This is a genomic window from Streptomyces sp. NPDC090741 (assembly GCF_044769045.1).
Lineage (GTDB): Bacteria > Actinomycetota > Actinomycetes > Streptomycetales > Streptomycetaceae > Streptomyces.
This window is the reverse complement of record NZ_JBIVXF010000004.1, coordinates 223,215-279,754: the sequence shown is the minus strand read 5'-3', so window position 1 is coordinate 279,754 and position 56,540 is coordinate 223,215. Positions and strand designations below refer to the sequence as shown.

52 protein-coding genes, 1 tRNA gene and 1 pseudogene (1 of these 54 only partly in view) are annotated in these 56,540 nt (G+C 71.5%); 31 read left to right on the top strand and 23 right to left on the bottom strand.

What is annotated here, in order from left to right; all coding sequences use genetic code 11:
* Positions 1-533 precede the first annotated feature (533 nt).
* Genes ACIQU4_RS13395 through ACIQU4_RS13375 form a run of 5 tightly spaced genes read right to left on the bottom strand, consistent with a single transcriptional unit; the run spans position 534 to position 4,696 of the window.
* The gene (locus ACIQU4_RS13395) at positions 534-1,091 is read right to left on the bottom strand and encodes a 2'-5' RNA ligase family protein (RefSeq protein WP_403728950.1); all 558 of its coding nucleotides are present in this window, start codon (positions 1,089-1,091) and stop codon (positions 534-536) included.
* 35 nt (positions 1,092-1,126) lie between these two features.
* A complete protein-coding gene (locus ACIQU4_RS13390) occupies positions 1,127-2,329 on the bottom strand; it encodes an ABC transporter permease (RefSeq protein ID WP_403728947.1) in 1,203 nt (400 codons plus the stop codon).
* Positions 2,330-2,349: 20 nt separating this feature from the next.
* Entirely contained in the window at positions 2,350-3,087 is a 738-nt protein-coding gene (locus tag ACIQU4_RS13385; protein ID WP_403728944.1) for an ABC transporter ATP-binding protein, read from the bottom strand.
* On the bottom strand, positions 3,084-4,202 hold the full coding sequence (locus ACIQU4_RS13380) for a peptidoglycan-binding protein (RefSeq protein WP_403728941.1): 1,119 nt from the start codon (positions 4,200-4,202) through the stop codon (positions 3,084-3,086). The genes ACIQU4_RS13385 and ACIQU4_RS13380 overlap by 4 nt, the downstream gene beginning before the upstream one ends.
* The gene (locus ACIQU4_RS13375) at positions 4,199-4,696 is read right to left on the bottom strand and encodes a hypothetical protein (protein WP_403728938.1); all 498 of its coding nucleotides are present in this window, start codon (positions 4,694-4,696) and stop codon (positions 4,199-4,201) included. Before ACIQU4_RS13375 ends, ACIQU4_RS13380 begins: the two co-directional genes overlap by 4 nt.
* A gap of 102 nt (positions 4,697-4,798) precedes the next feature.
* Between ACIQU4_RS13375 and ACIQU4_RS13370 the strand changes: the two genes are divergently transcribed.
* From ACIQU4_RS13370 to ACIQU4_RS13360, 3 genes are read left to right on the top strand one after another with little or no spacing between them, the layout of a single operon-like run.
* On the top strand, positions 4,799-5,518 hold the full coding sequence (locus tag ACIQU4_RS13370; RefSeq protein ID WP_403728935.1) for a response regulator transcription factor: 720 nt from the start codon (positions 4,799-4,801) through the stop codon (positions 5,516-5,518).
* Positions 5,515-6,765, top strand: a complete 1,251-nt coding sequence (locus ACIQU4_RS13365; protein ID WP_403728932.1) for a sensor histidine kinase — start codon at positions 5,515-5,517, stop codon at positions 6,763-6,765. The genes ACIQU4_RS13370 and ACIQU4_RS13365 overlap by 4 nt, the downstream gene beginning before the upstream one ends.
* Before the next feature lie 25 nt (positions 6,766-6,790).
* Positions 6,791-7,744 carry a L,D-transpeptidase family protein gene (locus tag ACIQU4_RS13360; protein WP_403728930.1) on the top strand — a complete coding sequence of 318 codons (954 nt, stop codon included), beginning with the start codon at positions 6,791-6,793 and terminating at the stop codon, positions 7,742-7,744.
* 25 nt (positions 7,745-7,769) lie between these two features.
* Here the strand turns inward: ACIQU4_RS13360 and ACIQU4_RS13355 are convergent, their stop codons facing one another.
* From ACIQU4_RS13355 to ACIQU4_RS13345, 3 genes are all read right to left on the bottom strand, one after another.
* Entirely contained in the window at positions 7,770-8,420 is a 651-nt protein-coding gene (locus ACIQU4_RS13355) for a hypothetical protein (RefSeq protein WP_403728927.1), read from the bottom strand.
* A 75-nt stretch (positions 8,421-8,495) separates the two neighbouring features.
* A complete protein-coding gene (locus ACIQU4_RS13350) occupies positions 8,496-8,864 on the bottom strand; it encodes a hypothetical protein (RefSeq protein WP_403729610.1) in 369 nt (122 codons plus the stop codon).
* 5 nt (positions 8,865-8,869) lie between these two features.
* Positions 8,870-9,127, bottom strand: coding sequence for a hypothetical protein (locus tag ACIQU4_RS13345; RefSeq protein WP_403728924.1), 258 nt, complete (start codon positions 9,125-9,127; stop codon positions 8,870-8,872).
* Positions 9,128-9,320: 193 nt separating this feature from the next.
* On the opposite strand from ACIQU4_RS13345, the gene ACIQU4_RS13340 reads away from it, so the two are divergent.
* From ACIQU4_RS13340 to ACIQU4_RS13295, 10 genes and pseudogenes are all read left to right on the top strand, one after another.
* Positions 9,321-10,268 (top strand): LLM class F420-dependent oxidoreductase, encoded by a 948-nt coding sequence (locus ACIQU4_RS13340; RefSeq protein WP_403728921.1) that lies wholly within the window; start codon positions 9,321-9,323, stop codon positions 10,266-10,268.
* Between the two features lie 43 nt (positions 10,269-10,311).
* Positions 10,312-11,109 (top strand): SDR family NAD(P)-dependent oxidoreductase, encoded by a 798-nt coding sequence (locus ACIQU4_RS13335; RefSeq protein WP_403728919.1) that lies wholly within the window; start codon positions 10,312-10,314, stop codon positions 11,107-11,109.
* Between the two features lie 105 nt (positions 11,110-11,214).
* Entirely contained in the window at positions 11,215-12,336 is a 1,122-nt protein-coding gene (locus tag ACIQU4_RS13330; protein ID WP_403728916.1) for an LLM class flavin-dependent oxidoreductase, read from the top strand.
* A 175-nt stretch (positions 12,337-12,511) separates the two neighbouring features.
* The gene (locus tag ACIQU4_RS13325; RefSeq protein ID WP_403728913.1) at positions 12,512-14,251 is read left to right on the top strand and encodes an amidohydrolase family protein; all 1,740 of its coding nucleotides are present in this window, start codon (positions 12,512-12,514) and stop codon (positions 14,249-14,251) included.
* A complete protein-coding gene (locus ACIQU4_RS13320) occupies positions 14,248-15,720 on the top strand; it encodes an aldehyde dehydrogenase family protein (RefSeq protein ID WP_403728910.1) in 1,473 nt (490 codons plus the stop codon). The genes ACIQU4_RS13325 and ACIQU4_RS13320 overlap by 4 nt, the downstream gene beginning before the upstream one ends.
* A gap of 254 nt (positions 15,721-15,974) precedes the next feature.
* Entirely contained in the window at positions 15,975-17,558 is a 1,584-nt protein-coding gene (locus ACIQU4_RS13315; RefSeq protein ID WP_403728907.1) for an APC family permease, read from the top strand.
* Between the two features lie 137 nt (positions 17,559-17,695).
* Complete coding sequence (locus ACIQU4_RS13310) at positions 17,696-17,989, top strand: hypothetical protein (protein ID WP_403728905.1); 294 nt, start codon at positions 17,696-17,698, stop codon at positions 17,987-17,989.
* 64 nt (positions 17,990-18,053) lie between these two features.
* Positions 18,054-18,848, top strand: a complete 795-nt coding sequence (locus ACIQU4_RS13305; RefSeq protein ID WP_403729608.1) for a DUF4239 domain-containing protein — start codon at positions 18,054-18,056, stop codon at positions 18,846-18,848.
* Between the two features lie 37 nt (positions 18,849-18,885).
* A pseudogene (locus tag ACIQU4_RS13300) lies at positions 18,886-19,005 on the top strand (GNAT family N-acetyltransferase); the annotation flags it as partial.
* Between the two features lie 12 nt (positions 19,006-19,017).
* Complete coding sequence (locus ACIQU4_RS13295; RefSeq protein ID WP_403728902.1) at positions 19,018-19,488, top strand: hypothetical protein; 471 nt, start codon at positions 19,018-19,020, stop codon at positions 19,486-19,488.
* A gap of 1,331 nt (positions 19,489-20,819) precedes the next feature.
* Here the strand turns inward: ACIQU4_RS13295 and ACIQU4_RS13290 are convergent.
* Together ACIQU4_RS13290 and ACIQU4_RS13285 are read right to left on the bottom strand one after the other, a co-directional pair.
* A complete protein-coding gene (locus tag ACIQU4_RS13290; RefSeq protein WP_403728899.1) occupies positions 20,820-21,065 on the bottom strand; it encodes a DUF397 domain-containing protein in 246 nt (81 codons plus the stop codon).
* Complete coding sequence (locus ACIQU4_RS13285; protein ID WP_403728896.1) at positions 21,062-22,009, bottom strand: Scr1 family TA system antitoxin-like transcriptional regulator; 948 nt, start codon at positions 22,007-22,009, stop codon at positions 21,062-21,064. Before ACIQU4_RS13285 ends, ACIQU4_RS13290 begins: the two co-directional genes overlap by 4 nt.
* Before the next feature lie 16 nt (positions 22,010-22,025).
* On the opposite strand from ACIQU4_RS13285, the gene ACIQU4_RS13280 reads away from it, so the two are divergent.
* Genes ACIQU4_RS13280 through ACIQU4_RS13270 form a run of 3 tightly spaced genes read left to right on the top strand, consistent with a single transcriptional unit; the run spans position 22,026 to position 23,242 of the window.
* On the top strand, positions 22,026-22,457 hold the full coding sequence (locus ACIQU4_RS13280; protein WP_403728893.1) for an ATP-binding protein: 432 nt from the start codon (positions 22,026-22,028) through the stop codon (positions 22,455-22,457).
* Between the two features lie 36 nt (positions 22,458-22,493).
* The gene (locus ACIQU4_RS13275; RefSeq protein WP_403728890.1) at positions 22,494-22,973 is read left to right on the top strand and encodes a hypothetical protein; all 480 of its coding nucleotides are present in this window, start codon (positions 22,494-22,496) and stop codon (positions 22,971-22,973) included.
* Positions 22,964-23,242 (top strand): hypothetical protein, encoded by a 279-nt coding sequence (locus tag ACIQU4_RS13270; protein ID WP_403728887.1) that lies wholly within the window; start codon positions 22,964-22,966, stop codon positions 23,240-23,242. Before ACIQU4_RS13275 ends, ACIQU4_RS13270 begins: the two co-directional genes overlap by 10 nt.
* Positions 23,243-23,359: 117 nt before the next feature.
* Here the strand turns inward: ACIQU4_RS13270 and ACIQU4_RS13265 are convergent, their stop codons facing one another.
* The 3 genes from ACIQU4_RS13265 to ACIQU4_RS13255 all read right to left on the bottom strand — a co-directional run bounded on the left by ACIQU4_RS13265 (position 23,360) and on the right by ACIQU4_RS13255 (position 25,846).
* The gene (locus tag ACIQU4_RS13265) at positions 23,360-23,650 is read right to left on the bottom strand and encodes a hypothetical protein (protein ID WP_403728885.1); all 291 of its coding nucleotides are present in this window, start codon (positions 23,648-23,650) and stop codon (positions 23,360-23,362) included.
* 59 nt (positions 23,651-23,709) lie between these two features.
* The gene (locus ACIQU4_RS13260; protein WP_403728882.1) at positions 23,710-24,570 is read right to left on the bottom strand and encodes an LLM class F420-dependent oxidoreductase; all 861 of its coding nucleotides are present in this window, start codon (positions 24,568-24,570) and stop codon (positions 23,710-23,712) included.
* A gap of 73 nt (positions 24,571-24,643) precedes the next feature.
* Entirely contained in the window at positions 24,644-25,846 is a 1,203-nt protein-coding gene (locus tag ACIQU4_RS13255) for an ADP-ribosylglycohydrolase family protein (RefSeq protein ID WP_403729606.1), read from the bottom strand.
* Between the two features lie 527 nt (positions 25,847-26,373).
* Here ACIQU4_RS13255 and ACIQU4_RS13250 point away from each other — a divergent pair.
* Complete coding sequence (locus ACIQU4_RS13250; protein ID WP_403728880.1) at positions 26,374-27,504, top strand: tyrosine-protein phosphatase; 1,131 nt, start codon at positions 26,374-26,376, stop codon at positions 27,502-27,504.
* Between the two features lie 68 nt (positions 27,505-27,572).
* Here ACIQU4_RS13250 and ACIQU4_RS13245 read toward each other — a convergent pair whose 3' ends face one another.
* Positions 27,573-30,134: a bifunctional FO biosynthesis protein CofGH gene (locus ACIQU4_RS13245; RefSeq protein ID WP_403728878.1), complete on the bottom strand. Its 2,562-nt coding sequence runs from the start codon at positions 30,132-30,134 to the stop codon at positions 27,573-27,575.
* A gap of 49 nt (positions 30,135-30,183) precedes the next feature.
* Positions 30,184-30,966 carry an SDR family oxidoreductase gene (locus tag ACIQU4_RS13240; protein ID WP_403728875.1) on the bottom strand — a complete coding sequence of 261 codons (783 nt, stop codon included), beginning with the start codon at positions 30,964-30,966 and terminating at the stop codon, positions 30,184-30,186.
* A gap of 550 nt (positions 30,967-31,516) precedes the next feature.
* Between ACIQU4_RS13240 and ACIQU4_RS13235 the strand changes: the two genes are divergently transcribed.
* Together ACIQU4_RS13235 and ACIQU4_RS13230 are read left to right on the top strand one after the other, a co-directional pair.
* Entirely contained in the window at positions 31,517-32,320 is an 804-nt protein-coding gene (locus tag ACIQU4_RS13235; RefSeq protein ID WP_403728872.1) for a helix-turn-helix domain-containing protein, read from the top strand.
* 208 nt (positions 32,321-32,528) lie between these two features.
* Positions 32,529-33,389 carry a hypothetical protein gene (locus ACIQU4_RS13230; protein WP_403728870.1) on the top strand — a complete coding sequence of 287 codons (861 nt, stop codon included), beginning with the start codon at positions 32,529-32,531 and terminating at the stop codon, positions 33,387-33,389.
* 151 nt (positions 33,390-33,540) lie between these two features.
* Here ACIQU4_RS13230 and ACIQU4_RS13225 read toward each other — a convergent pair whose 3' ends face one another.
* From ACIQU4_RS13225 to ACIQU4_RS13215, 3 genes are all read right to left on the bottom strand, one after another.
* Positions 33,541-33,753 (bottom strand): DUF397 domain-containing protein, encoded by a 213-nt coding sequence (locus tag ACIQU4_RS13225; protein WP_403728867.1) that lies wholly within the window; start codon positions 33,751-33,753, stop codon positions 33,541-33,543.
* Positions 33,754-33,964: 211 nt separating this feature from the next.
* Entirely contained in the window at positions 33,965-34,849 is an 885-nt protein-coding gene (locus ACIQU4_RS13220; protein ID WP_385582635.1) for a helix-turn-helix domain-containing protein, read from the bottom strand.
* A 239-nt stretch (positions 34,850-35,088) separates the two neighbouring features.
* Complete coding sequence (locus tag ACIQU4_RS13215; RefSeq protein WP_030156705.1) at positions 35,089-35,835, bottom strand: GPP34 family phosphoprotein; 747 nt, start codon at positions 35,833-35,835, stop codon at positions 35,089-35,091.
* A 163-nt stretch (positions 35,836-35,998) separates the two neighbouring features.
* On the opposite strand from ACIQU4_RS13215, the gene ACIQU4_RS13210 reads away from it, so the two are divergent.
* From ACIQU4_RS13210 to ACIQU4_RS13195, 4 genes are all read left to right on the top strand, one after another.
* On the top strand, positions 35,999-39,145 hold the full coding sequence (locus tag ACIQU4_RS13210) for a hypothetical protein (protein ID WP_403728863.1): 3,147 nt from the start codon (positions 35,999-36,001) through the stop codon (positions 39,143-39,145).
* 180 nt (positions 39,146-39,325) lie between these two features.
* On the top strand, positions 39,326-41,263 hold the full coding sequence (locus ACIQU4_RS13205; protein WP_403728861.1) for an MFS transporter: 1,938 nt from the start codon (positions 39,326-39,328) through the stop codon (positions 41,261-41,263).
* 601 nt (positions 41,264-41,864) lie between these two features.
* Positions 41,865-42,095: a hypothetical protein gene (locus tag ACIQU4_RS13200; protein ID WP_403728858.1), complete on the top strand. Its 231-nt coding sequence runs from the start codon at positions 41,865-41,867 to the stop codon at positions 42,093-42,095.
* A gap of 38 nt (positions 42,096-42,133) precedes the next feature.
* On the top strand, positions 42,134-42,772 hold the full coding sequence (locus tag ACIQU4_RS13195; protein WP_403728857.1) for a sortase domain-bontaining protein: 639 nt from the start codon (positions 42,134-42,136) through the stop codon (positions 42,770-42,772).
* A gap of 60 nt (positions 42,773-42,832) precedes the next feature.
* Here ACIQU4_RS13195 and ACIQU4_RS13190 read toward each other — a convergent pair.
* Positions 42,833-42,905: transfer RNA gene (locus ACIQU4_RS13190), tRNA-Arg, on the bottom strand.
* Between the two features lie 719 nt (positions 42,906-43,624).
* Positions 43,625-44,611, bottom strand: coding sequence for a LuxR C-terminal-related transcriptional regulator (locus ACIQU4_RS13185; RefSeq protein WP_403728856.1), 987 nt, complete (start codon positions 44,609-44,611; stop codon positions 43,625-43,627).
* A gap of 314 nt (positions 44,612-44,925) precedes the next feature.
* Here ACIQU4_RS13185 and ACIQU4_RS13180 point away from each other — a divergent pair, with 314 nt between their 5' ends.
* From ACIQU4_RS13180 to ACIQU4_RS13165, 4 genes are all read left to right on the top strand, one after another.
* The gene (locus tag ACIQU4_RS13180; RefSeq protein ID WP_403728855.1) at positions 44,926-45,198 is read left to right on the top strand and encodes a hypothetical protein; all 273 of its coding nucleotides are present in this window, start codon (positions 44,926-44,928) and stop codon (positions 45,196-45,198) included.
* A 74-nt stretch (positions 45,199-45,272) separates the two neighbouring features.
* Complete coding sequence (locus tag ACIQU4_RS13175) at positions 45,273-45,479, top strand: hypothetical protein (protein ID WP_403728853.1); 207 nt, start codon at positions 45,273-45,275, stop codon at positions 45,477-45,479.
* 205 nt (positions 45,480-45,684) lie between these two features.
* Entirely contained in the window at positions 45,685-47,226 is a 1,542-nt protein-coding gene (locus tag ACIQU4_RS13170; RefSeq protein ID WP_403728851.1) for an FG-GAP-like repeat-containing protein, read from the top strand.
* Positions 47,227-47,417: 191 nt separating this feature from the next.
* Positions 47,418-49,487 (top strand): tetratricopeptide repeat protein, encoded by a 2,070-nt coding sequence (locus ACIQU4_RS13165; RefSeq protein ID WP_403728850.1) that lies wholly within the window; start codon positions 47,418-47,420, stop codon positions 49,485-49,487.
* Here the strand turns inward: ACIQU4_RS13165 and ACIQU4_RS13160 are convergent.
* A complete protein-coding gene (locus ACIQU4_RS13160; RefSeq protein ID WP_403728849.1) occupies positions 49,416-50,381 on the bottom strand; it encodes a hypothetical protein in 966 nt (321 codons plus the stop codon). The genes ACIQU4_RS13165 and ACIQU4_RS13160 overlap by 72 nt on opposite strands.
* 792 nt (positions 50,382-51,173) lie before the next feature.
* Between ACIQU4_RS13160 and ACIQU4_RS13155 the strand changes: the two genes are divergently transcribed.
* Together ACIQU4_RS13155 and ACIQU4_RS13150 are read left to right on the top strand one after the other, a co-directional pair.
* Positions 51,174-51,605 (top strand): hypothetical protein, encoded by a 432-nt coding sequence (locus tag ACIQU4_RS13155; RefSeq protein ID WP_403728847.1) that lies wholly within the window; start codon positions 51,174-51,176, stop codon positions 51,603-51,605.
* Positions 51,606-51,644: 39 nt separating this feature from the next.
* Positions 51,645-52,520, top strand: coding sequence for an FAD binding domain-containing protein (locus ACIQU4_RS13150; RefSeq protein WP_403728845.1), 876 nt, complete (start codon positions 51,645-51,647; stop codon positions 52,518-52,520).
* A gap of 25 nt (positions 52,521-52,545) precedes the next feature.
* On the opposite strand, the gene ACIQU4_RS13145 is transcribed toward ACIQU4_RS13150, so the two are convergent.
* Positions 52,546-53,028, bottom strand: a complete 483-nt coding sequence (locus ACIQU4_RS13145; RefSeq protein ID WP_403728843.1) for a RidA family protein — start codon at positions 53,026-53,028, stop codon at positions 52,546-52,548.
* A 45-nt stretch (positions 53,029-53,073) separates the two neighbouring features.
* Positions 53,074-54,351, bottom strand: coding sequence for a M6 family metalloprotease domain-containing protein (locus ACIQU4_RS13140; protein WP_403728841.1), 1,278 nt, complete (start codon positions 54,349-54,351; stop codon positions 53,074-53,076).
* Between the two features lie 244 nt (positions 54,352-54,595).
* Here ACIQU4_RS13140 and ACIQU4_RS13135 point away from each other — a divergent pair, with 244 nt between their 5' ends.
* Together ACIQU4_RS13135 and ACIQU4_RS13130 are read left to right on the top strand one after the other, a co-directional pair.
* On the top strand, positions 54,596-55,354 hold the full coding sequence (locus tag ACIQU4_RS13135) for a TetR/AcrR family transcriptional regulator (protein WP_403728839.1): 759 nt from the start codon (positions 54,596-54,598) through the stop codon (positions 55,352-55,354).
* A gap of 93 nt (positions 55,355-55,447) precedes the next feature.
* Positions 55,448-56,540: the 5' portion of an MFS transporter gene (locus tag ACIQU4_RS13130; RefSeq protein WP_403728837.1), read on the top strand. 446 nt of this gene lie beyond the right edge of the window; 1,093 of the gene's 1,539 nt are visible here — the first part of the coding sequence; the start codon lies at positions 55,448-55,450; the stop codon falls past the right edge of the window.

The window sequence follows — 56,540 nt, the reverse complement described above, 5'->3', positions numbered from 1 at the left end:
GTCATCTCATCGCCCCCTGGTGCAGGTTGGCTCTCCCCGCGCCCCCGTCACCGGCTGGGCCCGGTGGTCCTGGTGGGTGGGGTGCGGATGAACCGGGGGACATGGCCGGGCATCTGTGACTCGGCCGCTCCTGGTCGGATAACCTCCCGGCCATTCCTTCGGGGGCTTCCCGGCAGTCTTATGGCATTCCGGGGCGGGGCGGTCGGTCAAGGGTGGCCGAAGGCCATCGCGAAGCGACGCGAACGAAGTGAGCGCCCTTGACGGACCGACCCGACACGGAAGGACAGTGGACTGACGGGACGCCCCCGGACACACCACCGACCCCGAATGACAGGGGCCCGACCCCGGCATCCCGGTCGACCTCTCCGACCCGAGCCGGCAGACCCCGCCCCCGACACCCCGCCCGGCTCGCCCGACCCCAATGAGGGCCCCGACCCCGAAGTCCCGCCCCGCACCTCCCGACCCCTCGCACACAGACACCGACCGCCGGGCTTCCGGTGCGCCGCTTCGCCACCGAGTGGCCTTCCCGTCCCTCATCCCCGCAGTGCGAACGACGTCCGGTCCCGCCATGCCACGCCGTCGTGGACCATGAGGTCGACTGACGAGATGCGGGTCGTGAGGGGGAGCGAGCGCGCCAGGTCGGCTTCGATCTCGTCAAGGACGTCCGCCTCCTGTCGCTGCGCGACCGTCAGGTGCGGTACGACGTCCGGGAACCGGCCTCCGTACGGCTGGGCCTGCGGCCAGCGGTCCGCGATTGCCCGGGTGAGCAGCCGCAGCGTCGTATCCGGCTCGGGGGCCAGGTACAGCACCTCCGGGAAGCGGCGGCTCTCGGCGAACCGCACGTCGAAGGCCCGGTGGCTGCCCACGATCTCGGCGAGCGCCGCCTGGACAGTGGTGTCGATGAGGTGCTCATGCAGGAACGGGAAGAGCACCGTCACGTGCGCCGGGACCCCGGCGATGGCCGAGGGGTCCAGCCGTTCGCGCCATGCGCGAACGGCTGGTTCGGCCGCGGGGATCTTCACGATGAGGCCCGTCTGGCCCGCCTCGTAATGGCCGGTGCCGGACGTGGGGTTGGTGGTGTCGGGTGCCATGACACGGGATGGTGCCATCCGGTGCTCGCCCCGGCCTACGCCGCCTGCAAGGCCAGTGTTGGGGAGAGGCGGGCTGCGCGGACTGCTGGGTAGAGGCCGGCCAGGGTGCCTATGGCCAGGGTTGAGGCGAAGCCGCCCGTTACCGCCCAGAGGGGGACCACCCAGGGGAGGTCGCCCGCTCGGGCGTAGGCCGCCGTGGCCGCCGCGCCGAGGGCGATGCCCGCCAGGCCGCCGAGGCCCGACAGGAGCAGGGACTCCGTCACGAACTGGATGCGGACCTGGCCCTTGGTCGCGCCCAGCGAACGGCGCAGGCCGATCTCGTGGCGGCGTTCCAGCACCGAGATGATCATGGTGTTCGCGACCCCGACCCCGCCCACCAGCAGGGCGATTCCGCCCAGGCCCAAGAGCAGCGTGCTGAAGGCCCCTTCCGTCGCGGCCTTCGCCTGGAGTGCCGCCGACGGGTCCGTCACCGACACCGTGCTCGGTGACTGCGGGTTGGCCGTCGGGGCGATCAGGCCGCGGACCGCCCCGACGCGGTCGTCCGCCGAGCGCTCGTAGATCGCCGTCGGATGGCCGTCGAAGCCGAGCAGCTGCTCCGCCGCCTCCCAGCCGATCAGTGCCGAGCGCTCGATCTCCGGGGCCAGCGGGATCGGGTCCAGGATGCCGATGACCGTGAAGTACCGGCCGCCGATGAACACCTGCTGCCCCGGCTCCGTGATGCCCAGCCGTTCCGCCGAGACGTTCCCGAGCACCACCGACGGGTAGCGTCCGGTGGCCCCGTTCAGCCAGGTCCCCTTCTGCATCCGGGCGCGCAGGACCTCCAGCAGGTCGTCCTTCGTCGCCTTCAGGCCGATGCCGCCCGTCTCCTCCTTCGGGATGTTCTCCGATCGCCGTACGGACTGCGCGACGTCTCCCGTCGTACCGACCGACTCGACCCCTTCGATACGGGAGATCATGCCCGGGGCCTCCTTCGGCAGCTTCGTGTCCTGCCCCGAGAACATCGACTGGCCCGGCGTCGCCACCAGCATGTTCGTGCCCAGCTTGTCGAGCTCGAGCAGCAGCTTGGCCTGGCTGGACGAGGACACCCCGACCACCGCGATCATCGTCGCGATGCCGATCGCGATCCCGAGCGCGGACAGGAACACCCGCGTCGGGCGCGAGCGCAGCCCTGCCGAGCCCACGTGCAGCACGTCCCGCGGGCCGAGGCGGGCCGGGGTCAGCCTTTGCGAGGCCCTCATCGACGCCCTCACCGACGCCCTCACTGCTCCCTCGCCCCCGCCCCCGCCGTGTTCCACACGTCCGCCACGATCTCCCCGTCCCGGATCCGCACCTGCCGCGGCAGGCTCGCCGCGATCTCGTGGTCGTGGGTGATCACGGCGATGGTGGCCCCGTCCGCGTTCAGTTCGTGCAGCAGCTCCATCACCGACTGCCCCGACGCCGAGTCCAGCGCGCCCGTCGGCTCGTCGGCCAGCAGCAGGTCCGGTTCCCCCGCCACCGCCCGCGCGATCGCCACGCGCTGCTTCTGCCCGCCGGACAGTTCGTGCGGCCGGTGTTCCATCCGGTCGCCGAGGCCCACCCGCTCCAGGGCCCGCGCCGCCCGCCGGCCGCGCTCGGCCCGCGAGAGGCCGGAGTACAGCAGCCCCTCGGCCACGTTCGCCCGCGCGCTGATGCCCGGTACGAGGTGGAAGGACTGGAAGACGAACCCGACATGGCGTGAGCGCAGCGCCGACAGGGCGCGGTCGGACAGCGTCGCGATGTCGTGTCCGGCGATGGCGACCGCGCCGGCGCTCGGGCGGTCGAGGGTGCCGACGATGTGCAGCAGGGTGGACTTCCCGGAGCCGGACGGGCCGACGATGGCGAGGAGTTCACCGTTCAGGACGGTGAGGTCCACCCCGCGCAGGGCCTTGACCCCACCCGGGTACTCCTTGGTGACGCCCGCCAGTTCCACGACGGCGCGCGCGTGCCTGTTCTCGGCCGTGGCCACTGCCGTCGTCATTGCTTCGGGATCCCCACCTGCATGCCCTCCTTCAGGGCGTCCCCCTTGACCTCGACGCGGCCCTGGCCGAACATGCCGAGCTCGACCGGGACGTCGCGGACCGCGCCGCCCTCGACGACCTGCACGCCGAAGCCCCCGCCGGACAGCGCGAGGAGTGCGTTGACCGGTACGGAGAGGACGCCCTTGCGGGTCTCGCCGGTGAGCCGGACCGACACCGGGGACCGGTCCGGGCCCTTGATCTCGGAGGCGTTGTCCAGGGACACGTTCACCTCGACCTTCGGCTTCCCGCCACCGCCACCGCCGCCCCCTCCACCGCCCCCGGGGCCGCCGCCATTGGGGTCGTCCGGGTTCGCCGTGCTGCCCACCGAGTCGATCTTCCCGGTGGCCGCGGCGCCGCCCGGCAGGTTCACGGTCACCTTGTCGCCCGTCTTCGCCGCGCCCGCCTTGGCCACGTCCAGCTGGAAGCGGACCATCCGCTCGGTCCCGGTCAGCGTCATCACCGGCTTGCCCGGGGCCGGCTCGTCGCCGACCGCCGTGTCGTTCTTCTGCACCCGCTGCGGCCCGGCCGCGAAGGCGATGTCCTCCTTGCCGACCTCGCCCGTCTCCGCCGCCTTGTGCGCCTTCTGCCAGCGCTTGACGGCCGTCGCCGTACCCGCCGTGAAGGTGCCGTCCTCCGGGTCGAGCCCGGTTCCGTACCCGAGGGCCTGGAGGTTCCGCTTGAGCTGCTTGACGTCCTCGCCCTTGTCCCCGGTCTTCATCTGCCGGTACACGGGCGTGCTCCCGTACATGAGCCGCACCGGCTTGCCGTTGACCTCGTACAGCTTCCCGTCCCGCTCGATCGCCGTACCCGCGCCCGCGGCCCAGGTCAGCACCCCGGGGCCGCCCGCGGCGAGCTTGCGTTCCTGCGCGTAGCCGAGCGTGCCCTCGACCGTGAGGCCGGAGCTGAGGTCCCCGCGCGTGACCGGAGCGGTCTGCTGCGGCAGCCCGTCCGCGCGCCGGTCCTTCGACCCGTCGGAGTCCGCCCGCGGCTGGGCGGCCGTCACCGCGTACCCGCCTCCCGAGACGGCGAGTACGACGGCCAGCGAGCCCAGCAGCCACCTGCCGCGCCGCCTCACGCGGCTTCGCACTTCTTCTGGGCGTCCTGGAAGGCCTGCTCCTGGCCCTCGGGAATCTTGGTTGCGCTCATCGCGCTCCCGTTGAACTCGGGGTCGGGGATGTTCACCCCGTTGTCCCGCATGCACTTGGCCCACTTCAGGGCCTTGTCCTTGTCCTCCTGCGAGACCTGGCCCGTCCCGGGGGCCTGCATCCCGCACGCCTCGAAGGCCTTCTTCAGCGCCTCCGGGTCCTCGCTGCCCGAGCCCAGGGTCATCCCGCGCGGGTCCTGGCCGGGCTCCGGGTCGGGCGCGTCCATGCCGTGCTCGCGCAGGCACTTGCGCGTCTTGAGCGCCTTGTCGGCGTCGGCGCCGCCGGCCTGCCCGCCACCGCCACCGCTGCCGCTCGATGCGTTCGAGGACGTGTCGTTCTTCTTCCCGTCCTTGCCGACATCGCCCGTGCACGCGGTGACGAAGAGGGTCAGGCCGGTGAGCGCCGCGGCCGTGGTCATGGTCATGGATCGATTCATGCGCCAGACCCTCCACCCGAGGCGGGTTTCGCTTCTCTCTCCGATCTTGCTTATGACGAGGAAATACGAGATTCCGGTAAAGAGGGCGGCATGCGAGTTCTGGTGGTGGAGGACGAGGAATTCCTCCGGGAGATGATCGCCGACGGGCTGCGCCGCGACGCGCTGGCCGTCGACGAGGCGGGTGACGGCCTGGAGGCCCTGCGGCGCCTGCGCCTCGGCGAGTACGACGTCCTCGTCCTCGACCGCGACCTGCCCGGCCTGCACGGGGACGAGGTCTGCCGCCAGGTGGTGCGCGAGCGGCTGCTGACCCGCGTCCTGATGCTGACCGCCTCGGGGACCGTACGGGACCGGGTCGAGGGGCTCGGCCTCGGCGCCGACGACTACCTCACCAAGCCCTTCGCGTACGACGAGCTCCTCGCCCGCGTCCTGGCGCTGGGCCGGCGCACCCGGCCCGCCCTGCCGCCGGTGCTGGAGCGGTGCGGGATCGCCGTGGACACCGCCCGCCGGAGCGCGAGCCGCGACGGGCACCGGCTCGCGCTGTCGCGCAAGGAGTTCGCGGTGCTGGAGGCGCTGCTGCGGGCGGAGGGGGCCGTGCTCGGCAACGACGACCTGATCGAGCAGGTGTGGGAGGAGGACACCTCGTACAGCACCAATGCCGTACGGGTGACCCTCAGCAAGCTGCGGGCCAAGCTGGGTGAGCCGCAGCTGATCGAGACGGTGCCGGGGGCCGGCTACCGGATCGCGGGTCCGGGCGCGGGCACCGGTCCGGCCACCGGTGGGTCCGCCGATCCGATCACCGATCCGCGATGAGAGCAGTGCTCCATTCCGAGCGCGCCCGTCTCACCGCGCTCTACGGCTCCCTGCTCGTCCTCGCCGGCGGCGGTCTGATCGCCCTGATCAACGTCCTGCTGCGGGGCGGCCTCTACACCCGCATCAGCGGAGCCGTCACCACCGCCGTCCCCGGCACCGCCTTCGAGCGCGCCGCCGTCGAAGGCCAACCGCTCAAGGCGGTCCCCGCCCAGCGGCTCCCGCCCGGCGCCGCCACGCCCACCCAGGAGCAGCTCCGGACATGGGCCGCCACCCGCAACCTCTCCACCGCCGTCGAGGCCGCCACCCTCCACGAGCTGCTGGTCGTCTCGCTCATCGCCCTCGCCGTGTTCGCCGTACCGTCGATCTGGCTGGCCTGGTGGATGGCGGGCCGCGTGCTGCGGCCCGTCGGCGTCATCACCGAGACGGCCCGCCGCCTTTCGGGGGAGAACCTGCACGAGCGGATCGGCCTCAAGGCCCCGCCCGGCGAACTCAAGCGGCTGGCCGACACCTTCGACGGCATGCTCGACCGGATGGAGAGCCTGGTCGGCGCGCAGCGCCGGTTCGCCGCCAATGCCGCCCACGAGCTGCGCACCCCGCTGGCCGTGCAGCGGGCGGCCGCCGAGATCGGACTGGCCGGGGACCCGCCGCCGGAGAAGGTGGCCCGGATCCGGTCGAAACTGATCGGCGTCGCCGAGTCCAGCGAGCACCTCGTCGAGTCGCTCCTGCTGCTCGCGGTATCGGAGGAGGGCCTGGAGACCACCGACGCGGTGGACCTCGCGGCCCTCGCGGAGGCGGAGCTGTCGGAGGCGGGCCTGGCCGGCGATCGGGGCGCCGGGCTGACCGTCGTACGGAGCGTTGAGCCGCTGAGCGTGGTCGGCGATCGGGCCCTGTTGGGCCATCTGGTGCGGAACTTGCTGGCCAATGCCGTACGGCACAACCGGCCGGGCGGGCGGATCGGCGTGAAGACCTCCGCCGACGGGGCGCTGACGGTGTCCAACACCGGGCCGGTGATCGAGCCCGCCGACGTGCCGCGGCTACTGGAGCCGTTCCGGCGACGCGCCGAGCGGCAGCACACCGCGGGGGAGGGCGCCGGGCTGGGGCTCTCGATCGTCGCCTCGATCGCGCGGGCGCACGGCGCGAAGCTGGTCGTGCGGGCCAACCGGGGACAGGGCGGCGGATTGACGGTCCGGGTGCGCTTTCCGGGCACACCTGCGCCGCACCGGACGGCGTCGCCTCAGGAATCCTGATGATCGCGTGTGTACCGTCGGAGTCATGAGCAAGCACCCCCGCGCCGGCTCCCGCATTCCCCACTCGTTCCGTACGCTCCGCGGCCTCCGTACGCCCCGGCGTGTCGCCCTCGCCGCCGCCGTGGGCCTGCTGGCCTTCGGGGCCGGCTGGGTCTACACGGTCCAGGAGGACGACCCCGGCGCCACCGCCCAGGCCCGGACCGGGGACCGCCCGGGGGACGCGGCCCGTCCACCGTCCTCGGGCGCCACGTCCGATACCGCCACCTCCGACTCGGCCCCGGCCGACGGACCCACGCACGCCACCCGCGGGGCCCGCGGCGCCCCCGGTGCGCCGGGGGCACCCGCCGCCGCAGGCGCCCCCGGAGCCCCCGCCGCCTCCGACCCCGCCGACGGCCTGCCCGACATCAGCGAAGAGACCCGGGCCCGGATCCCGGCCGCCGCCCGTCAGCTCCTCCTCGTCGAAGGCAAGGCGAGGGACTCCTCGGAGTCCACCGCGACCCTTTACAGCCGGCCGGCGGCCGGCGCCGACTGGGTCCGGGCCACCGAGAGCTGGCCCGCGCACAACGGCGCCAGCGGCTGGAACTCCGCCGAACGCGAGGACGGGGACCTCACCACCCCCGTGGGCGTGTTCACCCTCTCCGACGCCGGCGGTCTGCTGCCGAAGCCGCCGGGCACCAAGTTCCCGTACGACCACAACCGGCTCTTCGTCCCCACCGGCCGGGGCGTGAACGGGGAGTCCCTCGCGGGGGCCTTCGAGTACGTCGTCGCGGTCGACTACAACCGCCGGACGGGGGTCTCCCCGCTGGACCTGGTCAAGCCGGAGGGCGAGGACAAGGGCGGCGGCATCTGGCTCCACGTCGACCACAACGGCCCCTCGCAGGGCTGCATCGGCATCTCCAAGGAAGCCATGAGGAAGCTGCTGACCACCCTGGACCCGGCGGCGAAGCCGGTCGTCGTGATGGGTCCGTCGGGCTTCTGACGGTCAGGCGACGGTCGGACGACGGTCAGACGGGCCGGTCGGCGGCCGGCCGGAGCACAGGGGCGGCGGCCATCCGCCGCCCCCGCAGCAGCAGCCCGATGTACGCCAGGTCGAAGACACTGCACAGCACACCGAGCCCGAGGATGAACGGCGAGTCCTCGATGACCCCGAACAGCAGGGTCGGGGCGAGCGTCCCGAGCCACTTCGCGACGGCGATGACCAGGGACTGCCCGCGCGGCCCGCGCCGGTCGGCGTAGAGGGCGATGAACAGCCCGGACATCAGCAGGTTCTGCAGGAACGCCGCGTACCGGGTCGCGTCGTGCGTCCCGAACTGCGCGAGGAACAGCCACTGCACGGCGAAGCCGCTGCCGAACACGAGCAGGCTCCACGCAGCGAAGAGCGGCCGCGTCACGAACTCGGGCAGCTCGGCGCGCCCGAAGCGCAGATAGGTCCAGATGATGACGACGTCGGCGAGGGCCCACACCACGTTGACCACGCCCTGGGGGGACACCCCGGCGCGGAATTCGCCCACGGCATAGGTCGCCTCCCACGCGAAGTTCAGCGCGAGCGCGGCCACCGGCATGGCGTACGTCCGGTCCCGCAGCCCGACCCGGATCGCCTCGACGTACACGACGGTCCACGCCACTCCGCTGACCAGCGTCAGAAACAGATCCACGCGCCGCACCCTAGCCAACCCGCCGCGCCCGCACATCCCCTCCGGACTACTCGCTCGCCCAGCCCGTTTCCGGGGTCATGGGTTGAGGTCCAGGATGCGCACCGGCGCGCCTTCCCAACGTTTCGGCGATGTCGTGGCGACGACCGCTCCTTCCGGGCGGTCGGGGGTGGGCTGGGCCGCGTATTGGCTGTGGGCTGCTGCCCAGGTCTCCTGGCGTGCGACGGCCAGGGCGGCCGGCAGGTCAAGGTCGAGGATCGTGAGGCCGGGCAGGGCGGCGAGGTGCTCCGCCGTGCCCGGCCGGGCACGGTCGGCCTCGACCAGCGCGCAGGAAGGGGCGTACAGGAACCAGCCCGCTTCGGCATGCGCGCGGTGGATGAGACGGGATGCCAGCACGTCGCCCTGACCTGCCGCTACCATCGCCGTCTCGTCCAGCACGATGTGCACTTCCGTCACCGCCTCCTCGCCTCGGCCAGGCGCCGGTCCAGCTCGCTGTCCAGATCCCGCTGCTCGGCGGCCGTGGGGGCGTAGCCGTTCCAGGCCTGCAACGCGACACGGGCCTGCTCGGCGCGCTCCGCCCGTTCGGCCGGGGTCAGCAGGGTTTCCGCAAGGCGGGCGAGGTAGGCCCGCAGGGACAATCCCTCCGCAGCCGCTATGGCGGCGAGTCTGTCTTTGGCTTCTTCGGGGATGCGGATGTTCGCGTCAGGCATGGTCGTGCTCCTTCCCATACTTCAAGATGCGGGTACGTACCCGTACCCGCAAGTGTGCGTGCACCCACGGCTCCGCCGAACCCCTTGCCTGACGGTCCGTCAGCTACGACGATGGCCCCCGGCGCCGGCGGGAGACGGATCGGCGGCCGCGGCCCGGTCGGCGGGCGAGGGCGGAAGACGAGGCGGAGGCGGCATGGCGAGCGTGTTTGCGGAAGGCAGGCTGGTCTACGGGATGCAGCTCCCGATCCAGTCGCAGAGCACCATCTACGCCGAGCCCTGGGAGGCCCCGGCGACCGCCGCCGACCTCGCCGAGGTGGCGCGGGCCGCCGACCGGGCCGGCTTCGGGTACCTGGCCACCTGCGACCACGTGGCCATCCCGCGCCGCCTCGCCGGCCCCATGAGCACCGTCTGGTACGACCCCGTGGCCACCCTCGCCTTCCTCGCCGGGATCACCGAGCACGTACGGCTGCTCAGCCACGTCGCGATCCTCGGCCTGCGCCACCCCCTCCTCAGCGCCAAGCAGTACGCCACCGTCGACCACCTCAGCGGCGGCCGGCTCATCCTCGGCGTCGGCGCGGGCCACGTACAGGAGGAGTTCGAGGTCCTCGGCGTCGACTTCGCCGGCCGCGGGGCGGTCCTCGACGAGACCCTGGACGCGCTGCGCGCCGCCCTCGGGCCCGAGGAGTACCCGGAGTTCGAGGGCGAGCTGTTCTCCTTCAAGGACCTCGGCCAGCTGCCCCGCCCGGCCCAGGCCCGCATCCCCGTCTGGGTCGGCGGCTCCTCGCCCGCCGCCGTCCGCCGGGCGGCCGTGCGCGGCGACGGCTGGCTCCCGCAGGGCGACCCGCGCGACAGGCTCCCCGCGCAGATCGCCCGGATCAAGGAGCTCCGCGCTGCGGCCGGGGTCACCGACCCCATCGAGTTCGGTGCGATCACCGAGGCGCTGTACGTCGGCGAGCCCGGCTGGGACACCGGCCGCCGCACCCTCACCGGCAAGGCGGAGGTGCTCGCCGAGTCCCTCCGCGCGTACAAGGCCCTCGGCGTGGACCAGATCCAGGTCCGCTTCCGCAGTCGCGACCGCGCCGAACTGACCGACCAGATCACCGCTTTCGGGGCCGAAGTGGGCCCGCTTCTCAACGACTGAACGCCGCAACGGACTGAACGCCTCGACGACTGGGAGTACGGGCATGGGCAAGCTGGACGGGCGCGTCGTCGTCATCACGGGCGCGGCGCGCGGCCAGGGCGAGCAGGAGGCCCGGCTCTTCGCCGCCGAGGGCGCCAAGGTGCTCCTCTGCGACGTGCTGGACGAGCAGGGCGCCGCCGTCGCCAAGGAGATAGCCGGGGAGGCGGGCGGGGACCGCGCCCGGTACGTACGGCTGGACGTGAGCCGGGAGGAGGACTGGGCCGCCGCCGTCGCCACCGCGAAGGAGGCCTTCGGGCCGGTGGACGGCCTGGTCAACAACGCCGGGATCCTGCGCTTCAACGAGCTGGTATCGACCCCGCTGGAGGAGTTCCAGCAGCTGATCCAGGTCAACCAGGTCGGCACCTTCCTCGGCATCAAGGCCTTCGCCCCCGAGATCGAGGCGGCCGGCGGCGGCACCATCGTCAACACCTCCTCGTACACCGGACTGACGGGCATGGCGTACGTGGGCGCGTACGCGGCGACCAAGGCGGCGATCGTCGGCCTGACCCGGGTGGCCGCGCTGGAGCTGGCCGCCAAGGGCATCCGGGTCAACGCGATGTGCCCGGGCGCGGTGGACACCCCGATGGCCAATCCCGGTCTGCTGGACCCGGCGAACATGAGCGACGAGGCCCGGGACGCGATGGCGGAGCTCTACGGGCGGGTCGTGCCGATGGGGCGGGTGGGCCGGGCCGACGAGATCGCCAAGCTGGCCCTGTTCCTGAGCAGCGAGGACTCCTCGTACATCACCGGCCAGCCGTTCGTCATCGACGGCGGCTGGATGGCGGGCGTCAGCATCCTCTAGACATATCTGATGGAGCGTCAGGTATTGACGCTCCCGCTTCCGCGGTGGAACAGTCGACCCATCGAATCTGACGACACGTCAGAAATTAAAGGACGGTGAACCCCCTTGGAATTCGGGCTCTTCGTGCAGGGATACGTGCCTGAGGCGCGGTCCAAGGTCGACCCCGAGGCAGAGCACAAGGCGCTGATCGAGGAGACCGAGTACGTCATCCAGGCCGACAAGTCCGGCTTCAAGTACGCCTGGGCCTCCGAGCACCACTTCCTGGAGGAGTACTCGCACCTGTCGGCGAACGAGGTCTTCCTCGCCTACCTCGCCCACGCCACCGAGCGCATCCACCTCGGCTCGGGCATCTTCAACCCGCTCGCCCCGGTCAACCACCCCGTCAAGGTGGCCGAGAAGGTCGCGATGCTCGATCACCTCTCCAAGGGCCGCTTCGAGTTCGGCACCGGCCGCGGCGCGGGCAGCCACGAGATCCTCGGGTTCCTGCCCGGCATCACGGACATGAACCACACCAAGGAGATATGGGAAGAGACCATCGCCGAGTTCCCCAAGATGTTCCTCCAGGAGGAGTACCAGGGGTTCCAGGGCAAGCACTGGTCGCTGCCGCCGCGCAAGATCTTCCCCAAGCCGTACGGCAAGGCCCACCCGGCCATGTGGTACGCCGCGGGCTCGCCCTCCTCGTACGCGATGGCCGCGAAGAAGGGCCTCGGCGTCCTCGGCTTCAGCGTCCAGAAGGTCTCCGACATGGAGTGGGTGCTGGAGCAGTACAAGACGGCCATCCAGGAGGCCAAGGCCATCGGCGCGTTCGTCAACGACAACGTGATGGTCACCTCCACCGCGATCTGCGCCGAGACGCACGACAAGGCGGTGGAGATCGCGGTCAACGCGAACATGAACCGCTTCCAGTCGCTGGTCTTCCGCTACCACGACACCTTCCCGCGGCCCGAGGCGATCCCGCAGTGGCCCGAGACGCTGCCCGAGTACAACGCGGAGATCATCGAGCTGCTGATCGCCGAGGAGCTGCTGATCTGCGGGGACCCCTCCGAGGTGCTCGCGCAGTGCAAGCGCTGGGAGCAGGCGGGGGCCGACCAGCTGTCCTTCGGCCTGCCGACGGGGGTCTCGTACGAGGACACGATGACCACCGTCAAGCTCATCGGCGAGCACGTGATCCCGAAGATCGACACGGACCCGGTCCACCGCACGACGCGCTTCCGCGAAGCCGCCTGACCGGGCGGGCAGTACGGGGGCGGCGTCTTCCCGGACCGCCGCCCCGCACCGGCCCCGGCCGGAGGTCATGCCGAGGCCGCGGCCGGCCCGGCTGCCTCCGGCCGGGGCGCGCGGCGGTCCGGGGCAGAGGCCCGGGACGACGGCCAGCGGCACGAACACCGGCAGAAGGGACGTCATGCTCGACCACCTGATCAAGGGCGCCACCGTCGTGGACGGCACCGGCGCCCCCGCCCGCGTGGCGGACGTCGGCCTGCGCGACGGGCGGATCGCCGTCATCGCCGAGCCGGGCACGCTCACGGAGGAGGCCCGGACCACCGAGGTCGCCACCGGGCTCGTCCTGTGCCCCGGCTTCGTCGACCCCCACACGCACTACGACGCCCAGCTCTTCTGGGACCCGTACGCGACCCCCTCCATGAACCACGGCGTCACCACCGTCGCCGGCGGCAACTGCGGGTTCACCCTCGCCCCGCTGCACCCCGACCGCCCCGAGGACGCCGACTACACCCGCCGCATGATGAGCAAGGTCGAGGGCATGGCCCTCAAGGCCCTGGAGGAAGGCGTCGACTGGACCTGGTCCGGCTTCGGCGAGTACCTCGACGCCCTGGAGGGCCGGATCGCCGTCAACGCCGGCTTCATGGTCGGCCACTGCGCGCTGCGCCGGCACGTCATGGGCGCCGACGCCGTCGGCGGACAGCCCACCCCCGAGCAGATGCGGCAGATGCTCGACCTCTTCCACGACGCCATGAACTCCGGTGCCTGGGGCCTGTCCACCACCCAGTCCGCCACCCACTCCGACGGGGACGGCGCCCCCGTCGCCTCCCGCCACGCCAAGCCCGCCGAGCTCCTCGCGCTGTCGAAGGCCGTCGCCGAACACGAGGGCACCCAGCTCGAAGCGATCGTCGCGGGCTGCCTCGACCAGTTCGCCGACGAGGAGATCGACCTCTTCGTCGAGATGAGCGCCGCCGCCGGCCGCCCCCTGAACTGGAACGTCCTCACCATCGACGCCGCCGTCCCCGAACGGGTCCCGCGCCAGCTCATACCGAGCGAGCGCGCCCGCAAGGCCGGCGGCCGCATCGTCGCGCTGACCATGCCGATCCTCACCCCCATGAACATGTCGCTCGGCACCTTCTGCGCGCTGAACCTGATTCCGGGCTGGGGCGAGATCCTCGGCCTGCCCACCCCCGAGCGGATCGCGAAGCTGCGCGACGCCGGCGTGCGGGCGGAGATGCTGCGCCGCGCCGACAGCAAGGAGGCCGGGGTCTTCCGGCGCCTGGCCAACTTCGGCCGCTACGTGATCGGGGACACGTACAGCAAGGAGAACGAGGGCCTGTCCGGCCGGGTCGTGAACGACATCGCCGCCGAGCGGGGCCAGGAGCCCTTCCAGTGCCTGGTCGAGATCTGCGCCAACGACGAACTGCGTACGGTGCTCTGGCCCATGCCCACCGACAACGACCCGGCGAGCTGGGCCCTGCGCGCCGAGACCTGGCAGCACGAGGACGTCATGCTCGGCGGCTCCGACGCCGGCGCGCACCTGGACCGCATGTGCGGGGCCCCTTACACGACCCGCTTCCTCGGGGACTGCCTGCGCGGCCGCAAGCTGGTGCCGCTGGAGCAGGCGGTGAAGATGCTCACCGACGACCCGGCGCAGCTGTTCGGGCTGCGCGAACGCGGCCGGATCGCCGAGGGGTTCCACGCGGACCTGGTGCTGTTCGACCCGGAGCGCATCGAGGCCGGGCCCGCGACGCTCGTCCACGACCTGCCCGGCGACAGCCCGCGGCTGGACGCCCGCGCGATCGGGATCGTGTCCGTACGCGTCAACGGCGTGGAGACCATCCGCGACGACCAGGTCACGGGGGCGATCCCCGGGATCGTGCTCCGCTCGGGCCGCGACACGAGGACGGTGAGCACCCGTTGAGCGAGCCCCGGCAGCAGAAGCTGTACATCGGCGGAGAGTGGGTCGAGCCCGCCGGCGGCCACTACGACGTGGTCAACCCGGCGGACGAATCGGTGGTCGGGCTCGCGCCCGAGGCCTCGCGCGCCCAGGTCGAGGAGGCGGCGCGCGCGGCGGCGGAGGCCTTCGAGGCCTGGTCCCGTACGGCTCCCGAGGCGCGTGCGGCCATCCTGGACCGGGCCGCGGACATCATGCAGCGCGAGTACGAGCCGTGGTCGGTCCTCGCCCGGGCCGAGACGGGCGCGCCGACCGGGATCGCGCGCGGGATGCAGGTCGGGGTCGGGGTCGCGCGCTTCAGGCGGTACGCGAAGGGCGCACTCGAACCGGTGGAGCGCGGGCTGGCGCCGCAGGTCACCGAGGCCGGGCCGATGGGGAAGGCGAGCATTCTGGGGGCGCTGGAGGTGCGCCAGCCGGTCGGCGTGGTCACCTGCATCACCTCGTACAACAACCCGTGGGCGAACCCGGCGGGCAAGGTGGCCCCGGCGCTGGCCATGGGCAACACGGTGGTGGTGAAGCCGGCCCCGCAGGATCCGCTGTCGGTGTTCAAGATGGCCGAGGCCCTGCACGAGGCGGGCGCCCCGGCCGGCGTGGTGAACGTGGTCTGCGGTGCCTCGGTCGAGGTCGGCGAGGCCGCGGTGGACTCCCCGTACGTGGACATGGTGTCCTTCACCGGCTCCACGGGCGTCGGGCAGCACATCGCGGAGGTCTGCGGCCGTTCGATGAAGCGGCAGCTGATGGAGCTCGGCGGCAAGGGCGCGGCGATCGTCTTCGAGGACGCCGACCTGGACGCGGCGGTGATGGGGATCGGCACCACCTTCTCCTTCTACTCCGGCCAGATCTGCACGGCTCCGACCCGGGTGATCGTGCACCGGTCGGTGTACGAGCGGCTGGTGGAGAAGCTGACCGGCTACCTGGCCTTCATGAAGGTCGGCGACCCGGCGGTGGCGGGCACGGTGGTGGGCCCGGTGATCTCGGCGGCGCACCGGGACCGGGTGGAGTCGTACGTCGAGCTCGGCCGCAAGGAGGGCGCGCGGATCGCGTACGGCGGCGAGCGGCCGGTGGTCGGGGACGGCCGCGGTTTCTACGTGGCGCCGACGCTGCTGGTGGACTGCACGAACGACATGCGGGTGGTCCGGGAGGAGATCTTCGGCCCGGTGGTCGTGGTGGTCCCCTTCGACGGCGATGAGGAAGAGGCGGTCCGGCTGGCCAACGACAGCGATTTCGGGCTGCTGAGCTACGTGTGGTCCGGGGACGCGGCGCGCGCCTTCCGGGTGGCGCGGCGGCTGCGGGCGGGCGGGGTCGGTGTGAACACGATCGGCCGGAACATGGAGGCCCCGTTCGGCGGCTTCAAGCGTTCGGGGGTCGGCCGGGACGTGGGTTCGTACGCGCTGCACGCGTACAGCGAGATGCAGTCGATCGTCTGGACGACCTGAGACGCGGGTCGTGGCGGGCCGCGACCCAGGTCACACGGGAAAGTTCAAAGTGGCACGAAAGGGGTACAGCTGCGGTTTCCGCATTCCGGAACGCGGTGTCCGCTCCCTGCCATGCGGGGGGCGGGTGCCTGCTTGAACCTTTCATTACATGCCGGTGAACGGTTGCAGGCTCTGGATTCAAGGTGTTTCCGTCGGTAGCTGGTCGGACTCAATCCCTCCGGATATGGAAAACGCAGCCTCTAACGTCCTGACCCATGACACAGCTGGACGTTCGGCCTCGGGTCGGAGACACGGTGAACGGCGTCGCCGGCGGCGAGGGCGGCGGGGCCGGCGAGGGCGACGTACGCGGCAAGGGCCTCGGCAAGGGCTCCGTGGGCCTGGTGGGCAGCGCCGTCATCGGCATCTCCACCGTCGCCCCCGTCTACTGCCTGACCTCGACCCTCGGCTCCACCGCCGGTGAGGTCGGCGTCCAGATGCCGGCGGTCTTCCTGGCCGGCTTCCTGCCGATGCTGCTCGTCGCCTTCGCGTACCGCGAGCTCAACAAGGCCGTACCGGACTGCGGCACCTCCTTCACCTGGACCGTCAAGGCCTTCGGCCCGCGGATCGGCTGGATGTGCGGCTGGGGCCTCGTGATCGCCACGATCATCGTGCTCTCCAACCTGGCCGGAGTCGCCACGTCCTACTTCTGGCTGCTCGCGGGCGAGATCACGAACAACCCGTCGATCGCCGCCCTGGACGACGACAAACTCGTCCACATCGCCACCTGCCTCACCCTGATCGCCGCCGCGACCGCCATCAGCTACCGCGGCATGACCGCCACCAAGGGCGTCCAGTACACCCTGGTCGCACTCCAGCTCGCGGTCCTCGCCATCTTCGTCGCGATGGCCTTCCAGAAGGCCTCGGCCGGCAGCTTCGACACCGGCCTGGACTTCTCCTGGCAGTGGATGAACCCCTTCGCGGTCGAGTCCATGGGCGCCTTCACCGCCGGACTCTCCCTCTCGATCTTCATGTACTGGGGCTGGGACGCCTGCCTGGCCACCAACGAGGAGACCACCGGCTCCGCCAAGACCCCCGGCCGCGCCTCGCTCATCGCGATGGCCGTCCTGGTCGGCTCGTACCTGGCCACCGGAATCGCCGCCCAGATGGCCGTCGGCTCCGGCACCGCCGGCCTCGGCCTCGGCAACCCGGAGACCTCCGGCAACGTCTTCGCCGCCCTCGCCGGCCCGGTCATGGGCCCGGTGCTCGGCATCCTGCTCTTCGTCGCGGTCCTCGCCTCGGCGACCGCCTCGCTCCAGACCACGTTCATCCCGGTCGCCCGCACGGTCCTGGCCATGTCCACGTACGAGGCCCTGCCGGCCTCCTACGCCAAGGTCCACCCGCGCTTCAAGACCCCGGGCCGCGCCACCGTCATGGCGGGCGTCGCGACGGGCGCGTTCTACACCGTGATGACCCTGGTCAGCGAGAACGTCCTGACCGACACGATCTTCGCGCTCGGCCTGATGATCTGCTTCTACTACTCGCTGACGGCCTTCGCCTGCGCCTGGTACTTCCGCGGCGAGCTGCGCCGCTCCGCCCGGGACCTGTTCTTCAAGGGCGTCTTCCCGGTCCTCGGCGGCCTCCTCCTCGCCGCCGTCTTCCTCAAGACCCTGATCGACATGTGGAACCCGTCGTACGGCTCCGGTTCCACCGTCCTCGGAGTCGGCAGCGTCTTCGTCATCGGCGTCGGCCTCCTGGCCCTCGGCCTGGTGATCATGCTGATCACGGAGCGCCGCAGCCCGGCCTTCTTCCGCGGCGCGATCCTGACAAAGTCCACTCCGGCCCTGGTGGTCCAGGACTGACCCCGCCCCACACTGAGGTTGTCCCCCCGCGGCCCGGACCGATCCCCCCGATCCGGGCCGCGGAACCCAACGCCGGGCGTCACCCCAAAGGGGGGCCCGGTGGTGACCCGGGGTGGCGGCGGGTCGTTGGGTACTGCATGAACGTCATGAAGCGCCGCCTCGCCGCCCTGGTCCTCACCAGCGGCGCCGCCCTCGCCCTGAGTCCCCTCGCCGCCCACGCCGACACGAAGGGCCCCACCATCGAGGGGCAGCCCGTCACCAAGCGCATCACCGACATCGCCAATCACCCCGGCCAGGCGGTGGACGACACGAAGACGGCCCTGGCCGTGACCACCTCCGCCGCCGGCTCAGCCACCCACGCCACGGACTCCTCCCTCGCGGGCGCGGGCAACGCCCTCGACGGGCTCCCGAAGACCCCGTCGGTGCGCTGAGCCGGTCGACGGCGCGGCGAGCCGTCGGGCGGGCCCTCAGGGGGAGTTGATCGTTGAGCAGGCCATGATCCTGTGGCTGCTCAACACCTTCAGCACGTTCACCCTCGGCGTCCTCCTCGTCGGCGGCTTCGTCGCCCTCGCCGTGGCCGGCAGCCTCGCCGCCCGCCGCCGCTTCCCGCACCTGGCGGGCGGCGAGCACAACGAGATGGTCGGAGTCGCCCTCGGCATGTTCGGCGCGATCTACGGCATCATCCTGGCCTTCGTCGTCGTCACGCTCTGGACCCAGCTGGAGAACACCCAGACCGTCGTCGCCACCGAGGCCACCGACCTCGCCCTCGTCGTGCGCAGCGCCGAGGCCTTCCCGCCGGCCGAACGCACCCGCGTGGAGCGGGCGGTGGGCGACTACGTACACGCCGTCGTCGACGTCCAGTGGCCGATGATGCGGGAAGGCCGGCCCAGCTACGACGCGACCTCCGAGCAGACGCACCAGCTCTACCGGGCGCTCCAGGCGTACGAACCCACCGGCGCCCGCAGCGAGACCTTCTACGGGGAGGCCGCCGGCCGCCTCAACGACGTCGCCGCGCAGCGCAGGGCCCGCATCACGATGGCCGAAACGTCCCTGCCGGTGCTGCTCCAGGTGCTGGTGTACGGGGGCGCGCTCGTGATCCTCCCGCTCACCTTCCTGTTCGGCCTGCGCAGCCTGAAGATGCAGCTGCTGTTCGTCTCGGCGGTGGCGGGGCTGATCGGCTTCAGCCTGCTGCTGGTGATGGCCCTGGACCGCCCGTTCGCGGGCGACCTGAGCGTGAGCCCGGCCCCCTACAAGGAGGCGGCACTCTCTCAGTTCTGGCCGGCGGGGTAGGGGGTCGGGGGCGGGGTGGGTCGGGGCCGGTCCGTGAGAGCGACTCGGATACGTGGCCTGCGGCCGGCAGCCCGATGCATGGGGCGTGCAGGCGCCAGACGGTTCGATCCGCAGGTACGAGAACATGTGCACGCTGATGCGCAACGACCTGGTGTAAGGGGGAGCCGGCGTGGCTTCAGAGATATGGGTGTCCGTCTTCTCGCTCGCCGGTGTCGCGCTCGGCGGTGGACTGACGGCGTTCACCCAGCGCGCCTCCCAGCGGTCCGCCGAACGGACCGAGGAACGGCGGCAGGCAGCCGCCACTGCCGAGGGACGCCGAGCCGAGCAGCTACAGGCCATCAAGGACTTCATCGCGTGTACACAGGAGGCCGAACGGGCCGCCTACAGTCGCCCAGAGCCCTGGGGCGACGATGACGGCTGGAGCAAACCCGCCGGGGCCACCATGACCAGGCTGTGGGTAGCCGAACGGCACCTCGTACTGCTCTGCGATCCGGTCCTGCACGCCCCTGTCCACGCCTACGGGCGGGCACTCAACGAGGCGGTGTGGCGGGAGATCGGCGACACGGAGGTCAACGAGCACCTGGAGGAGCACAAGGCCGCCTTCATGGCCGCAGCCCGGGCGAGCCTCGCCTCCCACTGAGGCCAAGCAGCACTGGCCGTTTTCACGGATGCTCACCATGGTGGGGTCGGGCGGGGCGGTCGGGGTGCCGGGGTCGGGACCCCCTCATTCGGGGTCGGGAGGGGCGGGTCGGGACTTCGGGGTCGGGGCCCCTCGTTGGGGTCGGGCGAGCCGGTCGGGGTGTCGGGGTCGGGGTCTGCCGGCTCGGGTCGGAGAGGTCGACCGGGGTGCCGGGGTCGGGGCCCTGTCGTTCGGGGTCGGTGGTGTGTCCGGGGGCGTCCCGTCAGTCCACTGTCCTTCCGTGTCGGGTCGGTCCGTCAAGGGCGCTCACTTCGTTCGCGTCGCTTCGCGATGGCCTTCGGCCACCCTTGACCGACCGCCCCGCCCCGGAATGCCATAAGACTGCCGGGAAGCCCCCGAAGGAATGGCCGGGAGGTTATCCGACCAGGAGCGGCCGAGTCAGAGACCATGCTCTCCCGCCCCGTCCATCTGCACCGCACTCCCCGGGACCACCAGGCCCGGCCGGTGACGGGGGCGCGGGGAGGGCCAACCTGCACCAGACAGCGGCGAGATGACGATGCAGCCCCCAGGACGCGTCAGATCGCTACGCGCTCCTCATTTCTCAGCGTCCGACGACCGTCCGGGGCTGGACATAGGCCGCCCACGCGGCGCAGGTGGGCGGTCTTCCGGCGTCTGCACGTCGTTGGGGGCCGCCAGAGGACGTCCGTGGCGAGGTTTTCGGGTGTCTGCGGGCTGTCTGGACGCTCTTTGGGCCGAAACGAGGGCGAGAGGGGGCGAAAAGGGGGTGTGAGGGAGTCTGATGCCGGATTTCTCAACCTTCCACTCCGGCAAGGCCGCTTGTGGGTCCCGATCGGCCGCCAAAAGGGACAAACCGCCTGCTGTCGCAGGCCAAGGGTCTTCCGTCGGGTCGTGGGCGGCTTATGTCCGGCCACAGGCGGTCGTCGGACGCCAAGCCGGGAGGGGCGCGTAGCGATCTGACGCGTCTTTGGGTCCGGGGGTGCGGGATGGGCGTCTGTTCGCTGCCTGGTGTGGGGTGGCCTGCCGGGATGCGGAAAAAGGGGGCCGGTGTCCTTCGGGGAGTTGGCTGAGCCGGGAGGCTGGGTCAGCATCCCTGATGTGGTCATGGGCTTGGCTGTCCCCCTGACCGTTCCTTCGGGGGCTTCCCGACAGTCTTATGGCATTCCGGGGCGGGCCGGGCAGTCAAGGGTGGCCGAAGGCCATCGCGAAGCGACGCGAACGAAGTGAGCGCCCTTGACGGCCCGGACCGCACCGGAAGGACAGTGGACTGTCGGGAAACCCCCGGACTCCCTCTGATGCCGTCTGGCCGGAGCTCAGGCTCCGGTGACCCCGCTCAGGAATGTCGTCCAGGTCGCGCGGTGCACGGCCAGTTCCGGGCTCGCCGTCAGCTTCGAGTCCCGGATGTGGACGGCGTCGGTGCATGCGGCGACCTCGACGCAGTCGTCACCGTCACCACTGCTGTAGGTGGACTTGTGCCAGGAGAGGGCGACCTCGACGCAGTCGTCGCCCTCGCTGCCGCTGTAGCTGCTCTTGAACCATCGCAACGGTGAGCTGTTCACAGGGATCCTCGCATTCGCATCAACAGGCCCGCGCTATCGGCGGGGTTGAGGGCCTGGATACGAAGTTTGGCATACCGCTGATGGAGGAGGCTGATGTCTTTCGGGTCAGAGATGATGAGGCCCGACTGCTGCCCCTCGATGTAGCCCAGCCATTCGTTGTCTTCGGTTTCGAGGAGGCGGAAGGGGCCACCGAGCCCTGCATGGTGGGGGCTCACCCTCGGCATGATCTGCAGGTCGACGTTCGGTAGCCGTGCGCACTCCACCAGGTGGTCGATCAGCTGGCGCGTAACCTCCGGTCCGCCGGTCTGTCGCTCGATCACGATCTCGTCGAGAATGAAACTGAAGATCGTGTACGGAGTGCGATAGAGAATCTGCTGACGCTCCAGGCGGGCCGTGATGCGAGCCTCCACCTCCTCTGGGGTGGGGAGCGGCAGAACGTCCCCTATCAGCGCCCGCGCATACGACTCGGGCTGTAACAGCCCCGGAACCGAGCGGCATTCGTACGTATCGAGGGCGACCGCCTCCTGCTCCAACTCCGCCCACCTCTTGAACCACTTCGCCAGACCTCGCTTCCGATTCAGTCGATTCGCGGCGATGAGGATGACGCCGAAGGCGTCCAGGGCCTCCTCCGACCGGTTCACGAACTTCACCGACGGATGTCGGCGGCCCTGTTCGACCGAGCCGACGTACTGGACCGAGTACCGGACTCGCTCGGCCAGTTGCTCCTGCGTGAGTTCCGCGCGTTTGCGGAAGGCCTTTACGGTTGCCCCGAAGTTCCGCAGGTCGCCGTCCGGCTCGACCTCGCCGTCACCGCTGTCCTCATGGCTCGCCATCGCGGTCACCTCCCGGAGGTCAGGTTCACGGGCGGTGACCGCTACTGTCCAGAGCGTGAACTCGTACAGATGAAAAGTAGCGGTCGACTTTCTGGGAACTGCCCCGCTCACCCGGCACGTTGCTCCCATGACCGCACCCTCTGGCCCCGCCCCGACCCTCGTACGCGTGTTCACGCAGCGTTTCAGCAGCACCCGGCGGGGCGCCCGCCTCGCGCGGTGTCTCGTCATGGTCGAGCTGCACGACTGGGGGATTCCGCACCGCACCCCGCTCTCCGAGGACGCGGAGCGGATCGTCGCCGAGTTCACCGCCAATGCCGTCACCCACGGGCATGCCGCCGGCCGGGACTTCGAGCTCAAGCTGACGCTCCTCGGGGGTGTACTCCGCATCGAGGTGTCCGACGCCCGCCGGGAGCGGCGGCCGGCGCTCCAGCCGCACGCGCATCAGGCCGAGGGCGGCTACGGCCTGCGGATCGTCGATGCCGTCTCGGCCGACTGGGGGGTCGCGGACCGGCTGATCGGGAAGACGGTGTGGGCTGAGCTGCGCACCTCTTCCGGGTGATGGCGGCCTCGCTAGTTTCGAAGTAACTTCAAACTTATGGCGACCGAGAACGCTGCCGTGAACTTCTCCGAACTGGTGAACAAGAACAAGCAGACCCTTGCCCGGCTCAAGGAATCGCCGCGTCTGCTGCTGCATCGCAGAGATGGTGAGGACCTCGTCCTCACCACCGCCGCGCGGGCCGAGCAGGACCAGACGGTGGTGTCGGCTGCCACCCGAATGCTCGTCGCGATGGCGCGGCGGGAGCCAGGCAGTAGGGAGCTGCTTCTCGACATACTGCCGGACGCGTTTCCTTGGGTCCGCTTCCTGCCCGAGTCCGACGTCCATGCGTTCGCCGTCGAGCTCGTGGACACCATGCGTGCCGCCGATTCCCTCGGCAACAGTGCGTCTGTCGCACAGATGCTGACCGCGTGGCAGCATACGGCCGAGGTCTACTCCGACCCCGAACTCCTGGCCGCGCTGACCCGGGATCATGACGCCGACCACGGCCCGGTACCCGACCCGCGAGCGTGCGCATGACGGCCGGTCGTGGTGACCGTGCCGCACCGCCGGCACCGCCGGCACCTCTGGGCCAGTGGGAAGTGCGCTTCGCCGACGCGGCGTCGGCCAAGGGCTGGGAGAGCCTGACCCAGCAGGCCCGCGAGAACACATACCGTGCGTGGATCCTCATGCGCACGGATCCCATGCCGCTCGCCGAGACGCCACGGCACCACAGGCTGAAGGCAGCCTTGGCGCACGGCACCCATCGCGGTCAGACCTGCGAGCAGTGGCAGATCAGATCGAAGTGACCGGTGGTGGACGAATCTGGTACCTCGTGGACCTGGTCCGTGACACCTGTTGGATCACGGTCGCCGGCACCGGGCACCCGCGGGCCACCGATTCCCGGTGCGCCGGCAGGCTTCCGTTCAGGCCCGCCGGCCCGTGGCCTCGGCGGCCTGATCGTGGACGGCCGCCGGGTCCTGCGGGACGAAGACGCTGACCCGGTAGGTGGTCGGGTGGGTGAGGCGGCCGCAGAACTGGTCGATCCGCAGGCTCTCGGGGTTGGTGACCCTGCCCTCGGCGATGAGGCGGCGGGCGTACTCCTGCATCTCCGCGTGCTCCTGCGTCGAGAACAGCGGTTCCCAGTGGCCGGGGACGGCCTTCGCCCGGCGGTGGGCGCGTTCCCGGCTCCGCTTGCGCTTTTGCTGGCCCGGCATGTGATCAGCCCCCTTTCGGGGGCCATCGTCGGGCCGAGTGCGCGCCCTCGTCGACCGATTTACAGGTACTGCGCCATGTCGTCCAGTACGCGCAGGATCTCGGGCTCCTGCGCCGGCGGGAGCTGGACGACGACCTCCTCGATGCCGAGGTCCGCGTAGTGGGCGAGCTTGCCCGGGTTCGGGTGGACCGCGTACGGGACCACCTGGAGGTTCTTCGGGTCGCGGCCCGCGGTCTCCCAGACCTGGCGCAGCACCGGCAGGGATTCGCTGAGGCCGCCCCCGCCGATGGGGAGCCAGCCGTCGGCGTGGTCGGCGATGGCCGCGAAGAGCTTCGGGCCGGCCGAGCCGCCGATCAGGGTGCGGGGGCCGTGGAGGAGGTGGCCGGAGCCGAGCTCGCGCGGGGGCAGGACCGGCTTGGGGTGGGCCATGCTGGGCTGTACGGAGGAGAACTCGCCGACGTACGCGGTCGGTTCCGGGGCCCACAGGGCGCGCATCAGGGCCATCCGGTCCCGGACCAGCTCGCGGCGGGTGCGCCACTCGACGCCGTGGTCGGCGGCTTCCTCGACGTTCCAGCCGTACCCGATCCCGAGGGTGAAGCGGCCGCCGGAGAGGTGGTCCAGCGTGGCGATCTGCTTCGCGAGGGCGATGGGGTCGTGCTGGGTGACGAGGGTGATGCCGGTGCCGAGGGTGAGCCGCTCCGTGACGGCGGCGGCCTGGCCGAGGGCGACGAAGGGGTCGAGGGTGCGTCCGTACATCTCGGGGAGTTCGCCGCCCATGGGGGCGGCGGTGTCGCGGGTGACCGGGATGTGCGTGTGCTCGGGGAGGTAGAGCCCGGCGAACCCGCGCTCCTCAAGGGTGCGGGCGAGGCGGACGGGGGAGATGGTGTGGTCGGTCAGGAAGATGGTCGTGGCGATCCGCATGGCTGGGGGCACCTCCGTGGCTCTTCGATGGAGGGCCACGCTACGGCCTGCGCGTCGGATTGTTGAGGGGGCGTCAGCCGTTGCCGACGGGATAGCGGGTCTGCCAGCCGGGGGAGGAGACCTGCGGGCCGTGCAGGGAGGGGCCCTGGGTCATTTCGAGGGCGAAGTCGTCGGCGAGTTCCAGCAGGGCGGCCCGGCCTTCGAGGTCGGCGAGCCAGGCGCCCGGGAGGGCGGTCTCGCCGTGCAGGGCGCCGAGCAGGGCTCCGCAGAGGGCGCCGGCGGCGGTGGAGTCGCCGCCGTGGTTGACGGCGAGGCGCAGGCCGTGGGGGATGTCTTCGGCGACGAGCGCGCAGTAGACGGCGACGGCGAGGGCCTGTTCGGCGCAGTGGCCGTCACGCCCGCCCCCGCCCTCGCCCCCGCCCTCGTCCGGGGCAAGGGCCAGGGCGGCGACGGAGTCGGCGGAGGGCGGGCCCTGCGGGACGGCCGCGAGCGCTCGCTGGAGGGCGTCGGTGACGGCCTGGTGGCCCGGGCGGGCGCCGAGCAGGCCGACGGCGCGCTGGACGGCCGCGTCGAGGGAGTCGCCGCGGGTCACGCCGTGGACGATGACGGCGAAGGCGCCGGCGGTGAGGTACGCGGCGGGGTGGCCGTGGCTCTGCGCCGCGCACTCGGTGGAGAGCTGGAGGACCAGGCCGGGCTCCCAGCCGACCAGCAGGCCGAAGGGGGCGGAGCGGGCGGCGGCCGCCGCGTCGCGGGCGGTGGGGTTCTTCGGCTGGTCGAGGGTGCCGAGGACGTCGTCGGCGAAGCCGGTCAGGCAGGCGCGGTCGGGGCCGCGGCGGACGTAGAGCCACTCCTGCTGTGCGAGCCAGCCGTTGTCCTTGCGGCGCTCGTCGGGGCCCCAGTCGTGCTGGGTGGCGGCCCAGCGCAGGTACGCGCGGTGGATGTCGGTCGGCGGGTGCCAGGCGCCGGTGTCCCGGCGTACGTGGGCGCGGATCAGCCCGTCGACGGTGAACAGGGCGAGCTGGGTGGCGGCGGTGACCGTGCCGCGGGGCCCGTACGGGCCGGGGGCGGGTCCGGTCAGGCCCTGTGGGCCGTGGGCTTCGCGGATGGCGTCGAGGGGGAGCCCGGCCACGGGGGCCGCGAGGGCGTCGCCGACGGCGGAACCGAGGAGCGCGCCGCGGACGCGGCTGCGGAAGTCCTGCTGCTCGGCCCGGCCCCAGAGCCCGGCGGCGAATGTGGCCCGCCCCCCGAGCGTCCCGCCGGGAGGGAGGCCGCTCACGGCCTCGGGGCCGCGCCCGACGCGGGCCGCGATGCCGGCCGCGGCCGCTGCCCCGCCTACGACGCGGGCCGCGCCCCCGACGCGGGCCGCGCCCCCGACGCGGGCCGCGCCGCCGACTCGGGCCGCGCCGCCGGCGTCGGCTTCGCCCCCGGCCCGGACTCCGGGCTCGACGCCGTTCCCGTTCCCGTTCCCGTTCCCGGCCCCGAGCTCGTTCCCGTCCCCGGTCCCGGTGCCGGCCGGTATCGAGTGATTCTCGGTCGTCGTGTCGTCCATCGCGATCCCCCTGCCCCGCCCCGGCATGCTCTGGCGCGCACTGTAATGGACACGTCTGATCGAATCCGGAACCAGGGCGTCCAGCAGGCCGTATGTACGCGTAGAACGGCTGGAATCCGTACCGCGTTCCCCTGACATCTCGTTCACATCCGGTCTGAAACGGCCGGCAGATGCCCAGGTGGAGCGCCTTGATCGACAAGTGGCACGTTTTGCCACTAGCCTTGGCGCCGGTCGGTTCAGGCCATGTCTCGTTCATGCAGAGTTCTCCGGCGGCCAACAGCCTCAAGGGCATGAAGAAGGCACTGCTCGCCGCGACCGTCGTCGCCTCCGCGCTCACCGCTTCCCTGGTCGCAGCCCCCGCCGCCACCGCCGCCTCGGCCTCAACCGGTTGGGACCTCCCCTGGACCGACCACCACCACAGCCGCACCTCCGTACCCTTCACCGAGGCCACCGTCACCGCCGGCGCGGGCGGGCAGTTCACGCTGAAGTGGAACGCTCCGGGCGCCAAGCGGGTCGAGATCAAGGCGAACGGCAAGGTCGTCGCCAAGGGCGGCGCCCAGGGCGCCGCCGTCGTGTCGGGACTGCCCGCCGCCGACCGCCAGTGGTTCGACTTCAAGCCCGACCGCGGCAAGGGCCTGCGCCTCGCCGACCGCCTCATCAAGCTCGAAGGAGCGGTCAACTTCCGCGACGCGGGCGGCTACCGCACCACCACCGGCCAGTGGGTCAAGATGGGCGAGGTCTACCGCTCCGACGCCCTCGGCAACCTGACCGCCGCCGACCTGGCCAAGCTCCAGCGCCTGCGCGTCAAGAACGTCTTCGACCTCCGCATGGAGAGCGAGCGCACCACCGACCCCGACAAGGTCCCGGCCGGTGCCAAGTACACCGTCGCCGACGTCTTCGCGGGCTCCGGCTCCTTCCGGGCCCTACCGAAGTCCCCCGACGAGGCCGTCAAGGCCATGGTCGACGCCGAAAAGGCGATGGTCAGCGGCGAGGGCGGCAAGAAGGCGTACAGCCAGGTCTTCGAGGGCTTGGAGCGCGACCGCGACCGCGCCGTCCTCTTCCACTGCACCGCCGGCAAGGACCGTACCGGCTGGGCGAACGCCACCCTGCTGACCGCCCTCGGCGTGCCGAGCGACACCGTCATGGCCGACTACCTGGCCAGCAACGACTACCGCAGGGCCGCCAACGACGCCGTCCTGTCGCACCTGCCGGCCCCGCAGGCCGCCGTCTACAAGCCGATGCTCGACGTGCGCGCCGAGTACCTGAACTCCGGCTACGACGAGGTCGAGGCGGAGTACGGCACCTTCGACCGCTACCTGAAGGACGGGCTCGGCATCGACGCCCGCGAGCTGAAGCAGCTCAAGAAGGACCTCCTCGTCGGCTGAGCCGATCCGAGCGAGAAGAGGGCCCGGCCGGGATCACCCCCGGCCGGGCCCTTCCCCTACTCCTACTCCTACTCCAGCACCGGCAGCAGCGCCGGGAGGTGCCCGTCCGAGGCGCGGGCCGCCTCCTGGCGCTCCTGCGGCACCTCCCCGTACAGCGTCGTACGGGCCTTCGCGGGCCGGCCCGCGGCCTCCGCGACCGCGATGAGGTCCCGTACGGACTTGTACGAGCCGTAACTCGACCCGGCCATCCGGGAGATGGTCTCCTCCATCAGCGTGCCGCCGAGGTCGTTGGCCCCCGACCGCAGCATCTCGGCCGCGCCCTCCGCTCCCAGCTTCACCCAGCTCGTCTGGATGTTGGTGATGTGCGGGTGCAGCAGGATCCTGGCCATCGCCGTCACCGCACGGTTGTCGCGGACCGTCGGACCGGGCCGGGCGATGCCCGCCAGGTACACCGGCGCGTTGGTGTGGATGAACGGCAGCGTCACGAACTCCGTGAAGCCGCCCGTCCGCTCCTGGATCCGGGCGAGCGTACGGAAGTGCCCGAGCCAGTGCCGCGGCTGGTCCACGTGCCCGTACATCATGGTCGACGAGGACCGGATCCCCAGCTCGTGCGCCGTCGTGACGACGTCGATCCAGTCCGCCGTCGGCAGTTTGCCCTTGGTCAGCACCCAGCGGACCTCGTCGTCCAGGATCTCCGCCGCCGTGCCCGGGATGGAGTCCAGCCCGGCCTCCTTGGCGGCCGTCAGCCACTCCCGTACGGACATCCCCGTCCGCGTGGCCCCGTTGACGACCTCCATCGGCGAGAACGCGTGCACGTGCATCCCCGGCACCCGCTTCTTCACCGCCCGCGCGATGTCGAAGTACGCCGTCCCCGGCAGGTCGGGGTGGATGCCGCCCTGCATGCACACCTCGACCGCACCCACGTCCCACGCCTGCTGCGCCCGGTCGGCGACCTGGTCCAGCGACAGCGTGTACGCGTCGGCGTCCGTACGGCGCTGCGCGAACGCGCAGAAGCGGCAGCCGGTGTAGCAGACGTTCGTGAAGTTGATGTTCCGCGTGACGATGTACGTGACGTCGTCGCCCACCACCGACTTGCGCAGGTCGTCCGCGATCCGGCACAGCGCGTCCAGCGCCGGGCCGTCCGCGTGCAGCAGAGCCAGCGCCTGCGCGTCGGTCAGCCGCGTCGGATCGTCGGCGGCCTGCGCGAGCGCCGCCCGCACGTCGGTGTCGATGCGCTCGGGGACCATGCCGGGGGCCGCCGCCTCGCGCAGCGCCTCCCAGTCCCCGTAGACGTGGTCGAAGTCCTCGCGCCGGTCGGAGGTCCGGCCCTCGGTGTCGATGCTGGCGTGCAGATCGGTGCGCCCGTACGAGCCGAACCCTTCGTCCGGCTCCTGCCAGGGACGGCCGACGACCTCGGCGTCCGGGTTCGCGAGACCCGTCTCGGGATCGGCCAGGGCCCGTACGTGCGGCAGCAGCCGCGGGTCCAGCCACGGCTCGCCGCGCTGCACGAACTCCGGGTACACGCAGAGCCGCTCGCGCAGCTCGAAGCCGGCCGCCGCGGACTGCCCGGCCAGTACGTCGATCTGCGGCCAGGGCCGCTCGGGGTTCACGTGGTCGGGGGTCAGCGGCGAGACGCCGCCCCAGTCGTCGATGCCGGCCCGGATCAGCCGTGCGTACTCCCCGTCGACCAGGTTGGGCGGCGCCTGCAGGCAGCCGGAGGGGCCCATGATGTGCCGGGCGACGGCGACCGCGGCGACGAGATCGTCCAGCTCGGCGTCGGGCATGCCGCGCATCGCCGTGTCCGGCTTGGCGCGGAAGTTCTGGATGATCAGCTCCTGCACGCCGTGGTACGAGCGCGCGACCCGGCGCAGCGCGAACAGCGACTCCGCGCGCTCCTCGTACGTCTCCCCGATCCCGATGAGCAGCCCGGAGGTGAAGGGCACGGAGGACCGTCCGGCGTCCTCCAGCACCCGCAGGCGTACGGCCGGCTCCTTGTCGGGGGAGCCGTAGTGCGGACCGCCGGGCTCGGACCACAGACGGGTGGCCGTGGTCTCCAGCATCATGCCCATCGAGGGCGCGACGGGCTTCAGCCGCTGGAAGTCGGCCCACGACATCACACCCGGGTTCAGATGGGGCAGCAGCCCCGTCTCCTCCAGGATCAGGATCGAGATGGCCCGTACGTAGGAGATCGTGTCGCTGTAGCCCTGGGCCTCCAGCCACTCGCGCGCCTCGGGCCAGCGGTCCTCCGGCTTGTCGCCGAGCGTGATGAGCGCTTCCTTGCAGCCCAGCGCGGCGCCCCGGCGGGCGATGTCGAGCACCTCGTCGGGGGACATGTACATCCCGTGGCCGGCCCGGCGGAGCTTGCCGGGAACGGTCGCGAAGGTGCAGTAGTGGCATTTGTCGCGGCACAGGCGGGTCAGCGGGATGAACACGCTCTTCGAGTACGTGATGACGCCGGGCCGCCCGGCGGCCGCGAGGCCGGCGTCGCGGACCCGGGCGGCGGAGGCGGCGAGGTCTTCGAGGTCCTCGCCGCGCGCCTGGAGGAGCACGGCCGCCTCGGCCGTGTCGAGCGCGACGCCGTCGCGGGCCCGGCGGAGCGCCCTGCGCATCGCGTTGTCGGTCGGAGTCATGCGGTGAGCATACGATCCGACGCTGTAGCGCCGAGGGGGCTCCGTGCCGTCATCTCATCAGCTCACCGGCGTTGACCAGCAGGGACTGGCCGGTTATCGCCCGTGCGCGGTCGGAGGCGAAGAACACGGCGGCATCGGCGACGTCCCCGTCGGTGGCCAGGTCGGGCAGCGCCATCCGCTCGGTCAGCCGCGCGTGCACCTCGGCCTCGGGAACCCCCTCGGTGTGCGCGGTGAAGGTGACGAACGCCTGCACGGGCGGCCCCCACATCCACCCGGGCAGCACCGTGTTGACCCGGATCCGATGCGGCCCGAGCTCGCGGGCCATGGAGTACATGGCGGAGGTCAGAGCCCCCTTGGAGGCGGCGTAGGCCGCCTGCCGCACCTCGTTGGGCGCGGCCACCGCGGATTGCGTCCCCACGATGACCACGGATCCGCCCCGCTCCTTGAGCGCGGGCAGGCAGGCCCGGGTCATCCGCAGCGTCCCGAGCAGATTGACGTCGATGATCTGCGACCACGTCCCGAAGTCGGCGTCTTCGAGCCCCCCGAAGTACGAGTCCCAGGCGGCCACGTGCACGACGGCGTCGATCCCCCCGAACCGCGCCTGCGCGAGGGCGGCGAGCGCCGCGCACTGCCCCTCGTCGCGGATGTCGGTCGGCAGATGAGCCGTGTGCGCCCCGTCGGGGTCGATCTCGGCGGCGGATTTGGCGAGGTTGGCCTCGGTCCGCGCCCCGAGCACGGCGTTCCCGCCGTCCCGTACGACGGCAGCGGCCACCTGGTGCCCGAGCCCGGCTCCGACGCCGGAGACGATGACGGTCTTCCCTTGCAGCAGCATGCGCGTGCCTCCCGGCGGGCCGACTGTGCCTGACGCTGCGTCAGATTAGGGCGTTGCCGCGGGGGAGGGAAGGGGTGGGTGGACGCGGACGGGGTCTCGGTGGCGTTGCGCGGTCGCCGACGCCGGCGGGAAGCCGCGACTGCGCTGTTCGGACCGGGTTCCGGGAAGGTGCGTGGCGGTGGCGGGAGAGCCGGTTCGGCTCGTGGTCAAAGACCAAAGAACCGGGGGAAAGAACCAGACCAAACCCCTCCAGCCTCCCCGTTCGACGGCAATCGCTCGGACGGGTGAATCTGCCCAAGTCGACTGGATTTAGGTGGGGTTGGCTGGCATATGCTCGCCGCGACAACTCCAGACATGAGACGGCCCCCGGCGGGACTGGAATCCCGGCCGAGGGCCTGATCCACGAGGAAGCGATCCCTTCCCGATGGCCTTCCAGAAGCTTAGCGCGGGCATGCCCGCATCACTTCGTACTCCGCGCGGAACCGCCCGATCCGGTGGCTTTTCCGGCGTCAAGCACGCCAAGGTCCCCCTCCCGGGCAACTTCACGGTCGTGAGCAACCAGCTCGCCCAGCACGGGCAGTTGTCGCTCCTCGCGATGGGCACCGCCCTCCACATCCAGTCGCTCCCCGAGGGCGCCCAGGTCAGCATCCGGGCCCTGGCCGAGCGCTTCCCCGAGACCGAGTACCGCATCGGGCGGGCGCTGGGGGAGCTGGAGGCGGCGGGATTCCTGCGCCGCACGCGGCTGCGCACGGTCGACGGCAGGGTGGTCACCCGCACCGTGTCGTACAACGTCCCGCTGGCCGAGACCCCGCCGGAGCTGGACCCGGAGCCGGAGCCGGAGCCGGACCCGGACCCGGAACCCGTACCGCCCGCTCCCGTACCGTCCGCGCCCGACCCGGAGCCCGTCGTCGAGCCGCCGGGCGACGGCGGCGGCGTACGGGAGCCGGTACGGGAATCACCGCCCGCCCCGGGGGTCCGGCGGGAGGCCGCGAAGCTGCTGGCCGGCCTGCGGATCCGCGAACCGCGCCTGCTGCTCTCCGAGCGGGATGTCGAACGGCTCGTACCCGGCGTCGTGGAGTGGCTGGAACGCGGGGCCGCGCCCGAGGCGGTACGGCGCGCCCTCACCGCCGACGTGCCGTCCGACCTGCGGAACCCGGCCGGACTGGTCGCCCACCGGCTGCGCGCCTGCGTCCCGGCCCCGCTGCCCGCACACACGGGTGCACCCGGCGGCCCGCCGCCCCCCGACAGCCCGCGATACCCCTTCCAGACCTGCGACGGCTGCGAACGCGCCTTCCGCGCCCCGGCCCCCGGCCGCTGCCGAGACTGCACGGTCGGCATGCCGAAGGCCGCCTAGCAAGAAGGCGATGCCGTCATCGGTGTTCCAGAACACGCTGGAGTCGTCGTTCAATCCGACCCCGGCCTGAGCAGGTGCTGTAGCACCGCCGATGAGGGTTGCTGCGAGGGCGGCGCCACGTAAAGGTGCATGCGACACATGTATGTCAAGGTGCGGAACGCCGCGCACCCCCTCCCCATCTGACGTCTCATCAGCTAGACCGTTCGGCATGACGACGGAACAGACGGAACACCAGAGCCAAGACACCCGCCCCGAGACCTATGCCGACCTGGCGGCGGTGGGCCCGTACGGGGTGCGCCCCGGGCATGCGCTGATCACCATGGTCGAACCGCACCCGGGCCACGAGTACGCGTACAACCGCTGGTACGAGGACGACCACTACTACGCCGGCGCCATGGCCATGCCCTGGATGTACGCGGGCCGCCGCTGGGTCGCCACCCGCGAGCTCCAGCAGCTGCGCTACCCGGAGAAATCGGCCGTCGCCCAGCCCGTCACCGCCGGGTGCTACATCTCCACGTACTGGGTCACCGAGGGCCGCTACGACGAGCACATGAAGTGGACGGTCGGCATCAACAAGCGCCTCAACCGTGACGGCCGCGTCTACCAGGACCGCACCCACGTCTTCACGGCCTTCCAGGACCACGAGGCCACGGTCTACCGCGACGGGGCGGCGGGCCCCCGGGACTTCCACGCCCTCGACCATCCGTACGCCGGCCTGGTCCTCCAGGTCATCGACGCCGACGGCCCCGAGCAGCGGGCGGAGCTGCTGGAGTGGCTGCGTTCGCGCGCCCTGCCGAAGCGGCTGCACGGCTCGCCGGCCGCGATGGTGACGGTCTTCCGGCCGACCCCGCTGCCCGGCGACCGGATGACGTACGTCAAGCAGGTCGAGGGGGTCGACACCCGGCTGACGCTGCTGTGGTTCCTGGAGGCGGATCCGGGTACCTGCTGGGACCGGTTCCAGGGCCTGGACGTCGAGGTCGCCGAGGCCGGTTTGGGGCGGGTGGAGCTGGTGGCGCCGTTCATCCCGACGGTGCCGGGAACGGACCGGTACGTGGGGGAGCTCCGCTAGTCGGAGACGGGCGGGATCCGGCCCCGGACATGGCCGAGCCCCCTCGGCCGGGACGGCGGGCCAGTCGAGAGGGCTTCAGTCAGTGGTGCGGGTAATGCAGTCGTTGCGCGTGGTGCAGAGGAGGGATCGGCGGGGCCGTACGTCGTGACGTTCAGACGAGGCGTCCCAGCCGGCCCTCGGTGACGTCGGTGACGAACGAGGTCCAGGAACCCGGCGCGAAGGTGAGGGACGGGCCGTCCTGCACCTTCGAGTCGCGGACCGCGATGGCCTCCACGACAGGGGACTTGACCTCGACGCAAGCGCCGTTTCCGCCGGAGTAGGAGGACTTGATCCAGTTGTCCGAGGCGCCCTGACGAATAGCCATGTTTCTCTCCGGTTCAGCGAGTTGTGCCAGTGAGGTGTCGGCCATTTCGCTTCCCTGACCGACGTGATCGACGCTACCGGCACCTTCCGACGGGTGAAGGGGTCATTCACCCGACCGAGTGGCATATTCCATTCAGGACTTCTGTGGCTGGGGAGTGACGGTGTACCGTACCGACCCCCCTCGCCACCTGCCCGGTTTTCTCCCCTTTTACCTACTTCCCCTTGCTCGCGTACTGGCCGATGATCTCCGCGATGAACTGGCGCGTCTGTTCCACGTTGAGGGCCTGCGCGCGCAGGTGCTCGTACATGACGCTGTACTTCTGGACGTCGTTGGCCTTCTCCAGGTACAGATCGCTCGTCACGCCCTCGATGTAGACCACCGTCGAGTCCGACGCGTCGGGGAATTCGAGGATCGCGTACTGGCCGTTCACGCCCGGGTGGGCGCCCATCGAGAACGGCATCACCTGCACGGTGATGTACGGCTGTTCGGACTGCTCTATCAAGTACTCGAGCTGTTTGATCATCAGCTGGGGATCGCCCACGTGCCGGCGCAGCGCGGCCTCGTCGATGACCGCCCACAGTCGCAACGGCCCGACTTCCGGATTGTTGTTGTCCGTTTCGGAGAGCCGTTTCTGCCGGTGCATGCGCACCTGGACGCGCTTCTCGACATCGGCCGGAGCGGTCTCGGGCAGCGCGCCGCGGATGAGGGCCTGGGCGTACTCCGGGGTCTGGAGCAGGCCGGGCACCATCTGGGGTTCGTAGGTGCGCAGGCTGGCGGCGTCGGTTTCGAGGCCGATGTACACGCTGTACGGGATGTCGCCGAAGGCGTGCCACCAGCCCTGCTGGCGGGAGTCCTTGGCCATCTGCATGAGGGAGTCGACGAGCCGGCGGTCCTCGACCTCGTACACGTCGCACAGGTCGCGGACGTCGCGCTGGCTGATGGAACGGCGGCCGTTCTCGAGCCTGCTGATCTTCGACTGGGAGACGAGCAGGCGTTCGGCGACCTGCTCGGCCGTCATGCCCTTGTCCTCGCGGAGCTTGCGCAACTCCATGCCCAGTCGGCGGCGTCGGACGGTGGGATTGACATTGGACGCCACTTGAACGGCACCTCCGCCTTCTTCTGGTTCTGTCTCTCTGCGTGTCTGATGGTGAGCAGACTGCCACCGAAGGGCGGGGCGGCGCCGGAGAACGGCCCGGAAATGCAGACGCGCGGGATGGCGGGGCCGGCGGACCGGCCCCGCCATCCCGCGCGCTGGCGGCTCCCGAACCGGGTCATCGGGGACACCGGTTGCGGCGATGGCGGTTCGGTGGAGCGGTGAATCGGTAAAGCCGTGGATCAGTGCGCGGCCACACCGGCGCGTGCCATCGCGCCCGTCCGGCGCGCCTGCATCGGTACGCCGTTCGCCGTGGCCCGGGCGGCCGGCGGGGCCGCCGGTGCGCGGTCACGGCGCGGCTGCGCAGCCACACCGTTCTGGACGTCCATGACGGCGTGCGCCACGAGACCGCCCATCGGGTCGTGCCGGATCAGATCCCGCAGCCGGGACCTGGACGACCGCCCCTCGTTGCCGGGGTACAGGTGCTTGCCGAGTCCGACCGCGTGGGCCAGTGCGGCGAGCGCCGCGGTCCGCGGGTCCGGCGGTACGCCGGTGCGGATCGCACTGTCGAGCCGGGCACGGATCTCCCGGCTGATCGCCGTGTCGGTCGCCTGGTAGCGAGTCGTCGGCAGCACTCCGCACATCTGGCCCGCGACGGCATGGACCATGCCGCAACGCTCCAGATGAGCGAGGTAAATCTGGCGGAGCCCCAGCCGGGGCCCGCCGATCCAGTGGACGGCCCGTACCGGGCTGCCGCGCCTGCGCAGCAGTTCCAGTGCGGAGTCCAGGGTCGGATCTCCTGTCGGCCGTGGCATCACCACGGCGATACGATCCCCGTCAGGGGCTATCCGTCCTGCCAGAGCCAGCTCTACTAGCTGTGCCCCGGCCAGGCCGAGGTCGAGCGACTGCGGCTGCGCCGTGGTACCCGTGGTCGGGTCCAAAGCGAGCAGCAGAAGCTCCTCCGGAATTGTTCTGCGGCTCCTGCCCATCCATGCCTCCCCGCGTGGATGAGTGACAGGGTGACGCCTCTCACATTCATCTGTCGAGAGCGCCTGGTCGCTTTGTGGGGGAACCGGCAACTATGTCGTTCTCGTCTAGCACGGGGGCGATGCCCCCTAGACGGGACACTGTTAGACATTCGGACAGCCGAACGTGGTGGCGATCGAGGAGGAACTGGTGGCGGGCGAGTCCCCCGACAAGTCGGTTGATGAAGGAGCGTCGGGGGCGGCGAGGTCCGCCGCGGAGCGTGACCCGAGGCTGTCGGTGTTCCGGCCGCGGGAACCCGAGTCCGGGACCTCCGACGCCGCCTCGGCCGAGGGCCGGGATCCGCTGCGCGAGGCGGTGGCGGCGTGGGTGGCCACGACCGAGGACGAGACCACCGGGTCCTCCGGACGGGTGGACTCGGACTCGGCGCCGGCCGACAGCGAGCGGACGGCGGTCTTCCGCGCCCCGAAGCCGGCCGAGCGGAAGCCGGCCGAGCGGAAGCCGGCCGAGCGGAAGCCGGCCGAGCGGAAGCCGGCCGAGCCGAAGCCGGTCGAGCGGAAGCCGGCAGCCGAGGAGCCGAAGCCCGCAGATGAGGAGCTGAAGCCCGCAGCCGAGGAGCCGAAGCCTGCTGCCGAGGAGCCGGAGCCCGCAGCTGAGGAGCCGAAGCCTGCTGCCGAGGAGCCGGAGCCCGGTGCGGCCTCGGCCGAGGCCGGTACGGACACCCCGGTGCCGGCCGCCGCTCCGAAGCCGGACCCTGCTCCGGCCGAGGCCGATGCGGACGCCGCAGCACCGACCGCTCCCGAGCCGGGCTCGGCTCCGGCCTCCGCCGAGGGCGATGGGGCCGCCGCGGAGCCGACGGCTGCGAAGCCGGACGCCGCTGCCCGGACTTCGGCCGAAAAGCCGGCGCACGACAGTGAGCGCACCGCCGTGTTCCGGGCCGTGCGGCCGGCGGCCGGTACGGATGCCCCGGCGTCCGCCGCCGGGAAGCCGGTCAGCGGCGGGCGAGGCCCCACAGAGGGTTCCGCTTCGGAGGCCGCCAACGGCGACACCCCTGCCACGGGTTCCGGTTCCGGTTCCGGTTCCGCTTCCGGAGCCCCTTCGGCCGGCGCCGGTCGCCCGGCCGGGAGGCCGGATCCGGCTTCCCCCGCCAAGCCTTCCGACGCGGCCGTGCCGGCCGCTGCCGATACTCCGGCCAAGCCGTCACCGGCGCATGACAGTGAACGCACCGCAGTGTTCCGGGCCGTGCGGCCGGGTTCGGCGCAGGGCGGCTCGGGTGCCGCCGCCGCAGGTTCCGCTTCTGGTTCCGGCTCTGGTGCTGCGGCGGCCGCTGCGAAGCCGGCTGCCGCCGATGTCCCGGCGCGGAAGCCGGATCCGGATTCCGCTTCGGCGTCGGGCGCCGCCAAGTCGGCCGCCGGTGATGGATCGGCCGAGCGGCCGGGTCCGGGTTCAGGTTCTGCTTCCGCGCGCAAGCCTGCGGCCGCCGCCGACGCGTCGGCCAAGCCGTCGGCGGACGACAGCGAGCGCACCGCCGTGTTCCGCGCCGTGAAGCCGGGTTCGGCTCCCGCCAAGGGTGGTTCGGGCTCCGGGGCTGCGGGTTCCGGTTCGGCGGCCGCGGCCGACGCGTCGGCCAAGCCGTCGGCGGACGACAGTGAGCGCACCGCCGTGTTCCGGGCTCCGAAGGTGGATTCCGGGTCCGGGTCCGGGTCCGGGTCCGCGTCCGGCGGCGCGGGCAAGGGTTCCGACGAGGCCGCGGACAGCGAGCGCACCGCCGTGTTCCGGGCCGTGAAGCCCGACGCCAAGGCCTCTGCCCCGGCTTCGCAGAAGCCCGCGGGCTCCCGGCCCGTGCCGCCGAAGGCGGTCGACGGGGAGCGGGCCAGCACGTTCGTGCCGCTGCGCAAGGAAGCCGGCCCGGCTCCGAAGCCGGCGCCGGCGGCCCCCGCGGCAGCGGCTCAGGCTCCGGCCCCCGCCGCGCCCCCCGTACCCGTACCCGTACCCGAGCGGACCGAGCGGACCACGCAGCAGCCGCTGCCGCCCAAGCCGCCGCTCGACATGCTCGCGGACCTCACCAACAACCCGCCCCCGCCGCCGAGCCCCATGCGCACGGCCGCCCGGCGGTTCAAGATCTACGCCCCGCTCGTCGCGCTCCTCGCGATCATCCTGGCCGTCGTCCAGCTCGTGCGCCCCATGCCCGAGCCGAAGCTCACGATGACCGCGAAGTCCTCGTACACCTTCGACGGCGGCAACCCGGTCCTGCCCTGGCCGAAGGAGGGCCAGGCCTACATGGCCGCCGCGGGCCTCGGCACGGTCGGCAGCTTCGGCGAGCAGAAGCCGGTCGCCATCGGCAGCGTCGCGAAGACGATGACGGCGTACGTGATCCTGAAGAACCACCCCCTCAAGAAGGGGGAGAAGGGTCCCATGATCGACGTCGACCAGACGGCGGTCGACGACGGGGCCAAGAGCTCCGAGGGCGAGTCCACGGTCGGCACGCTCAAGGCGGGCGACAAGATCTCGGAGTACGACGCCCTCGCCGCGATCATGATTCCGTCGGCCAACAACGTCGCGCGGCTGCTCGCGCGCTGGGACTCCGGCGGCGACCAGGACGCGTTCGTCAAGAAGATGAACGAGGCCGCCAAGGAACTCGGCATGGCCAACACCACGTACACGGACCCCTCGGGTCTGGACGCGACGACGGTCAGCACCGCCGAGGACCAGGTCAAGCTCGGTCTCAAGGTCGTGGAGATGCCGGAGCTGATCGCGATCACCAAGCTGCCGGACTGGACCGACCCGTACGGCAAGAAGTGGCGCAACTACAACACCCTCATCCCGGGCAACGGTGCGCTCGGCATCAAGACCGGCTCCACCACCAAGGCCGGCGGCAACCTGCTCTTCGCCGCCGAGAAGCAGGTCGGCAAGACCAGGCAGCTGATCGTCGGCGCGGTGCTCGGCCAGTACGGCGTCCCGATCCTCGACACGGCGATCGCGGCCAGCAAGCAGGTCATGCTGGCCACGCAGAAGATGCTGGTGAACGCGCCCGTCGTGAAGAAGGGCGACGTCGTCGGGTACGTGGACGACGGTCTCGGCGGTCACACCCCGGTCGTCGCCACCGCCGACGTGGAGGCGGTCGGCTGGCCGTCGCTCACGGTCAACGTCAAGCTCTCCGCCGGGGACGGCAAGCTGCCCCAGACCGCGAAGGCGGGCACCGAGATCGGCGTGCTGACCGTCGGTGAAGGGGCCAGCCAGGTGAAGGTGCCGGTGGCACTGCAAAGTGACCTCGCCGCGCCGGGCATCGGCAGCAAACTGACCCGTGTCGGCTGATCGCCCCCGCGATACCGCGTGATTCCGGCGCCCCGGGCAACCCCGGGGCGCCGCCGCGCGTCTAGCGACCCGGGAACGGTACGCAGAAGTTCGATCGATGCTCCGGTGAACCCGGGGAGTCCGGAGAGTCCGGAGAGTCCGGAGAGTCCGTGGAGTCCAGGGAATCCGGGGAGTAGTGCAGTGACCACCGCCGAGCAGCAGAGCCAGGGCGACCGGAGTGCACCGGCGGCCGCCGGCGGATCCGGTGCGTCCGGCGCCGGCGACCTGCCCGAAGCCGCGCCCGGCGGCATAGGGGCCGCTCCGGCCGCGACCGCCTCCCTCGCCTCCCGCTCCCTCGCCTCCCGCTCCCTCGGCCGGCTCCGCCGCCACCCGGTGCTCGTCGCCACCGCCGTGGCGGCGCTCCTGCACGTGATCTGGTTCTTCAGCTTCGCCAACAGCGGCGGCGACCTGGCCGCGCAGGACGCCTGGGCCGAGTTCGTCGGCCGCCATCCGGACTCGGCGTACAACCTCGCCTGGTACGGCGGCATGCACCCCGTCTCGTACAGCGTGGTGTCCCCGTACGTGATGCACATGATCGGCGTGCGGACCACGATGATGGTCGCCGGTACGGTCTCGGCCGGGCTGCTCGCGCTGATCCTGACCCGCAGCCGGGGCACCGTCCGCGAGCCCCTGTGGCCGGCTCTGGCCGGGGTGTACGGACTGCTCTGCAACGCCCTGTCCGGCCGCGTCACCTTCGGGCTCGGCGCGATGTTCGCGCTCGGCGCCGTCGCCGTCGTCTTCTGCTGGCCCCGCAAATGGGCGGAGCGGCGCTGGGCCAAGGCGGCCGCGGCGGCGCCGCTGGCCGGGCTCGCGACCGCCTCCAGCCCGGTCGCGGGGCTCTTCCTCGGGGTGATCGCGGCCGCCCTGTTCCTGAGCGGGCGGCGCCCGGGGGCGTACGCGCTCGGCCTCGCCCCGGTGGCGGTCGTCGGGCTGTCGGCCTGGCTGTTCCCGTTCTCCGGGACGCAGCCGATGAAGCTGGGCTCGGCGGCGCCGCCGTTCCTCTGCGGGCTGGCGATCCTGTTCCTCGTACCGAAGCGGTGGAAGACCGTCCGGATCGCCTCCGCCGTGTACGCCTTCGGAGTCCTGCTGACCTGGGCGATCGACTCGCAGGTCGGCTCGAACGTCACCCGGCTGGTCATGCTGTTCGGCGGGGCCGTGCTGCTCGCGGCCCTCCCGTACGCGGTCCCGCGCAGCCGGCACTGGTACGCGGTGCTGTTCGCGTTCATCGGCATCAACGTCTGGATCACCTCCAACAGCATCACGGACATCGTCCGCACCACCCCGGTGGCCGCCTGGAACCGGGAGCTGGCCCCGCTGGTCGACCAGCTGAAGAAGGCCGGCGCCGAGCGCGGCCGGGTCGAGGTGGTCCCGGCCAGCAGCCACCGCGAGTCCTCCGCCTTCCCCGAGTACGTCAACCTCGCACGCGGCTGGAACCGGCAGGCGGACCTGGAGCGGAACCCGATCTTCTACGACGACACCCTCACGGCCGAGAGCTACCGGGAGTGGCTGGATCGCTGGGCCGTGCACTATGTGGTGCTGCCGGCCGACAAACCAGATTCGGGCGGGGAGGACGAGGCGAAGCTGGTGAGCGAGGGGCTCCCGTACCTCCAGCAGGTGTGGGGCGACCGGAACTGGCGGCTTTACAAGGTCGACGGGCCGACGGACCTGGTGTCCGGGCCGGCCACGGTGGTGCGGGCGGGCGCGGACCAGCTGGTCGTGGACGTGAAGGCGGCCGGGCGGGTGCTCGTACGGATCCCGCACTCGCCGTGGCTGGGGCTGGTGGACGGGGCGGGCAAGCCGGTGCCGCCGCCGCAGGAGACGTTCGCCTCGAAGGCGCGCGGCGGGGGCGGCGGCGGCGGCTCGGGCACGCTGCCGAAGGAGTACGCGAACACGGCGGGGTGCCTGTTCAAGGCGGCTCCGGACGCGGCGGGCGACGTGTGGACGGAGCTGCTGGCGCCGGGGCCGGGGGTGTACCGGGTGGCGGCGAAGTACCAGCTGCCGCGGGGGACGCCGTGCCCGGAGGAGCTGACGCGGTGGCTGGCGGGGCCGCTGGAGCGCCCGGCTCCGCCGCGTCCTTGATCGGGAGTTTTTACGGTCGGTCCGGGTGCGTTGCTCCGCATATCTGCATACCATCCCAATAGTCCGATTGGGTGCTTCCCGAGGGAGTTGACGACGGGATGAGCAAAGAGCAGCAGAGGCAGGATTTCCGAGAGGCCTTCCAGGCCCAGGGGTCGGATCGGCAGCCGCGCCCGGCAGGCCACGGCTTCGACGGTCTCGTGCGGAGCAAGGTCAAGGGCGGAGCGCACACGAAGGCGGCCCTGAAGCGGGCCGGCACCCCACAGGGTGACCGCATCGGGGAACGCAGCAGAGGCCTGAGCTGATCCCGCGACCCACGACAGACGACCCACGACAGACGACCCACGACAGACGACCCACGTCGCGCCAGCCCTCCCGGTTCCGGCCGGGAGGGCTTTCGTACGCCCCTCACCAGGGACTTTGGTCCTTCATGGGGTCGTGCCCAAGCATCCGGACAACCGTTACATTACCGACGGATTACCAAAACATGGCCCTCGTAACGTCGGGTTTGTCGCCAGGCCGAACCGCACCCGCACCGAAGGAAGCGGACAGCCGGACCGACCGAGACCGCGGCCGGGCGACGCCGACCTGAGGGGAACCCACCATGCGCGCCACCTTCCGTACCGCTGCCGTCGCCGCCGGTGCCGTCACCGCACTGGCCCTCCCGACCGCCCAGGCCTTCGCTGCCGACGCACCCGCCGCGCCGTCCGGTCCCTCTGCGGCGAAGCCCTCCGCGGACGGCGCCGTGCTGATGGCGGGCGGCGCCGGCCTGGCCGCCGCGGGCGCCGCCGGCCTCGGCTTCGCGACGCTGCGCCGCCGCCGCACCGAGGGCTGAGCCCGCCCACACCGCCCTTCCCCGTCCCGGAGAACACCATGCCCAGCACCCTCATGCCCCGCACGCGCCGCGCGATCGTGACGACGACCCTGACGCTGTCCGTCACGGGCGCCCTGGCCGCCTGCGGTGCCGGCGGCAGCAAACTCCCGCCGGACCCCAAGGTCGGCAACGCGTCCGCGGTGGCCCCCGTGGCCCCCGTGGCCAACGCGACAACGGCCCTCCCCCCGTCGAAACCGACCGGCATGAAGATCGACGCGGCGGGCGTGGACGCGAAGAAGATGGTCGACCTCAAGGTGGACGCCACCACCGGCGAGCTCGGCGTCCCCAACGCCGACACGGACGCGAACAACCCCGGCTGGTGGACCGAGGGCGCGACCCCGGGCGAGAAGGGCGTCTCCGTCCTCGTCGCCCACTTCGACACCAAGCACGGCCCGGCGCTGATGAAGGACGTCAAGAAGATCAAGCTCGGCGACCTGATCGAGGTGCCGCGCGAGGACGGCAAGACCGCGAAGTTCAAGATCCGCGAGATCGAGGACGTCAACAAGAAGGACTTCCCGACCGACAAGGTCTACGGCGAGACCCGGCGCCCCGAGCTCCGCCTCCTCACCTGCGGCGGCGAGATCAAGGACGGCCACCGCACCAACAACGTCATCTTCTACGCCGACCTGGTGGCCTGACCCCCACCACCGCGGCACGCGAAAGGGCACCTACTGATCCAGTAGGTGCCCTTTCCGATGTGCCCTCGGCAGGATTCGAACCTGCGACACCGGCTTTAGGAGAGCCGTGCTCTATCCCCTGAGCTACGAAGGCGGGGGTTTGTCGGAAGCTTTGTCGGAAACCCCAGAGGGATCACACGAGTTGCCTCGACAAGCATGCCGGTCGGATGACGTGCGCACACCCAGGTGGAGATGTCCTCGCGGACACTTTCCCCGGCACACGCCCGGTAGTCGACTGACCGCTGACAGCCTAGCGGATCGTGCTGGGAGTGGTCGCATGGATTGCCGCAGGAGCGGGGCTGAGGCGAGGGCAGGGTCGTGACCTGGGGGTTCTGAAGGTCTGGGGTGGTGGGCGCGGAGGCCGGGTGCGTTTGTGGAGCCGCACCCTGGGGTGGGTGCGGCCGTCGTCAGGTGGAGGCGTGTGTCAGGCGACGCGGAGCTCCTGCCGGCCGTTGCTGCGGGCTTCGATGTGGACCTGGTGGCTGGTGGCATTCTGCGAGAGGGCGAAGCCCAGGACGAAGATCAGGCAGGGCCGTTCTGCCGGTCGTGGCCGCCGAGTGGGCCTGCCGGTGCGGCTCCGGCCCAGGGGGTAAGGGCTGCTGCGATGTGTGCGGGGGCGCCAGGCAGGGCGGAGGGCGGCCGTAGTCGGCGGTGCCCCGGCGATCGCTTGCAGCGGTTGCCTGGAGGAGGGTGAGGGTGCCCCGGACGACACTCGCGAGGACGGCCGGGTGAGGGTGGCGGTGCGGGTATTCCTGCCGATCACCGAGTGTGGTGATCGAACGAGCTTCCCTGATCAAGCGCTGCACGAGACCGTCAGAGCCAGCCACTCTGCGCGGCTTTCAGTCCCGCTTCGAAGCGGCTGGAGGCGTTGAGGCGTTCCATGAGCGCGGCCATCTGCCTGCGGACAGTACGCAGGGAGATGCCGAGGCGTTTGCCGGCGTTCTCGTCCGTCATTCCGGCGGCGAGGAGCCTCAGTAGTTCCTGCTCGCCGGGGGTGAGACCTGTGTGGGTGCCCTGCGGCTGGGCAGTGCCGAGGGGGACGGCGGTGTGCCAGGTCTGTTCGAAGAGGGCGACCAGGGAGGCCACGATGCCGGGCTCTCTGGTGCACAGCGCGCCCAGACGGCTGCTGGACGGATCGAGGGGCACGATCGCGACTTCGCGGTCGAAGACGAGGAGGCGGGGCGGCAGGACGGGACAGGTGCGGACCATTCCGCCCTGCTCCGTCATCCACCGGGCATAGGCGTACGTCGCCGGGTCGTTTCTCGCACTGTCCTGATAGAGCGTCAGGATGCTGACTCCGCGGCCCATCGCCTCTTCGTCCAGCGGGCGTGACGCGTCGAGGCTGGACTGGGACTGGGCGGCACCCGGCATGACGGACAGGCACTCCCGGGTGAGCGTCTCCGTGAGCACTTCGAGCTTCGCCTGGATGGCGTCGAGCCCGACCAGCCGTTCCGTGGCGCCGGCAGCGGCGTCGGGGTGCAAGGAGGCGTACTCGGCCACGGCCCGCGCCGCGGCCGCCTTGCCGAGCGCCAGTTCCTGCTGGCGGCGCAGGAGTTCGTCCTCCTGGCGGCGCAGGATCAGTTCCAGTCCGCGCTCCGGGCTGACCGCCCGCAATGCGCCGGGGTTGTCCCGCGAGGATCCCAGCAGTTGCAGATCGGCGAGCTGGTCCAGGCACCCCCTGACCGTGCTCTCCGGCAGGCCCAGCAGCTCACACAGCTCGGCCACTCCGCCGGCAGGTCTGGCGAGCATCGCCTGGTAGACCGCCTCTGTACGACTGTCCAGCCCCAAGAACTCCAGCATGCGTTCAGCCCCCCAGCCGAATCGAACAGACCAAGGGTGCCGTCTGTCGCGTGATCATCTCAGGGCGCGGAAGTGAATCACAAGCGGACGCGAACCATCAGTTCTACTGGGCGACTTGGCACCATGCAGTCAGGCCACTTGGTGCCAGGGTGAACGCCTTCCGGACGGCGGTGCGCTCGAACAGGATGGTGCTCACCAGAAGAGCGGCGGGGAGCACGGATCCCGCCGGGCCACCTGGCCGTAGGACCGCTGATCCGCACTCGTCACTCGTCGTACTCCACTCAATCGCCGCACGGCCATCCCGGGGGACCGCCATGTCTTGGACCACTCGCTTGTTCGCTCCTGCCGCCCTTTCGCTGACGCTGTCCGCACTGGCGGCACCCGTGGTGCTGAACGGAGCACTCGCCACCGGCCTCACGGGGATCGGCTGGGACGGCAAGCCGGTGTCCACGGTGACGGCGACCGCGACCGCGACCGCGACCGCGACCGGTCGGCCGCTCGCCGGCGGCATCGGATGGGACAGCGTCGGGGTGTCGGTTGTGGCACCCACCGGCGCATCCCTCGGCGACGGCATCGGTTGGGACTGAGGCTGTTGCGATTGGTCGAAGCTCACCTTCTCAGCGCGGCCGGTAGTGCGGGCACCCACAGGGACGCCCACCTGATGCAGGACCTCCTCTGGGCGAACGCCCACGCGGACCACGCCCTGGAACACATCCGCGCCCGCGCCGTGCCGCACGGTATCGCGCTCGTCCTGTTCGTCCGCGCCGATACCGAAGCCGTCGCGGCGGACCGCGCCCACAGTCTCCTGTCGAACGCCGTAGTTTCCATCGGCCGCCTCGGATACGTCGTCGGTTCCACTCCCGACTGACGCACCGCGGGCTGAAGCCGAAGGCCGGGACCCCGTGCCACCGCCTCGCTCCAGGAGGGCGCGTCGCCCCTTTTCCCGGCCTTCACGATCCACCGGATCGCTGCACCTGCAGGACAGCGATCCCTCCCACTCTCTTCGCAGTTCCGCCTCTTGGGTCTCCGTACCCGGAGAACCTCCGCTGCTTGCACTCACCAAGGATTCTGACATGCACATGATTAATCGCCTCGCCCTGTCCATAGCGGTCGTCGGTGCGGTCACCGTTGCGACGCTCGGCCAAGCCGTCGCCGATACTCCGACGGCGTCTGCCGCCGCCGCGTCCAGCGCAGCGAACTCGGGCTTTCTGACCCCATTCACCCCGACGGTTCCCAACCCGACCACCGCCTCGGCGGCGCAGTTGGCCGCAGCCGCCAGATCGGGGAAGGTCGCGGCACCCGCAGCTGTCGGCGCCTTCGCCACTCTGGCCGCGGATTCCTCGGCAGGCGGCAGCATCAGCCGGGCGGAGGTCATCGACCGGGCCCAGTCGTGGGTCGACGCAGGCGTGCCGTACAGCATGACCAGCTACCGCACGGACTCCAACGGCAAGTACCGGACGGACTGCTCCGGCTTCGTCTCCATGGCCTGGCACCTGGACTCCTCCAGCGGGAACAACTGGGGAGAGACCACCGGCACCCTGCTGAACTACACCTCCTCCATCGCCAAGGAGTCCCTCAAGCCGGGCGACATCCTCCTCAACCCCGACTCGGGCGCCAACGGCCATGTCGTCATCTTCAACGGATGGACCAGCTCCGATCACTCCACGTACGACGCGCTGGAGGAGTCCGGCGGTAGCGGTGCCGTCCATCACAGCATCCCCTACCCCTACTACAGCGGCCACGGCACCTTCAGCCCCCGCCGCTACGACAACATCCAGGACACCTCTACCCGTGCGGATATCTCGGGTGACGGCAAGGCCGATCTGATGGTGTTGAGCACGGACGGCACGATCGGGCTCCGTCCGGGTTCGGGGACGAGTTTCGGTGCGAGCACCACGGTGAGTGCCGGCTGGCAGAACTTCCTGGGCGGGGCCGGTCAGGGCCGCCTGTACTACGCCGACATCAACGGAGACGGCAAGAAGGACCTGCTCGTCCACGGCACCGACGGCACGATCGGCGTCCACTTCAACAACGGCTCCGGCACCAGCTTCGGCGCGAACGTGCCGATCTCCTCCGGCTGGCAGAACTACCTCGGCCAGCCCGGCCAGGGCCGCCTCTCCTTCCCCGACATCAACGGAGACGGCAAGGCCGACCTCGTCATCCAGGGCACCGATGGGACGATCGCCACCCACCTGGGCTCGGGCACCAGTTTCGGCGCCAACCTCCCCCTTTCCTCCGGCTGGCAGAACTACCTCAGCCAGGCCGGCCAGGGCCGGCTCTCCTTCCCTGACATCAATGGAGACGGCAAGGCCGACCTCGTCATCCAGGGCACCGATGGGACGATCGCCACCCACCTGGGCTCGGGAACCAGTTTCGGCGCCAACCTTCCCCTTTCCTCCGGCTGGCAGAACTACCTCGGCCAGCCCGGCCAGGGCCGCCTCTACTACGCGGACATCAACGGAGACGGCAAGGCCGACCTGATCATCCAGGGCACCGATGGCACCGTCGCCACCCACCTGGGCTCCGGCACCAGCTTCGGCGCCAACCTTCCCCTCTCCTCCGGCTGGCAGAACTACCTCAGCCAGCCCGGCCAGGGCTCCCTCTCCTTCGAGTAACCACGGCAGAACGCCCTCCTGTGCGGCCGGGACGACGAACGCGTCGTCCCGGCCGCACAGCTGTAGGCCTCATCCACGGGTCGGGTGCGCCAGCAGGTTCTGCCCGGATGGGGGGTCGGGCGGCGGTGGTTATCGGCCATGATCCGGCGGAAGGGGGGCGTCCGGGCGGGGCGGGCTGGGAGACTGCGGGCGTGGACGACTCGGTGAGCAGCGCCATCTCCGGCGGCACCTTCAACGGCCCCGTCTTCATGGGCCGGGACGCCCAGGTGGTTCACCATGGGCCCATGGCCCCGCCCGTACCCCGCATGCTGCCCTTCGGCCCCGACGGGTTCGTGGACCGCGAGGCCCTGCGGGAGCGGCTCGACGGGCTCCTCGCCGGGCGGGACGGCCAGGGCGCGCCGCTCCTCGTACTGCTGCACGGCACCGTCGGCGTAGGCAAGACCGGGCTGCTCCTGCACTGGGCCCAGCAGCACAAGGACGCCTTCCCCGGAGGGGTGTTCTACGCCGACATGAGCCCCCGGGGGCTCGCCGCCCCCACCGACACCGCCGCCGTGCTCGAATCGTTCATCGGGGTGCTCGGCACGCCCCGCGCCGAACTCCCGGCCACTGAGGACACTTTGGCCGCCCGCTTCCGCAGCCTGACCGCCGAGCTGCCCTCGCTCGTCGTCCTCGACGGGGTCCTCTCCGCCGCCCAGGTGGACGTGGACCGGCTGCTGCCCGGCCATCCCGGCAGCATGGTGGTGCTGACCAGCAGGTTCCGGCTCGGCTCCTTCGGCGGGCGGCTGCCGGTGCGGCTCGTCGTGCCCGAGCTGGACGAGGAGGCGTGCGCCGAGCTGTTCCGCACCGTCGCGGGGGAGGACGTACCGGTACCGGCCGGGGACGCGCTGCGTACGGTGCTGCGGGCCTCGGCCGGGCTCCCGTACGTCGTCCGCATCGCCGCGGCCAGTGCCGCCGATCCGGCGTTCGACGGGGTCGAGGGGCTGGCGGCCCGGGTCGCACGGGAGAACATCCTGGAGGCGCTCGAAATGCCCCGCCGCCTCTTCGACCTCGCCTACGAGGCCCTCGACCCCGAAGTGCAGCGCGGATTCCGCCTCCTGGGGGTCCACCCCGGTCCCGAGTTCGCCGACGCGCTCCTCGACGAGCTGGCGCCCGGCGTACGAGGCCCCCTGTACGCGGCCGGCCTGCTGGAGCGGTCCGGGCCCCGGCGCTCCCGGCTGAACGGGGTCGTCCACGGCCACGCCCAGATCCTGGCCGCCCCCGATCCCTCCGACGTGCCGCGCGTCATCGACTGGTACCTGCGCCGGGCGGTCGCCGCCGAGCTGCGGATCTCCGGGCGCTGGCGGACCGGCGCCCTCTTCGCCGAACCCGGCCCGCTCACCGGCGTGTTCCGCGACAAGGGCGAGGCCCTGGAGGCGCTGGAGCCCGACCGGAACAACCTCCTCGCCGTCGCCGAACTGCCCGGGATCGAACCGGTGCAGCTCTGCCTGCTCGCCGAGGCCGTCCACGGCCTGTTCCTCGACCGCGGGCACCACGCCCTGTGGATCCGCATCGCCCGGCTCGCCGCCGACGCCGCCGGCCGCGGCGGCGACGGACTCCTCCTCGCCCGGATGCACTTCGAGCTGGCCTTCGCCCTCACCGACCGCGGCTCCGCCGAGGACCTCGAAGAGGCCCGCACGCACTACGACGCGGCCCGCGAGAGCGCCCGCCGCGCCGGAGGGCACGCCCGGACCGAGTCCTCCGCCCTGGAGGGGCTCGGCCGGATCGCGGCCCTGCAGGGCGATCCGCAGACGGCCGCCGAACTGTACGGGCAGGCCCTGGCGGCCCTCGGAGACCTGGAACACCCGCGCGGCCGGGCCCTGTTGGAGTATCACCAGGGCAACGCGGCGAGCGCGGCCGGCCGGCACGAACAGGCCGCCGCCCACCTGGCCGAGGCCCTGCGCGGCTTCCTCGCGCTCACCGAGCCGGACACCGGGAACGCGGCGAAGACCCGGCTGCGCCAGGCCATGGCCCGCCTCGCGGCCGGGCGCCCCGAGGAGGCGGTCGAACCGCTCGCGGCCGCCCTGGAGGCCTTCGCCGTTCCCACGCTCAACCGGGCCGACGCCGTGCTCGTGCGGGGAGACGTACGCGCGGCCCTCGGCGACCCGGCGGCCGCGCGGGCCGACTGGCAGGAGGCGCTGGAGCTGTACGGGTCACTGCGCAGCATCCGGGCCGAGGAGGCCCGCATGCGCCTCGCCCGAGGCGCGGCGCAGGCGCAGGACTGAGTCGGCGCCACCGACCCGGAGCGTGAACTCCGCCTCGGGGTCGAGCCCTTCGCCGAGGAGGGCCAGCAGTGCCGACCCCGCCGGCGCCGGATCCACCCCGCCCGGCACCTCGAACTCCCTCCCGTCCCGCAGCAGCAGCCGCGCCCCGGGCCCGGCGACCAGGGCGCATCCCGGGTTCCGGGCGAGCACCGCCGCCGGATCCGTCCCGACCCGCGCCACCAGCACGTCGGCGAGGCGGCGCAGCCGCGGATCCGGCTCGGCGGCGTCGGCCACCGCGTGCACGTCGGGGCTGAGGTGGGCGGCGGCCCCGCGTTGCAGCTCGGCCGGGTAGCGGCGTACGGCCACCTCCCGGCCGGTGATCCGGGTGTCGACGTACAGCGCGGGACCCACCGGCGTGCGCGGCGGTCCGGGTTCGGGCACCGTGACGGGCCGCGGCACGCACGCGGACTCCGGCTCGGGCAGGGCGAGGTGGCGGTAGCAGAGGGCGCGGAGCAGGGCCAGGGAGCGCCCGGGGCGCGAGGTGATGCGGGCCGCCGCCGACGGCAGGGTGACGGCCCCGTCCAGCTGTGCGGCCAGCGGGCTGACCGGATCCAGGCGGGGGAGCCGCTCGCCGAGCCAGGCCATGGGGGAACCGGGGGCGACGGTGTCCGCGCCGAAGGAGGCGAGCAGCCCGGGCAGCCCGCGGGCGGCGGCGTACAGCGAGAGGGAGCCGTGGTCGCCGAGGAAGGCGTCCGCGGCGCAGATCGCGGCCTTCCAGGTGTCCCCGGCGGGCGGCGGCAGGAGGAGCCCGGCGCGCAGGCAGGGCTCCAGCCAATTCCGGATCTGCCAGCCGCCGTGGCCGTACCAGGCATTGGGGTGGACGGCGGCCAGGACTCGGTATTCGTCGTACGGCAATTCGGCGAGCGCCCGGCGTACGGAATCGGCGGCGGCGCCCAGAACGGAATCCGGCCCCCAGGTGGAGGTGATCAGGAGGAGCTTCTGCCCGGGTCGGATTCCGAGGGCTTCGCGGTATTCCGTACGGAAGGGCGCGGAGGCGTCGAGCTGGTCCGCGCAGGGGTCGCCGGTGACGTGGGCGTACGGGGCGGCCTCGGGGCAGTCGCGGAGCAGGCGGGCGTGCTGTTCCTCATGCGAGAGGACGATGGCGGAGGGGACGACCTCCCCGTCGTGGAGCAGCCATTCGGCGGACAGCCCGAACGCCCCGGCCCCGGCCCCGGCCCCTGCCCCGGATTCCGGATTCCGGATTCCGGATTCCGGATTCCGGATTCCGGATGAGTTTTTTATTGTATCCGGCCCCGTGCGGGGCGCCTATGAGTGGTGCGGATATCTCCTCAAGATCTCCACCGCGACTGGTGCTCACCGCCAGGTCGAATTTCTCCGCCAGTGCCCTTTCCCAGGGAATGAGGAAAAGCCCGTGCGCGGCGGCGAATTCCGCGACCCCGCCGTCCAGCTGCGACGACCCGGTGCAGGCGAACACCACGCGCACGCGCGGGTCGCCCTCGAAGACGGCGAGCACGTCCAGCAGCCGCGTCGCCGAGGTGACGTTGTGGATGACGCCGAGGACCGTGCGCGTGGCCGGCACCGTGAGCCACCGGTGCTCCGGCAGCCCCCGCTCCGTCCCCACCCGCACCCTGCCCCACTTCCCCGATCCGTTCCCGCCGCCGCCAGCCTACGGCTAGCCTGGGCCGCATGGATGTGGGTGCACTCGTGACCGCGGGGGCGACGACCGTCATCGGGCTGATGGCGTCGGACGCTTGGACCTATACGAGCGGGCGACTGGCCCGCCTCCTCGGGCGTTCGGAACCGGAGCTCCGCTCCTCGCGCGCCGAGCTCCTGCTGGCCCGAGCCGACGGCGACGAGGCGGCAGTGGAGCAGCTCGAAGAGGACTGGCGGGAGCGCCTGCGGACGGTCCTGGAGGCCGATCAGGGGGCCGTACGGGAGCTCACGGAGCTGCTGGACGAGGTGAACCCGGGCTGGCGGGATGCCGAGCAGGCTCCGTCGATCTCGATCAGCATCAGCGGCGGTATCTTCCACGACAAGGTCATCCAAGGGCGGGATTTCGGCAGGATCACGTTCAACGAAGGTCCGCATCAGCCCGATGACCGGGGGAATTCCGCCTGATTCGGTTTGAGGTCGAACACTCCGGTCCATGGGACACCCATGGAATTCCTTCGCCCCGCCGGCTGGGAGGAGGCGCTCGCCGCCAAGGCCGAGCACCCCGCCGCCGTGCCCATCGCCGGCGGCACAGACGTGATGGTCGAGATCAACTTCGACCATCGCCGGCCGGAGTACCTCATGGACCTGAACCGCATCGGTCTGCTGCGGGAATGGGAGGTCGGCGAGGACGTCGTACGGCTCGGCGCGTCCGTCCCGTACACGCAGATCATGGAACACCTGCGGATCCAGCTCCCGGGCCTGGCCCTCGCCTCGCACACCGTCGCCTCCCCGCAGATCCGCAACCGCGGCAGCGTCGGCGGCAACCTCGGTACGGCGTCCCCGGCGGGTGACGCCCACCCGGCGCTGCTCGCGGCCGGCGCGCAGGTCGAGGTGGAGTCCGTACGGGGCTCCCGGCTGATCCCGATCGACGCCTTCTACACCGGGGTCAAGCGCAACGCCCTCGCCCCCGACGAGCTGATCAAGGCCGTGCACGTGGCCACCGCCGACGGGCCCCAGCAGTTCTCCAAGGTCGGCACCCGCAACGCCATGGTCATCGCCGTCTGCGCCTTCGGCCTGGCCCTGCACCCGGCGACGCGGAGCGTCCGTACGGGCATCGGCTCGGCGGCGCCCACGCCGGTCCGGGCGAAGACGGCCGAGGAGTTCCTGGCCGCGGCCCTGGACGAGGGCGGGTTCTGGGAGTCCCGCAAGGTCATCACCCCGTCGATCGCGAAGCAGTTCGGGGATCTCGCGGCCGCGGCCTGCAACCCCATCGACGACGTACGCGGCACCGCCAAGTACCGCCGGTACGCCGTCGGTGTCCTGGCCCGCCGCCAGCTCCTGTGGACCTGGGAGGAGTACCGCGGCGGAGCGGCCGGCTGACCGCAGGCCCTGTCGGGTACGGGCCTCAGATGCCCATCGGGGTGTGCAGCTCCACGACGACCTCCACCTCGACCGGCGCGTCCAGCGGCAGCACCGCCACGCCCACCGCGCTCCGCACGTGGATGCCCGCGTCGCCGAAAGCGGTGCCGAACAGCTCGCTGGCCCCGTTGACCACGCCCGGCTGGCCGGTGAACCGCGGATCGCTGGCCACGAAGCCGACCACCTTGACCACCCGTTTGACGGCGGACAGGTCACCGGCCACGGAGGCGATGGCGGCGAGCGCGTTCAGCGCGCACTGCCGGGCCAGCGCCTTGGCCTGCTCCTCGGTGACCTCGGCGCCGACCTTCCCGGTCAGCAGCAGCGCGCCGTCGGCCATCGGGAGCTGGCCGGAGGTGTACACGTAATGCCCGTTGACCAGGGCGGGCACGTACGCGCCCAGCGGGGCGAGGGCCTCCGGGAGGGTGAACCCGGCCGCGGCGAGCCGCTCTTCGGGGGTGCCGGTCGTCATCCTGTGTCTCCTCGGTCGTGTGGTCGTGGGCGGTCGTGCGGCGCCTCAGGGGCGGGTGATCCGGACCTGGAAGCTGCCGTTGCGCAGCTCGCCCACCACCGAGATGCTGACGCCGGCCTGCTCGTCGGTGAAGGTCTCGCCCGGCCGGAACGGCGCGTCCGACAGCTCCCCGTGCACGTTGGGCCGCCGGGTGCAGCCGCCGCTGCCGCTCGCGCTGTCGGAGACGGTGACGGGCCCGCGGCCGGTGTCCACCTGGGAGTCCACCTTGTAGATCAGTACGCCGGGCTTGCAGACGGCCTCGTCGTTCCCGGCCCGGGTGCGCACCTCCATCGCGTACCCGGCGGTCTCCGACAGCGGTACGAAGGCCAGCTTCGTGCCGCCCTCCACGGCCAGCGGGGTCAGGGTGTGGTCGCTGACGCCGGATTTCGCGGCGCAGCTGATCTGCGAGCTGTCCAGCCAGCCCAGCTTCCACTTGTGCCAGCCCAGCAGGTCGTTGTTGGCTCCCCAGTCCTCGCTCATGATGTCCCAGTGCCCGACCGTGCCCCCGCCGTCGGAGGTGTACAGGTCGGGCAGCCCGAAGACGTGCCCGTTCTCGTGCGGGAGCACCCGGTAGCCGGTCTCCCGGTAGGTGCCCGAGCCGTCGTCCTGGCGGCTGTAGACGAAGGACGTGTTGGCGAGCGGGACGCCGTCGGCCATCGGGGCCTCGGCGTTGCCGGAGAAGGTGACCGAGAGCACGGTGTCCAGGGCGGACGGTCCGGCGTTCGGCGTGACCAGGACGTTGACCAGGTCGTAGCGGCTGAAGTCCACCTCCGAGTCGGCGGCCTTGGCGATGTGCTCGACGAGCTGCCGGTAGCCCGGCTCGTACGCGGATCCGCGCTCGATCCCGTACGCGGCGAACGGCATCGGCATCCGCAGCCAGGTCCTTATCGGCGCCTCGGCCCGGTACGTGAGCCGGCCGTAGGAGCTGGTGCGGAACCAGTCGGAGGTCTGGGGGAAGAACTCCGACATGCGGTCCAGCGCGGTGCCCTCGCCCTTGGCGTCCGGGAAGTCGATCATCAGGTTCAGCGCGCGGATCTCGCCGGTCGAGCGGGAGTACCCGGGCGGGGTCGGCAGCCCCTCGGACATCTGGACGCCCATCGCGCCGGTGATCCGGCAGGGCGCCAGAGCGGATTCGGCGCTCGTGGCCACGGGTCCGGCCGCGGAGTGGCTGCGGCTGGATATCCCGGTGCTCGCGGTGGCCGTGACACCGAGGGCCAGCACGGTGAGGCCGATGTACGCGCCGGCGCGGTGTGGTCTGCGTATCCGGTGGCGGGTCTGCGGCATGGAGATCGCCTTCGGGTCCGCGGCAGCCGGCCGGGCCCGGACTGCGCTCTGTTCGATCACCCTCCGTCGGCTGCGGCGCGCCCGCGCGTCGAGTACGTCCGAACGGGAACCGTGATGTGACCCAGGTCACACAAGAGAGTGAAATAACCGGGGACGCGATCCCCGTTTGTACGTGAGTCCCGCAAAGCGGGGACCGGCTCCCCGTTTGGGGAGCGGGTACGAGACTCAGGCCAGGAGGCCTCGCATGAAGCGCCCCACCACCCCGGTGGCGGTCCTGTCCGCCCCGGCGGCGGCCGCGGACCTGCCGACGGACCCGTCCGCGGACCGGGCGGCGGACCGGGCGGCGGACCGGGCGGAAACGTCGGCCACGGCGCCCACCCGGGTGCCGCGGCCGCGCGCGGACGCCGTCCGCAACCGTGAGCGGATCCTGGTGGCGGCGCGCGAGGTGCTCGTGGAGCAGGGCGCGGCGGCGCCGTTCGACGAGATCGCCCGCCGGGCGGGAGTCGGCAACGCGACCCTCTACCGGCACTTCCCCGACCGGGCGGCCCTGGTGCACCACGTCGTGCTCTTCGTCATGGACCGGGTCACCGTCCAGGCCGAGGACTCCCTCGTCGAGGAGGCCGACGCCTTCGCCGCGCTGTGCCGCTTCACGCACGCCGCGGCGGACGAGCGGATCGGCGCCCTGTGTCCCATGCTCGCAGGGGACTTCGACCACGAGCACCCCGAACTCATCGCGGCCCGCGAGGCCTTGGCGGAAGCCGTCGAGACGCTGGTGGCCGCGGGGCAGGGGGCCGGGCTGGTCCGCACGGACATCGGCGTCGGCGATCTGATGATCGCCCTCTCCCAGCTCAGCCGGCCGCTGCCGGGCATCACCTGCATGGACGTGGACGGGTTCGTCCACCGCCATCTCCAGCTTTTCCTGGACGGGTTGCGGGCGCCGGCCCGCTCCGAACTGCCGGGCGAGGCGGCCACCCTTGAGGACCTGAGGCGGAAAACCATGTGACGCCCCGGGCTGCGCCCGCTAGCGTCGTAAACCCGTCTTAAACAGTCTTAAAGATCACGTTTCAGTCATTCCGCACAGTAAGTGGGTATCCCCATGCCGAAAACAGCCGCGCCCGCGCCGCTGGCTGCCGACCCCAGTCGCTGGAAGGCACTCGTCTTCATAGCCCTGGCCCAGCTGATGGTCGTCCTCGACGCGACGATCGTGAACATCGCCCTCCCGTCCGCCCAGACCGACCTCGGCATCTCCGACGGCAACCGCCAGTGGGTCATCACCGCGTACGCGCTGGCCTTCGGCGGACTGCTGCTCTTCGGTGGCCGCATCGCCGACAAGTGGGGCCGCAAGAACGCCTTCATCGTCGGCCTCATCGGCTTCGCCCTGGCCTCCGCGCTCGGCGGCGCCGCCAACGGCGAGGCGATGATGCTGGGTGCCCGCGCCCTCCAGGGTGCCTTCGGCGCACTGCTGGCCCCGGCCGCGCTCTCCCTGCTGGCCGTCATGTTCACCGACGCCAAGGAGCGGGCCAAGGCCTTCGGCATCTACGGTGCGATCGCGGGCGGCGGCGGCGCCGTCGGCCTGATCCTCGGCGGCTTCCTCACCGAGTACCTGAACTGGCGCTGGACCTTCTTCGTCAACATCCCGTTCGCGATCGTCGCGGCCGCGGGTGCCTGGATGATCATCCGTGAGCCCGCCGGCGGCCGCAACCGCGCGCCGCTCGACATCCCCGGCGTGATCCTGTCCACCACCGGCCTCGTCGCGCTGGTCTACGGCTTCACCCGCGCCGAGCCGGCCGGCTGGTCGGACGCCCTCACCGTGACGATGTTCGTCGCCTCGGCGGTGCTGCTCGCGGCCTTCGTGCTCGTCGAGTCCCGCGTGAAGTCCCCGCTGCTTCCGCTGCGCGTCCTGCTGGAGCGCAACCGCGGCGGTGTCTACCTCTCGCTCGGCCTGGCCGTCATCGCGATGTTCGGCCTGTTCCTCTTCCTCACGTACTACCTCCAGGTCGTGAAGGGCTTCTCGCCGGTCAAGACCGGCTTCGCCTTCCTGCCGATGATCGCGGGCATGATCACGGGCTCCACCCAGATCGGCGCCCGTCTGATGACCCGGGTCGCGCCCCGGCTGCTGATGGGCCCGGGCTTCCTGCTCGCCGCCACCGGCATGCTGCTGCTGACCCAGCTGGAGGTCGGGTCCTCGT

Coding starts and splice junctions, on each gene's coding strand:
- ACIQU4_RS13170 (WP_403728851.1), top strand. CDS start 45,685: ATGCACATGATTAATCGCCTCGCCCTGTCCATAGCGGTCGTCGGTGCG.
- ACIQU4_RS13225 (WP_403728867.1), bottom strand. CDS start 33,753: ATGGCTATTCGTCAGGGCGCCTCGGACAACTGGATCAAGTCCTCCTAC.
- ACIQU4_RS13305 (WP_403729608.1), top strand. CDS start 18,054: ATGATCCTGTGGCTGCTCAACACCTTCAGCACGTTCACCCTCGGCGTC.
- ACIQU4_RS13180 (WP_403728855.1), top strand. CDS start 44,926: ATGTCTTGGACCACTCGCTTGTTCGCTCCTGCCGCCCTTTCGCTGACG.
- ACIQU4_RS13345 (WP_403728924.1), bottom strand. CDS start 9,127: ATGCCTGACGCGAACATCCGCATCCCCGAAGAAGCCAAAGACAGACTC.
- ACIQU4_RS13310 (WP_403728905.1), top strand. CDS start 17,696: ATGAACGTCATGAAGCGCCGCCTCGCCGCCCTGGTCCTCACCAGCGGC.
- ACIQU4_RS13155 (WP_403728847.1), top strand. CDS start 51,174: ATGGATGTGGGTGCACTCGTGACCGCGGGGGCGACGACCGTCATCGGG.
- ACIQU4_RS13200 (WP_403728858.1), top strand. CDS start 41,865: ATGCGCGCCACCTTCCGTACCGCTGCCGTCGCCGCCGGTGCCGTCACC.
- ACIQU4_RS13250 (WP_403728880.1), top strand. CDS start 26,374: ATGCAGAGTTCTCCGGCGGCCAACAGCCTCAAGGGCATGAAGAAGGCA.
- ACIQU4_RS13315 (WP_403728907.1), top strand. CDS start 15,975: ATGACACAGCTGGACGTTCGGCCTCGGGTCGGAGACACGGTGAACGGC.
- ACIQU4_RS13335 (WP_403728919.1), top strand. CDS start 10,312: ATGGGCAAGCTGGACGGGCGCGTCGTCGTCATCACGGGCGCGGCGCGC.
- ACIQU4_RS13150 (WP_403728845.1), top strand. CDS start 51,645: ATGGAATTCCTTCGCCCCGCCGGCTGGGAGGAGGCGCTCGCCGCCAAG.
- ACIQU4_RS13265 (WP_403728885.1), bottom strand. CDS start 23,650: ATGCCGGGCCAGCAAAAGCGCAAGCGGAGCCGGGAACGCGCCCACCGC.
- ACIQU4_RS13340 (WP_403728921.1), top strand. CDS start 9,321: ATGGCGAGCGTGTTTGCGGAAGGCAGGCTGGTCTACGGGATGCAGCTC.
- ACIQU4_RS13395 (WP_403728950.1), bottom strand. CDS start 1,091: ATGGCACCCGACACCACCAACCCCACGTCCGGCACCGGCCATTACGAG.
- ACIQU4_RS13215 (WP_030156705.1), bottom strand. CDS start 35,835: ATGGGCAGGAGCCGCAGAACAATTCCGGAGGAGCTTCTGCTGCTCGCT.
- ACIQU4_RS13275 (WP_403728890.1), top strand. CDS start 22,494: ATGGCGACCGAGAACGCTGCCGTGAACTTCTCCGAACTGGTGAACAAG.
- ACIQU4_RS13365 (WP_403728932.1), top strand. CDS start 5,515: ATGAGAGCAGTGCTCCATTCCGAGCGCGCCCGTCTCACCGCGCTCTAC.
- ACIQU4_RS13140 (WP_403728841.1), bottom strand. CDS start 54,351: ATGCCGCAGACCCGCCACCGGATACGCAGACCACACCGCGCCGGCGCG.
- ACIQU4_RS13325 (WP_403728913.1), top strand. CDS start 12,512: ATGCTCGACCACCTGATCAAGGGCGCCACCGTCGTGGACGGCACCGGC.
- ACIQU4_RS13195 (WP_403728857.1), top strand. CDS start 42,134: ATGCCCAGCACCCTCATGCCCCGCACGCGCCGCGCGATCGTGACGACG.
- ACIQU4_RS13370 (WP_403728935.1), top strand. CDS start 4,799: ATGCGAGTTCTGGTGGTGGAGGACGAGGAATTCCTCCGGGAGATGATC.
- ACIQU4_RS13390 (WP_403728947.1), bottom strand. CDS start 2,329: ATGAGGGCCTCGCAAAGGCTGACCCCGGCCCGCCTCGGCCCGCGGGAC.
- ACIQU4_RS13385 (WP_403728944.1), bottom strand. CDS start 3,087: ATGACGACGGCAGTGGCCACGGCCGAGAACAGGCACGCGCGCGCCGTC.
- ACIQU4_RS13245 (WP_403728878.1), bottom strand. CDS start 30,134: ATGACTCCGACCGACAACGCGATGCGCAGGGCGCTCCGCCGGGCCCGC.
- ACIQU4_RS13230 (WP_403728870.1), top strand. CDS start 32,529: ATGACGACGGAACAGACGGAACACCAGAGCCAAGACACCCGCCCCGAG.
- ACIQU4_RS13260 (WP_403728882.1), bottom strand. CDS start 24,570: ATGCGGATCGCCACGACCATCTTCCTGACCGACCACACCATCTCCCCC.
- ACIQU4_RS13185 (WP_403728856.1), bottom strand. CDS start 44,611: ATGCTGGAGTTCTTGGGGCTGGACAGTCGTACAGAGGCGGTCTACCAG.
- ACIQU4_RS13240 (WP_403728875.1), bottom strand. CDS start 30,966: ATGCTGCTGCAAGGGAAGACCGTCATCGTCTCCGGCGTCGGAGCCGGG.
- ACIQU4_RS13135 (WP_403728839.1), top strand. CDS start 54,596: ATGAAGCGCCCCACCACCCCGGTGGCGGTCCTGTCCGCCCCGGCGGCG.
- ACIQU4_RS13375 (WP_403728938.1), bottom strand. CDS start 4,696: ATGACCATGACCACGGCCGCGGCGCTCACCGGCCTGACCCTCTTCGTC.
- ACIQU4_RS13145 (WP_403728843.1), bottom strand. CDS start 53,028: ATGACGACCGGCACCCCCGAAGAGCGGCTCGCCGCGGCCGGGTTCACC.
- ACIQU4_RS13360 (WP_403728930.1), top strand. CDS start 6,791: ATGAGCAAGCACCCCCGCGCCGGCTCCCGCATTCCCCACTCGTTCCGT.
- ACIQU4_RS13175 (WP_403728853.1), top strand. CDS start 45,273: ATGCAGGACCTCCTCTGGGCGAACGCCCACGCGGACCACGCCCTGGAA.
- ACIQU4_RS13280 (WP_403728893.1), top strand. CDS start 22,026: ATGACCGCACCCTCTGGCCCCGCCCCGACCCTCGTACGCGTGTTCACG.